This is a genomic window from Dyadobacter jejuensis (assembly GCF_003149085.1).
GTDB lineage: Bacteria > Bacteroidota > Bacteroidia > Cytophagales > Spirosomataceae > Dyadobacter > Dyadobacter jejuensis.
Genome location: NZ_QGDT01000010.1, coordinates 1 through 57,671 on the forward strand (window position 1 = coordinate 1; position 57,671 = coordinate 57,671).

Sequence of the window (57,671 nt, forward strand, 5' to 3'; positions counted from 1 at the left end):
GGTTATGATAAAATCACGGCAGAAATGGTCTTGAAAATAACACTCTACATAGAGGTTCGATACCTACGGCATCGTCATTCACGATTCATTAATTAATTCTCTATAAACGTTTTATCCCGCTGGGATAAGGTGACAATAGATATCAATTGAAATAAGGATCATTGGGGATTTTGAAAACATGCGGCTCAAAGATGCCAGAGGCATCTAACGTTTATAGCCCAAACGCAAACATATGAATTTTCCGACTGCAGCGCAGTCGAACCATAGCCGACAATTGCCAAATACCTTGGGTTTCCATAAAACCACCACAGAATTGATGATGGAAAAACCACTCTACATAGAGGTTCGATACCTACGGCATCGTCATTCATTATTTGATTCTCTATAAACGTTTTATCCCGCTGGGATAAGGTGACAATAGATATCAATTGAAATAAGGATCATTGGGGATTTTGAAAACATGCGGCTCAAAGATGCCAGAGGCATCTAACGTTTATAGCAAAAACGAAAACAAGTGAATCTCCCGACTGCAGCGCAGTCGAACCATAGCCGACAATTGCCAAATACCTTGGGTTTCCATAAAACCACCATAGAAATGATGATGGAAATACCACACTATATAGAGGTTCGATACCTACGGCATCGTCATTCATTATTTGATTCTCTATAAACGTTTTATCCCGCTGGGATAAGGTGACAATAGATATCAATTGAAATAAGGATCATTGGGGATTTTGAAAACATGCGGCTCAAAGATGCCAGAGGCATCTAACGTTTATAGCCCAAACGCAAACATATGAATTTTCCGACTGCAGCGCAGTCGAACCATAGCCGACAATTGCCAAATACCTTGGGTTTCCATAAAACCACCATAGAAATGATGATGGAAATACCACTCTTCATAGAGGTTCGATACCTACGGCATCGTCATTCACGATTCATTAATTAATTCTCTATAAACGTTTTATCCCGCTGGGATAAGGTTACAATAGATATCAATTGAAATAAGGATCATTGGGGATTTTGAGAACATGCTATTCAAAGATCCTCCATATGAATGGATTTCAATCCCCAGAGCAACAGCTCGCAAGGATCTTCAACTTAAAATATCCATAAATTCTCCGGTTTTTGTTTAACTTAGCAAACTAAATTACCCCTAAACCATATTATTCTCTTTTTTACAAAACCCATGAAGACCTACGTAACTCATTTGATGCAATATGCCCTATTGCTGTTGCTATTATTATGCCCTGTACTAATGACCCAAGCCCAAACCAAAGGGCAGCAAGAAGAGGTGGTGATCACCTCCCAAAAAAAACAAAAAACCCGGGTATCCACCAGTGAGCAGGGCGTGCTGCAAGTGAATGTCGCTCCGGCGGATGCACGCAAATTTAAAGCTGCCGGCCAGGTTAGCTATGCCGACTTTGGAGCCAAAGCCGACGGTAAGACCGATGCTATGGATGCCATCGCCGCAACCCACGCCTATGCCAACCAGCATGGCCTAAGGGTAAAAGCCACCGATGGTGCCCAGTACTACATAGGTGGCCAACAACGTACTGCCGTGATACAGACCGACACCGATTTCGGTACGGCATCCTTTATCATCGACGATACCGACGTTCAAAACCGCAATGCCTCGGTATTTACGGTGAGTTCGGGCCTTCAACCTTTTAAGCTGGAGAATATCAAGACCCTTAAAAGGAACCAACAAAAAATAGAAGCAAACCTGCCGGGACCCTGTCTGATCACCGTCACCAACGCTCATGTAAAACAATATATCCGTTATGGCCTCAATCAAAATAATGGAACCTCCCAGACCGATATATTTGTAGTAGACCAAAGCGGAAAGGTTGATATGGACGCGCCGATTATCTGGGATTTCGACCAGATTACAGACCTTACCGCCTTACCAATCGACGAAAAGCCACTAAAGATTACCGGAGGTATATTCACCACCATCGCCAATAAGGCCGAATCGAAATACACCTATTACAGCCGCAACATAGCCATTAAGCGTTCCAACGTCCTGGTCGACGGACTTCGCCACCATATCAAGGGCGAAGGAGACCATGGTGCACCATATGGCGGATTTCTTAATATCAGCCAATGCGCCTATGTAACGGTCCAAAACACCATTCTAACAGGCCACCGGACCTATCAGACTATCGGAGCGGCAGGCAAGCCGGTCTCGATGGGAAGTTACGATCTGTCGGTAAATCGCGCCCTAAATGTCTCATTTATCAATTGCAGCCAGACTAACGACATCAACGACGGGAAATATTGGGGTATTTTGGGTTCTAATTTCTGCAAAAATTTGCTGTACGACAACTGTACCTTCTCTCGTTTTGACGCCCATATGGGCGTGGCCAACGCCACCATCCGTAACTCTACCTTGGGCCATATGGGCATCAACGCCATTGGTAGCGGGGTACTCACCATCGAAAACTCAACCATCCGGGGTAGGAGCTTCGTAAATCTACGCTCCGACTACGGAAGCACCTGGCAAGGGGAGTTGATAATCCGAGACTGTGTTTTTGTGCCCGCCGGTGGCAGACCAACCAGCGCCTCTCTGATCAGTGGATCGTATTCGGGTCAGCACGATTTCGGATATACTTGCTATATGCCCGAACGGATCACGATAGAGAATCTCCGCATCGACGATTCTCAACATCCTGAGGGCTATCAAGGACCTGCCCTTTTCACAAATTTCAATCCTAAAATGACGGATGCTACCTATCAGGAAAAATACCCTTATGTACTGACCAAAGAGGTAGCGCTCAAAAATGTTACCATCGCCAGCGGGAAATCACTAAGGGTGAGCGACAACCCCTATATGTTTAAGGCGGTACAAATCAATACACAGCCATAACAGGTGTGTGAAAAGGGGGCTAAATGCCCTCCCCTTGGATAATGGCCTGGAAGCATCGATTTCCAGGCCATTATTTATGAAGAATGCCTAAGACCTCCGCCATATTGAGACTACCAGCCCAACAAACTCCTGGTAGTACGACGATAAAACCCCGGTGGAATGGCAGCGGGGCTGCAAAATTCAGAATTAATTCAAAATTGCGGCCGTAATTGTGCGCAAAAAGCATATAGCCAATGAAACAAATTATCACCATCTTCCTTTTTACGCTCCTGGTTGGATCCGTAACGGCCCAGTCGGTACGTGTGACCCTTTCAGGAAAGGTAGTCTCCCACCAAAACCAGTCGGCGATGTCCTATGTCAATATAGCCCTATTCAGAAATACTACACAGGATTTTGTCGTCGGAAGTATCAGCGACGAAAGGGGGCAATTTGTGCTGACCGACGTAGCACCCGGAACTTACCAAATACGCATCAGCTATCTGGGCTTCCTTCCTAAAACACAGGAGCTGGTGATCGGCAACCTTAGCCCATACCTGAACTTAGGGACCTTCGCTATGGAAGAGGACCCTAACCGGCTGGAGGAGGTCACGATAACCGGTCGACAGCCCGACGGAGTGAGTGCAAAAATGGATAAAAAGGTATATGACCTAGGAGAAAACATCAGCCAGATAGGTGGATCGGTACTGGATGCGATGAAGAACCTGCCGGGCGTGACTCTCGAACAAGACGGCAAGGTGAGCCTCCGCGGTAGCGACAAAGTGGCTGTTTTGATCGACGGGAGACAGACCGCTATTACGGGTTTTGGCAACCAAACTGGACTCGACAACCTCCCCGCTTCGTCCATAGAACGCATCGAGATCATCAACAACCCTTCGGCCAAGTTTGATGCCAATGGCAACGCCGGAATTATTAATATCATCTATAAAAAGAATAAAGACGAAGGTTTTAACGGCAAAATAGGCCTTACGGCAGGACTGGGGGCGCTATGGATCAAGAAACAGAATCTACCTGAGGTAGGTAAGCAGTATCAGAATACACCCAAAATCAACCCCTCCTTATCCCTGAATTACAAGAAAAACCGGGTCAATTGGTTTTTACAAGGTGACTACTTGCATACACCTACCCTCAACAAAAACGAATTTGTAGACCGTACCTATGACGACGGCACCATAGTCCGCCAACAAACACGGCGCAACCGGGATACCAATTTCTCTACCCTTAAAACTGGGTTGGACTGGTCGCCCACCGACAAGGACCTGTTTTCGCTATCGGGACTTTTTAGCAGAGAAAAGATATTGGACCATGGCGAAGAACCCTTTTACAATAAAGACCTGACCGTTAGGAACCGCCTATGGACCTTTTTGGAGGACGAGCTAAAGACGACCGCAACGGCTTCGGCCAGCTACCAACACAAATACCAGCAACCGGGTCGTTTGCTGACCATCGGGTTGAACTATACCTTCCACCGAGAGGACGAAAAGTATTTCTTTAAAAACACCTTACCCGATTCGTTTGGGGAGGATGCCTTTAAGTTGCTTAGCGATGAACATGTGGGCGACCTTACCGTCGACTACGTACAGCCTATGCGCTATGGTCGGGTGGAGGGTGGCCTCAAGCTTCGGCGCCGGTATATCCCCACCAATATGCAGTTTTTCCCGGGAGCCAACTCTCCTATCGACTCCCTGGCCGGCGGCTGGGCCAACTATAACGAGACCATCCCGGCCGTTTATGGCAATTATGTGTATGAAAACCAACGGATCGAGCTGGAAGCGGGGATGCGCTTCGAATTTGTGGACCTACGCTATACGGTAAACCCAAGCCACCCTACCTATAAGAGCAATGGCTATACCTACAGCCAGCCGTTTCCTAACTTAAGGTTTGCCTACAAATTTGATGACCATAACAAACTATCTATATTTTATAACCGCCGAGTCGACCGCCCTAACGAAGTGGACATCCGGATATTCCCCAAATATGATGATGCCGAGATCATCAAAATAGGAAATCCTGCCTTAAGTCCTCAATTTACCTCGACCATCGAGACGGGTTATAAGAGCAATTGGGAAAAGGGTTATTTCTATTCGGCCTTGTATTACAAATTTACCAACCATACCATCACCCGTATCGGTACCATTGTGCCTGGGAGCACCATTATTTATAATATTTTCCAAAATGCTGGCAATAGCAGTAGTACGGGTGTGGAACTTCTGGCCCAACATCAGTTGGCCAGCTGGTTGGACCTCAGCCTAAACGTGAATGTGTACCGGAACAACATTAGCGCCTTTACCGTACAAAACTTATACCCAATTGAAAGTATGTATACGGCTGCAGCGCAGTCTACCTGGTCGGGAAATGGGAAACTGATCGGAAATTTCAAATTCAAGAGTGGCATCAGCCTACAGCTATCTGCCCTATATATGGCTCCTGATGTGGTACCCCAAGGCCGAACAGGGAGCCGGTACGGGGTCGATATGGGGGCAAAAAAACAACTTCCTAAGGGGGATATTTTCCTAAACGCCTCCGACCTGTTCAACACGATGGTCACCCGGAGGACGGTTATCGGCGATGGCTTTCACTACACCAGCAACGACTACTACGAAACGCAGGTGATCCGAATAGGTTACCACTACAAGTTTTGATACAAATCAAGCTTCCTAGGCCTCTCTGGCCTAGGAAGCTTGACTTGTCCATATAACTAATGCATGAGTTTTTCGATATCCTTCATCTCTCCAAAGAGCACCAATACTTCATCTTCATGCATGACGGTATCGGGCGTAGCAATGCCAGACGCCTTGGTAAAGGTCTTGATCAGCCCATTCTCCGAACCTTTAGATACCGTCAGGACGGTCAGCACGATCACCTGATAGCGCTTGGTAAAGTCGGCTTGGGCTAAGGACATCCCTATGTATTTCTTAGGGACCTTGGTCTCTATAATGCTATATTTTTCAGAGATCTTAAAGGAATCGACAATGCCGGAATTGTCTAGGCGCATAGCCAGCCTTTCGGCCGACTCCTCCTCTGGCAACACGTATTCTTCGATTTGCATAGCTTCTAGTACCGTTTTTTGAAGGTCCGATACTACCCGGCCTATTATCCTTTTAATCCCTAGTTGCTTGAGCAGGGCCGTGGTGAGCAATGAGGAGGCTTCGTCCTCACCAATGGCCACGATTACGGCATCGGCATCCTTGAGCGGCAAGGAAATCACCGCACTTTTATCGGTACAGTCCATACATACCGTATGGGTAATCTTCTCCTTGAGTTGCTCTACCTTGGTCATGTTATTGTCGACACCGATCGCCTCGTGACCAAGCTCTGTAAGCCTGATGGCCAAGGATTTACCAAAATTACCTAAGCCAAATATGACGTATTTCATAGAATCTAAAACGTTAATATTGTATGCTGAATTTGCCGAAATTCTAGAGACTATCCAGATCGAGCAGCATGTTAAAAGTTCATCTGCTCATTAGGAAATCTATAGTTTTTGGGCTTATCCTTCTTAATAATCGCAATCAACAGGGTCAGAAACCCTACCCTACCTACAAACATCGTAATGGTAATCACGAGCTTACCGGCATTGCTAAGCTTATCGGTCACCCCCAGGCTGAGTCCAGAAGTACTATAGGCAGAGAAGCTCTCAAAAGCCAGAGAGATCAGGTGCTTGTCGGAGTCGGTTAAGGACAGGGCAAATATAGACATTCCTAGGAAAATCAGAGAAAGGCTGATTATAGCGAAAGCTCGAGAGGACGAGTCGCCGGTGACCCTCCTACCAAACATTTCTATCGATTCCTTTCCCTTTACCAGGCTATAGATATTCATACTGGCCAAGGCGATGGTCGTCACCTTTACCCCTCCACCGGTAGAACCCGGTGCCGCTCCAATCCACATCAACAGGAAAATCAGCATGATCGTGGGAAAGGACAGATGCCCCATGTCTACGGCATTGAACCCAGCCGTACGAGGGGTAGTAGCGGTAAACAACGCCGAGACCATTTTACCCCAAATGGTAGGATGCTCGGCTAAGGTATTCTGATACTCCAGCACAAAGACCAGTAAAAAACCTACCAGAATGAGTATAAAGGTCGTGTAAGCGATAATTTTAGAATTAAAGGCGATAATCTGTGCCCTATAGATAAAAGCCCGGCGGTATACTACCTTATGAAAAAGATTCCATAGCCAGCGTTTCACGAACTCGTATACATTGAATACGATAGCGAAACCCAGGCCTCCCAGTACATATAGTGCAATGAGAATCAAATGAAAGTTATAATTGAAACGAAAATCAATATGGTTAATACCTCCGCTGACCGACGAAAACCCGGCATTGCAAAAGGCAGAAATAGCATGAAAGACAGAAAAATAGATTTGATCGGCTACCGAATCGAATTGCACCTCGTCGAGGGTCAAGAAAATAAGGGAGGCGCCCAGAATTTCGAAAGATAGGGTGACCAAAATGATCTTATATAACGTTTTGATGACAGACCCAATCTTCCCCTCGCCAATCAGCTCGGTGAACATCAACTGATTTTTAAAAGAGAAGCCCCCCGAGAAGAAATAACCAAAAAAACCGGTAAAAGTCATGATTCCAAGCCCTCCTATCTGAATAAGAATCAATAAAACGCTCTGGCCAAAACGAGTGAACTCCGAAGCCACATCCACTACCGACAAGCCCGTGACACATACGGCACTGGTGGCCAGAAAAAGGGCATCCACAAAGGTGATATGGCGATCGTAAGTCGACTTCGGGAGCAGCAATAGTGCCGTCCCCAACAAGATGAGTAGCAAAAAGCTTAGAACGAATAATAAAGTGGGATTGAAGTAAAACTGATCGAAGAAAAGCGTCTTTTTTGACAATTCAATCATAAAGATCCCGTAGATCCCCACATACATCCACTCTGGCCTAACCAGCTGAGTACCATCGGCCCCGCTGAAATAATAGTTATCGGCAATGGTAACGGCTATAAAGTAAATACATAGGATAGCCTCCGCATAAATGGTGATCTTGGAAGACTGACTCACAAATTGAGTTAAAGTCTTGATTAATAACGCAAAAGCAAAAAAGAAGAAACAAAGTTCTAGAATTCTATTGGTCAAATGTTCTATTTCGACGTCGGTATTATAACCAATATGAAAGAGTATCCCTAAGGAACACAGGAAACTCAGGACCAACAAAACATGGTCGATTACTTTGCGCAATTGTAATATGCGATCTTTCATTAATGACTATTTACTGAGTCGTTTGATGAGGGCCTCAATGGTAAATCCTTGTACTAAAATAGAGAACAACACGATCACGAATGTTACCGAAACGATAATTTCTTTATAAGGGTTGTCCGGAATAGATAAGGCCAAGGCGATGGATATCCCTCCTCGCAGTCCCCCCCAGGTCATTATTTTGAGGGTAGATAAGCCTCCAAGACTATCCTTGAATTTGAAAAGAACCGATGGAATATAAAGGGCTATAAAACGGCCTACCACGATGAGCAAGGCTATGATGATTCCTACAATAAGGTAACCAAACTCAAAGTTGACCACCACAATCTCGAGTCCTATGAGCATAAATAAGATGGCATTGAGGATTTCGTCGGTTACCTCCCAAAACTTACCCAAATAGTCTCTGGTAATGTCACTCATAGCCAGTCGCTTACCGCGATTTCCGGTCATAATACCGGCCACTACCATAGCCAAGGGACCCGATACATGTAGGTAATGGCAAAGGCTATATCCACCCATCACCATGGCGAGGGAAATGAGAATTTCAGTTTGAAAGTGATCGATTGACTTCATAAGTCTATAGCCGACAAAACCGATAATAAGTCCCAATACGACGCCTCCAATAGCCTCTTGTATGAAGAGCAAACCAATGTCTACGGCCCCAAAGTTTTCGATTCCTACCGAGGCGATCTGAAGTATAGTGGCAAATATAACGACGCCTATACCATCGTTAAATAGGGATTCCCCTACGATATTGGTCTCAATTGATTTGGAGAGTTTGGCCTTCTTGAGGATCCCCATCACCGCAATGGGGTCGGTAGGCGATATTAAGGCTCCGAATAACATGCAATAAATGAGCGGTACCGGTAAGCCAAATAAGGGCATGGTATAGTAAAAGGAATACCCCACGATGACCGTCGATATAACGGTACCCAAGGTGGCAAAGCTCAGAATACTTTTGGCAGATTTTTGCAGATCGTCCAGTTGAACATGGAGCGAGCCGGCAAAGAGCAAGAAACTCAATAACATGCCCAACAAAAACTCGGAGAAGTCGATCAACTCCAGGGCTTCCCGGACCAACAAGGTAGCTCCTTTCCAGAAGTAACCCTCTACGATGACCAACAAGGAAACGATGGTTCCCATGAGCATCAAGCTGATTCCCGAAGGGAGTTTCATCCAGCGAACATTGATATACGAGAAGCCTGCAGCCAATGTAATCAGAATAGAAAAAAGGATAAATAGCTCCATATTTGATTAGGGTAAATTAAAAACCTAAAACTTAGAGCCTGTTTAAATTTTAATGATTGAATTGTTTGTTACCTATTTTTTGTGCGATGCCAGGCAAATTTTTTAGGGATAGCATAAGCTATCGTGCGACGTACCGTCACTAAAAATCTAACGCAGCGGCCGACGCTCGGTTGTAGCCAAAAAATAGCATAAACAATTAATAGGTTAATTTTTAAACAGGCTCTTACTACCTGCAAACTTATACAATCAGTTGTGTTTTAAACTATAATTAAGCAATAAGTTCCAGCACCCCCAATAGTTGTTCAAGACCTTCCCTACTGCTACTGCCTGATCAACAGGACCTTGTATTAAATCCTACTTTTTCTCTATTTCAATATTTTATCTATTTCAACCCGGTCCACGTCTCCTAACACCAATCAATCTATATAAAAAACGACGTAAATCACATTCTTGCCCGCCTGGCAGAACACCTACCGGTGAACAGCGATTTTGAGAGGCTGAAGCCCTGAGGAAGGCCCTAGTAAACGTCCAGCCTTTCCTCAGGATTCTGGGTATTATTACTCCTGAATATGACCGATAGGCCTCAGGTTAGCCCCTTTGCGGTCAGTAATGTCGTCACCCAAATCTTGCCGGGCTTTTTCGGCCAACTCCATGAGGGAAGTCATAACCTCGGGATAGCTCCCTTGTACATCGTAGCGCTCTCCTGGGTCGCGACGCAGGTCGAATAATGCCAACGGAAATTCTTTATTTTCATCGGTTTTTCCACGCAACCCACCATTACCTGGCTGTAGGCCTTCATAAGATCGACCCTTATGGGGTAGTACCAACTTCCAATTTCCCTGACGTACTCCTTCCAGGCTATTTTTACGGTAATAATAGTAAAACTCTTTGCGAGGCTCTGCCGTCAAATCCCCCTCCATTAACGACCAGATATTTACCCCATCTATTTTATGACTCGGCAAGGCACCTCCCGAAAGGGCAGCAAAAGTAGGCAACAGGTCTATGGTAGATGCTAACTGGTTGCACACTACCCCTTCGGGAATCTTGCCTTTCCATTGCATCACACAGGGAACGCGTTGGCCGCCTTCGGTAGAGGAACCTTTGCCCTCTCGGAGCCCGCCTGTAGAGCCGGCATGGTCGCCAAAATTGAGCCATGGACCATTATCACTCGTAAAGATCACCAAAGTATTCTCTTCTAACCCATTCTCTTTAAGGGTTTTCAGTATTTCACCTACCGACCAGTCTATTTCCATCACCACGTCGCCATATACTCCCTGGCCACTCTTGCCCTTAAACCGCTTGGAGGCCGCTATGGGTACATGTGGCATTGAATGAGGCACGTATATAAAAAATGGCTTTTTCTTATTCTCCTTAATAAAACGAACGGCCTCCTTCGTGTAAGTCTCGGTGAGCCCCCCCTGATCGTCCATGGTATCGATGGTACGTATAATTTTAGTCCCCTGAAATAGCGGTAAACGGGGGTAAAAGCTTTTCCCATGGGTCTTTTCATAAGGCACTCCGCTATAATCCAGCGGCCACATATCATTGGAATAGGGCAAGCCTACAAATTCATCGAAGCCATGTTTCAAGGGAGAGAAATCGGCGTGGTCGCCCAAATGCCACTTGCCAAATATTGCGGTAGCATAGCCCTTCTCCTTTAGTACTTCGGCCATGGTCTTTTCCTGAGCTCCTATACCCGTTTTAGAATTTGGGAAGAGGGCTCCTGAAATACCGATCCGATTGGGGTAGCACCCCGTCAACAAGGCGGCCCGGGAAGCACTACATACCGCCTGTGCTGCCATAAAATTAGTAAACCGCATCCCATTGGCGGCCATCTGATCCAAATGAGGCGTTTTATAATCAAGGGCCCCATAGGAGCTCAAATCACCGTAGCCAAGGTCGTCTGTAAATATCAGCACAATATTGGGAGCAGTAGTCTGCTTGGTGTTTTGACCAAAAACCTGGGTTAGTGCCAGTACAAATGAGAAGAATGGCAATAGTAATCGAAGTCGCATAAAATAATTTTAAGTTATTACATATCTCTTTTCTTAAAAGTATCGTAAAGGTAAAACTACTTAAATTCCCCAGATTTAGATCGATACCAAGTCATCTCCATCTACTGAACTACACGGATTTGAAAAAAATAAAATTCTTTTATTTGTAATTAGTCTAATTTAGACTTTCTTTGCAATCTGTAACTAGTCTAAATAAAATATGCTATGAGATATACTCTTTTCCTGCTGCTGTGTGCCTATACGCTCACGGCACATGGGCAACAAGCAGGCGGTATACTCCGTGGAACCATTCGAGGTGCTGAAGGTCAACCATTAGAAAATATTACCGTTTATCTTAAACCCGGAACCAAGGCCCAGCAAACCAACCAGGAAGGAGACTTCCAGTTTACCGCACCCTCAGGGCGCTATCAACTCCTAACCAGCCATCTGAACTTCGATTCCTTTCAAGATTCTATCCAGCTGTCCGACGGTAAGGAGTTAACCTTGGCGCCAATTGTGCTCAAAGAAGCCGTTCGAGGACTAGATGAGTTTGTTACCACCGGATCACTATCCCCTCAGTCATTGAAACAGACCGTCTACCAGGTGAGGGTAATCACCAGGGAGCAAATGCAATTGAGAGCCGCCACCAGCATACAGGGAATTCTAAATACCGAGCTAGGCATTCAGCTAAGCAATGACCTCACCCTAGGAACCACGGATATACAATTATTAGGTATGTCGGGGCAGAATGTGAAGATTCTATTGGATGGAATGCCTATGACCGACCGTGGGGCGGTAAAAGAAAGCCTTGGGCAGATAGACATTAACAGCATCGAACGCATCGAAATAGTAGAGGGCCCCATGTCGGTGATGTATGGCACCGACGCCTTAGCCGGGGTAATTAACCTGATTACCAAAACCAATACGGAGGCCCAGTCCTTATCGGTTCAGGCCCGGTTACAGGAAGAAACCGTCCATGAGGAATATCAACCACTTGGCCAGCAAGGCGTTCACAATGCGCATGTCGGACTCCATTATAACTACAAGTCTTGGCGAGTTTCGGGTAGCCTTAGCAGGAACCATTTTGGCGGATGGCAGGGCGATTACCCCGGGCGAGCCAAACAATGGATGCCCAAGACTCAGCTGCTAGGAAGTGCCGGCCTGGGAATTTCCAGGAAAAAATGGGAGGCTTGGTACCGACTTAGCGCTACGGACGAGGATCTGCAGAGTTTAGGGAACATCAACGCGAACAACCAAATCGCCTCAGACAAAAACTATCTTACCCAACGATGGTACCATCAGTTGCAAGGTAAATTCAAACCCTCGGACCGACTCACGTTTTCTTTGGACGCAGCGTATACTGACTATAGTCGGAAGACCCTGTCGACCAACCTAGACCTGGAAACGGGTCGGCGGACCCTGTCAACCGAAGTGGGTGCCCAGGATGAATCGACCTTTACCACGGCCTTTTCTAGGGCTACGATGTCCTACCGCATTACCGATAATCTAAATATCATTGGTGGTATGGATTATACAAGCAACCAAAGTCATGGCCCCCGCATCGCCGTAGACGCCCCAGTCTTAAACGAATATGCCGTTTTTATAAGTCCTGAAATAAAATTGGCCAGCAAGCTGAATATCCGACCAGGCTTGCGATTGTTGAAAAACAGTCAGTACCAAGCCCCTCCGGCCATACCTAGCCTCAATGCCAAGTTAAAAATCGGTAATCATCTCGATCTGCGTGGGGGCTATGCGCGAGGTTTCCGCTCTCCGGATTTACGAGAATTGTATTTCTGGTTTTTCGATGCCTCCCATTCTATCAAAGGCAATCCTGATTTACGCGCAGAAAATTCGAATAGTTTTAACGGCTCCTTAACCGCCCGATGGACGCACCACCAAGCCATAAGTCTGACATCGAGCCTAGGAGGCTTTTACAACACCTTTAACGACCTCATCACTACGGCCGTTAGCGCTTCGGACCCTGCTATTACGACTTATATCAATGTGGCCCGCTACAAAACCTTGGGGGGGAATTGGAACAACAAGCTGTACACCAAAAACCTACTGGCCAGTTTTGGCGTTCAACTCATTGGCCGATACAATCAATATCAACGAGAAAGTAGCCTTTTGGGTGAGTCCAAAACTTACACATGGACCCCAGAGGTTAACAGCACGGTCTCATACCGTTTCCTCAAGTCAGGCACTACCGTAGGGCTGGTCTATAAATTCACAGGCCGACAACCAATCTACTTGCTCGATGCCCTCGGCGAACTGGAGTTGACCCGACGGTCGTCCTATAGCATGGCCGACCTGAGTATCCAGCAAAAACTAGGACGCTATTTAACCCTTCAATCAGGAATACGCAACCTGTTTAACCTAACTAATATTACGAGTGGAGCTACCGACACATCGGGAGCACACAGCACGGGAAGCTCCCTACCGCTTTCCTATGGCAGGTCCTATTTCCTGGGATTAACCTTCCAATGGGCAAAAAACGAAAACAAAAATTAAATCCATAAAATCACCTTTCAATTACCAGAAACATGTACCAAACCCTATCCAAATACCTCCTTATCTTTTTTTTACTAGGACTGATTCCTTCTTGCAAGGACGACGAAGTACCCCTACCCGATCTGCTAGCTCAATTTGACGCCGCCGAGCAGGGAATAAGTGATACCGAAAGCTCCATCTCCGTCACGCTAAAACTTTCTAGAGAGGCTCCCGAGGCCATACATCTAGAAGTTTCTATGACCCCTGACGGTCTTAGCTATGGAACCGAATTTACGACCATCCCTACCGCTACCAATAACCAGATTAGCCTAACGATCCCCAAAGGGGCAACGGAAGTACAATTTGAAGTACAAAAAGCCCAAAACATTTTCTTAAACGGTACGGAGTCAATCGAGTTTGCCCTGCTCACTGCTAGCAGTCCAGCATTACTAGGCAGCACCACCAATTTTCTTTTAAAATTTGGCTCCATTGTTTCCACTGGAAGCGATATGCAGCTTAACGGACTGAAAGGGGCTGAATCGGGCTCAAGTGCCGCCAATTCGGTCTTTGTAGACCTGAGCAACAACCAGCAGCTGGCTGTTGAACGGGCGAGCTGGGACTTAGGATTTTATACTGGAGACGACTTTAGGGTGATCCTCAACAATACCACCTCAGCCACCACTAGAGCCACAGCCAAAACAGACCTCAACCAAGTAACCGCCTCCGACACCATCCCGGCGAGCAACTGGTCGATGGGATATACCGCAGAATCATTCGAGCTCATCGACGATATAACGGGCGATCTCAGTAAAACCGTAATAGCGGCCATTTCGAGTAACGATTCTGAAAACAAGGTCTATATCTTGAACCGTGGCACAGGAGGTGGCGTTCCGGCCCGTCGGTGGTGGAAAATCAGAGTGCTCCGGAAAGGAAGCGATGGCTACACCTTGCAATATGCTCCTATCACTTCCAATAGCTTCCAAACCATTGATATCGCCAAGGATCCATCCTACCACTTCAATTATGTATTCTTAGGCCAAGATAATGCTGCCAGTCAAACGGCCCAGCTAACTGCTGCCGAACCAGTAGCTAATAACTGGGACTTCAAATGGGGCTATTCCCTTTATGAGACTGCCTTAGGTGCCGGAACTATCCCTTATGCCTTCTCCGATCTCATCGCGATCAACCACCGATCGGGTGTGATGGCCGCCGAAGTAAGCACCAGTACGGTTTCTTACGAAAACTTTTCGGAACAACATATTGGCACCATAACTTTTGAGGACGACCTCTATGCGATCGGGGCCAATTGGCGGGTAACCTCCTCAGCCACCGAACCGATAGGCGTTCGTACCGACCGATTTTATGTAATCAAGGATCCCGCGGGGAATGTATATAAAATCAAATTTATCAGCTTTCATGCCAATGACGGTGGAGAACGGGGTAAACCAAAATTCGAATACCAACTCGTAAAAAAAACCAACTAACCCATTGCCAGGATGATATCGCAATCCATCATATTAAATTTATTGGGGCTAAGCTTGCTAGGAGCTCCCCTTCCTTCCGACAATCCCCAAAACGTTGCTGCTGAGGAAAAGCTTATCCGCGACTTGGATGCTCGGCAGGGATCTTTCACCTACTTCGATTTGGACAAAGGAGAAATAGTAGCCGATTCCTCGGAAAACCATTGGGATATCGCTTTTAGCAAGACTCGGATCGTTCTGAATGGGGGCATTCATGGTTCGGGGTCGGTACAGGGCCAGGTGCTTCCCACATCTTTCGAGGCGCTAAGGCAGGTACCTACCGATGGCTTCAAGTCCGATACCGATACTTCCGCTGCCATTCCATATGGCAGCGGTAATGGATGGTATACCTACGATATGCGTTTCCATGCCATTGTGGCATTACCTGACCGCAGTATTATTGTAAAAACCACGGAAGGCAGATATGTAAAGATCCAGATAAAGAGTTACTATAAGGGAGCTCCCGAGGATATCCCCTCGGAAGAATCCAGTTTTTATACGTTTCGCTATTCTTCTGCCGATGCAGAAGGCCATTTTTAATTGTAAACAAACATGAAATTTCTCTTAGTTCTCATCGCCTTCTTCTCCCCTTTATTCCTTAATGCGCAAGGTCTTGATAGCCTTATGCTCCGTAAGCACATGACCTATCTAGCCTCCGACGAGCTGGAAGGTCGAGGAACGGGAACGTTGGGGGAGATTCGTGCTGCCAACTATATTGCAGCCGAGATGCTCTCCTATGGGCTGAAACCTGCCGGGGACGGACACTCTTTTTTCCAGGTATTCGAAACCAAAATCGCCATAGAAAGCATTTCGCATCGCTTATTAGGGAGGAATGTCATAGGATTTCTAGATAACGGCTCCCCTTCTACCATCGTGGTGGGAGCCCATTACGACCATTTGGGGAAGGGTTTCCAGGGAAGCTCCCTAAGTCCGAACAGCCAAAACATGATCCATAATGGTGCCGACGACAATGCATCTGGCACGGCAGGGCTGCTATTATTGGCTAAGGAATTGGCTTCAAACCATGCTAAGGAGCAATACAATTATCTCTTTATTGCTTTTTCGGGCGAGGAGCTGGGCCTTATTGGTTCCAAATTCTATTGTGAACATCCCACTATCCCGCTAGCTAACACCAAAGCCATGATCAACATGGATATGATAGGCCGGTACCGCCCCGAGAAGGGCATTATCGTGTCGGGCTATGGGACTAGTCCAAGCTGGGGTGAGCTGCTACCCAAGGCTACCAAGTCGCTAAATATGAAATTTACTGCAGACTCCTCAGGGATAGGTGCATCGGATCATACCTCTTTCTATCTTAAGGAGATTCCTGTATTACAATTCTTCACTGGTACGCATTCCGATTACCACAAGGTAAGCGACAACCTAGCAGGCATCAATTTCCCTGGAGAAATAACCGTGCTTAGGCTCATTGAGAATGTCCTACTCGGACTGGACCAGCTACCAGAAGCTCCCCAGTATACCCAAGCGGGCAACCCACACCAAGCCAGCCAAAACACCTCGTTTAAGGTAACTCTTGGTGTGATGCCCGACTATAGCTATTCTGGCAAAGGCTTGAAAATAGATGCCGTAACGGCACAAAGACCCGCCGACAAGGCCGGAATAGTAGCTGGAGACGTCATCGTTAACCTCGCTGGACAGGACATCGGAGACATCTACGATTATATGAAAGTCCTGGGAAGTCACCAAAAGGGCGACCAGGTAAAAGCGATGATTCTTAGAAATGGAAAAAGCAGTTCAGTTGATATCACCTTTTAGTACGATAAAGCCATGTTGAAATTTATTCAGACCTCCTTATACCTCTTATGCTTTATGCTAGGGCCTCTTTGCTCTGGAGCCAAGCCGCTAAGAATTGTTTCGGTCAACGGAACATTGAGCGAAATCGTGGCAGGGCTGGGACTGACCTCCCAGCTGGTTGGTGTGGACATCACCAGCACCTATCCCGAAAGTCTACAGAAAGTACCTAAGGTGGGCCACAACCGTAGCTTGTCGGCAGAGGGAATCTTGTCGTTAAACCCCGACCTCATTATCTACACCAATGAGAGCATGGTTTCGGATCGGCTATTGAGTCAGTTGAAAGCCAGTGGCAAAAAAGTGGTCCTGTTCGAGCAGGTCTACAGCAAACAAGGTGCCATTGACTTGATTCGTGCGGTGGGAAAGTATTTCGACCGGAATGCTCAGGCAGAAAAAATGGTGACCACTGTAGAAAATGACCTTCGTAGATTAGTTCGCCCAGAGAAGCCTCAAAAACTACTGTTTATATATGCCAGAGGAACGGCCACCATGATGGTTGCAGGGACAGGAACGGCCTTGGAGGCCTTATTTGGCTTGACAGGAAACATCAATGCGGTCCAAGGGTTTTCGAACTTCAAACCCCTCACTGCCGAGGCATTGGTAATGGCCAATCCAGACGTGCTGGTACTTTTTGACAGTGGTCTCGAGAGCCTAGACGGTCCCCAGGGGCTATTGAAAGTACCGGGAGTGATGGCCACCAATGCCGGAAAAAATAAAAAAATCGTAAGTATGGACGGGCAGCTACTTACCAGCTACGGTCCACGCCTAGGCAAAGCGGCCATAGAACTCGCTCAGAAAATAAAATAATACATGCTACTCGAACAAACGACCTCCCATACCGTAAAGGAGCTCCCGCCCCTGAAAAGCACCGACAGCGCCGATGCCAAAGTAACGTGGACACTCGTCCTACTTGTGCTGCTGCTGATAGCCACCATGTTGCTGTCGATGGGAATAGGAGCTGTACCAATTGGAGTTAGTGAAATAGGCTCCCTGATCCTACATTCCCTTGGCTGGACGTCAGCCACTGAAGTTACCGAAGCAAAAGCCATGGTATTTTGGGTGATCCGCTTACCTCGGGTCGTTCTGGCCGTTTTGGTAGGTGCCGGCTTAGGAATAGCCGGCGCTGCCTTGCAAGGCTTATTTAGGAATCCGGTGGCGGATGCCGGCCTCATTGGGGTCACCTCCGGAGCCTCTTTGTTTGCCATCCTCATCATGATGCTAAATGCCCAGTACTGGAGCATGATCAACGAATATGGCGGGGCTTATGTCCTATCATTGGGCGCCTTTGTCGGAGCTGCCCTCACTACTTTTCTGGTTTACCAGCTTTCCAAACTCGCTGGCGACGGAAGTGCGGCCATGATTTTGCTCATCGGCATCGCCATCAACGCCCTGGTGGGGTCCATCACCGGACTGATGACCTACCTCGCCAACGAGCAACAACTCAGAAGCATGACCTTTTGGAGTCTGGGAAGTTTGGGAGGAGCCAACTGGACTTCAGTGATAGCCATAGCGCCGTTCGTGCTGGCTTCGACGGTAGGATTGCCCATGCTAGGAAAATCATTGAATCTATTGGTACTCGGTGAGAGCCAAGCCAAGGCCTTGGGCGTAAATATTATTGGTCTCCGGAGGATGGTAATCGTACTGGCTACCCTGGGTGTAGGCGCATCGGTAGCCGTGGCGGGCTCTATTGGTTTTGTGGGGTTGGTGGTGCCCCATATCATCCGAAATATAATAGGACCCGACCACCGAAACTTGCTAATAGGCTCCGCCCTAGGAGGGGCATTGGTACTGGCCATTGCCGACACCATTTCTCGTACCATCGTCGCACCCGCCGAATTACCCATTGGCATAGTGACGGCCCTATTAGGCTCCCCTTTCTTTATGTATATACTGTGGAAACAAAAAACGAAAAGGATATGATCAGCTTAGAAAAGGCCTGCTATAGCGTGCAGGGACACACCTTATTGTCTGAAACGAGCCTTCAATTTAGTACTGGCGAATTTTGGGCCGTGGCCGGTCCTAATGGTGCAGGAAAATCGACCCTCCTAAAATTACTCTCTGCCGAGTATCTTCCTACCAAAGGAAGGGTGCGTTTTCAGGGTCGTGATACCCACGACTACCGACCCGCCGAGTTGGCCAGGTTAAGGGCGGTATTGGCTCAACATAACCCGGTAAGCCTCGATTTCTCCGTCACTGAAATCGTACTCATGGGTCGGTATCCCTATTATGGTCATAGACCGTCGGACAAAGATTTATTTATTGTAAACCAGTGCCTCGAATGGGTAGAAATGGGTGCTTATGCCCAAAGGTCCTACCCAACACTTTCGGGGGGAGAACAGCAAAGGATTCAATTCGCTAGGGCCTTGGCGCAAATATGGGAGACCAAGAATGGCTTTCTATTTTTGGACGAACCCACCACAGGCATGGACCTGAAACATCAGTACCAAACCTTCCAACTTGCCGCCTCCCTCGCACGACAGGGCTTCGGGGTGGTAGCGGTGGTTCACGACCTCAATCTGGCATTACAGTATACCGATCAGACGGTCCTACTAAAAAAAGGAAGAATTATGGCCTCAGGCAAAACAAACCATACCCTCCATGAAGAAAGCCTACAGGCTACCTTTGAGTTACCCATACACCTCATTCCTGCCGACCATATTCGAAAAAATGCCACCATTGTCCCAGTACCTATTTAGGGGATAGGGATTAGGGGTTAGGGGTTAGGTGTTAGGAATTAGCGAATAGGTTTTAGGGATTAGGTTAAAGGGTAAAGGTTAAAGGTTAAAAGTTAAAGGTTAAAGGTTAAAAGTTAAAGGCGGCTGATGTGCGGGTAAACGGCGGTCGGCGGTCAGCTATTGGATATCGGCTATCGGCAATAACGCGGGCTTAATGCTTACCGCTTATTGCTTACGGCCTACAGCATATGGCTGTCGGAGGTCGGCTTTCAGCTATCGGCTATCGGCAATAACGTGGGCCTAATGCCTAATGCCTAATGCTTACAGCTTATTGCTATCGGCTGTAAGCTATCGGCAATAACGTGGGCCTAATGCTTACAGCTTATCGCATATTGCTTACAGCATTTATTTTAGAGCGTGACATTATATAAGCAGCGCTGGCCTAAAGCCTATCGCCTAAAGCATTTTAAAACATTTAAACTATATTAGAATCATGATTACAACGACCAATTTAAAAGCGAGCTGGAATGCGTTTCAAAAGTCCAACCCAAAAACCCGAATCCGGGATGCAGCCAAAGAACTTGGCTGTTCTGAAGCCCAGCTGGTGGCAACATCCGTAGGCGATGGCACCACCTTGCTCACCGGTGACTTCAGAGAGCTTCTCAAAGAGATGGGAAGCCTAGGACATGTGATGGCCCTTACTCGTAACGAACACGTAGTACACGAGCGAAAAGGGGTTTACGAAAATATTTCCTTTCGTGGACATGTAGGATTGGTGCTCGGTTCGGACATCGACTTAAGGCTTTTTGTGGGTGATTGGACCTTCGGCTTCGCCGTCGAAGCCAACGAACGGCGCAGTTTACAGTTTTTTAATTCCTTCGGCGAGGCCGCTCATAAAATATATTTGACTGAAAAAAGCGACCTCGATGCTTATCACCTTCTGGTAAAAAAATATAAGGCTCCCGAACAGCTGCAGGAGTTAACGGTAAAGCCATCAGAAAAATCGATAGCCGAGACGGACGAACTTCCAGAAATAGACAGAGCCCAGTTTCAACAAGAATGGCTAAGCTTGAAAGACACCCATGATTTTTTCGGATTGTTAAAAAAATATCAGTTAAGCAGAAAGCAGGCACTTCGCCTGGCTCCAGAAGGCTATGCCTATAGGATAGACCCCGGCAAATTTAAAGACTTATTCGACCAAGCCAGCGAAAGACAGGTCCCTATTATGGTGTTTGTTTCAAACCCCAACTGTATACAGATTCATACAGGCCCCATCGAAAAGATTTTTGTAATGGGCCCCTGGCTCAACATCATGGACCCCGAATTTAACCTGCACCTGCGTACCGATGCCATAGACGAGGCCTGGGTGGTGCGAAAGCCCAGCGAGGCGGGAATCGTCACGGGTATTGAGCTAATAGATCGCCAAGGGATTATGTTTAACCAATACTTCGGAAAACGTAAACCAGGAATACCAGAATTACCAGAATGGACCGATTTGGTAGCCTCCGCCACCTCAGCTCTTTAACCAAAAAAGGCCCTCTGGAAACACTCCAAAGGGCCTTTTTAATCATTGATTATTTACTTCACTTCTTGCTTCATTTTTTCGTAACGGCTACGCATTGAGGCCAACACCGAGGAATAAGAGGCATCTTTGGCTGCATTATGCTTTTCTGACGGGTCTTTTTGCAAATCGAAGAGTTGCTCGTAGTCATGATCGATAAACTTAAGATACTTATAGCGCTGCTGTACCACCCCTTCTAAGCGTGGGATACCAGGATCCCCTATAAAAGTATGCTCATAAAAGAATTCGCTACGCTTCAGTTTCTTCCCTTTTTTAGAAACCATTTTCTCAAGATCGACCCCTTGCATGGTTTTAGGGGCTTCTACCCCTGCCAGGCTAAGAATTGTAGGAGCAATATCGATGTTTAAAGCTACGTCGTCGGAGGTTTTCCCTTGTAGTGCTTTATTGCGCGGGTCATATATAATAAGAGGCACCCGCAGGGATTCTTCATGACCGTACCATTTGCCGGCTAGGCCGTACTCTCCTAGGTAAAACCCGTTGTCGCCCATAAAAACGATCACCGTATTATCGGCCAGGCCTTGCTTTTCTAGGGAGGCTACTAGCTTACCCACCACCTCATCGACTCCGCTGATCAGGCGGTAGTAGTTGCGCACGCTTTCTTGGTACATCCGGTTGTTTTCGAAACGCAAATGCCAACGTACCCTGGCAATATTTTCCTCTGTTCGGAAGAAGTCTGGAAATTCATTCCAATATTTAGGATCCATTTTTTCCGTTTCGGCTATGCTATCGCCGGCATACATCGACTTATACCTGGGCTGAATGATAAACTGCCGTGGGTCATTGTCTTGAACGTGGGGCGCTTTAAAGCTAACCGATAGGCAGAAAGGTTTCGATCCGTCGTTGGTTTTTAAGAAATCCTGAATATCATTATTAACCTTATCGGTATGATGGATATAATTTCCATTCTCGTCTTTCATCTCATAATCGGGCTGCGACTTGGTGGTACAGGCCCAGTAGTCGAATGAGGAGGCGGGCTGATCTTTGGGATGCCCTACCCCATACTTCCCGATGAAACCCACCCGATAGCCGGCTTTCTTCAGCAACATAGGATACGTTTGGTCGAAAGCGGAAGGGCTAAAACTAGTGCTAAAATCGGCAATACCGTGGCGCGACATATACTGGCCACTCAACATAGTAGCTCGGCTCACGCAACAAATAGAGGTAGTGACATAGGCATTCTTAAACAGCAGTCCCTTATTGGCCAGTTGATCCAAATGAGGGGTTTTGATGATCGGGTTACCCATAGCACCCAGGGCATCAGCCCGTTGATCGTCGGTAAGCAAATATATAATATTAGGTTTAGCTGAGGAAGGAGCCTCCGTGTGGGGTGCCTTGGCAGCCATCAAAATAAAGGCCGTTAAGCCAGTAGCTGCCAGTAAGCCGGCAAAAACACTTTTGGGTTTGTTCATGACATAGATTAATAATGATGGCAAGGAAAAACGATCCCTACCAATTTGAGTAAAACTGAGCCTTATTTAATAGCCTTTACAATGAGGATGGGCGTCGACCCCAACCTATTCGTTAAGGGGTTTCCCTTCATAGTTCATCGTTCGGTAGGGTACCGTTTCGGACTCATCGACCACATAATTCCATTTCTTTATATAGTCCATTCCGGGAAGGAACTCATCTTTCCTTTTTTTCAATTCTTGTTGCAGTCCCTTTTCAAGACGAGCTTGAAGGCGTTCGTACCCTGATTGGCCCACCAAATTATTTAGCTGAAAGGGGTCCTCTTGGTTGTCGAAGAGCAACCAGGGGCCCTGTAGATCCCGGGTGTATGTATAGCGGTGTGTAACGATCCCCCGATATTCTTTACCCCCCTTACGCCTATCCCACTGCCCAAAGGGTTGTGCACAGGAAATAAAAGTTTGGGAAACCCGGTCCTTCTTTTTACCCAACAGTACTTGCGAAAAATCGACACCTTCCACTGAATTTGGAATAGCTATTCCCGTCAACCCTAATAGCGTAGGCATAATGTCTGGCGAATTGAGTAAAATGTCGGAAAACCGACCAGTGGCTCCCAACATGGCCGGATAATGGATAATAAAAGGGACGCGAATACTCTCCTCATAGGGCTGCTGCTTGTTCCAATAGCCGTGGGCACCCAACAAATCACCGTGGTCCGAAGTAAAGACGAAAATGGTATTCTCAGATATCCCACTGTCTTTTAGTTTGGAACGTAACTTCCCTATCGACTCGTCAATGGCAGCCATATGTGCGTAATAACCCTTCAAGTCACGCACTACTTTATCCTTATTCTCTTTAGAAACATTGGGGTTCAGCTTCAGTTCTTTATCCTGAAACATGGCCTTATACTTTTCTGGAGCCGTCTGATAGGGGTCATGCGGTGCGCCCATGGCAATAAACAAGACGAAAGGGGCGTCCTTTTTGGCCTTATCCTCGATATACTGACAGGCATCGTCTACCTGGGCCATTACGTCATAACCTTCCCATTTCAACTTTTTGTCGGAGTCGCCGGCATAATAATACGAGTTATTATAGTCATGCGTACATTCCAAGGCTTTCCAATACCCAAATCCTTGCTGGCGAACGGGGGGGATATAAGAGTTCCGCCCATGCCCGTCCAAATGCCACTTTCCGATATACCCCGTTTGGTATCCGGCCTTATTAAATACTTTGGGTAGCGTCATATAATCGGTCCCTAGTAGTACATCGTTCATAAATACACCATGGGTCAGGGGGTATTGCCCGGTCAACAAAGAAGCTCTGTGGGGCGAACATACGGGCATGCCTGACACGGCATTCTTAACCCGTATACTTTCCGAAGCCAATTGGTCTAGATTGGGGGTAAAGGCATTCACATCCCCCGCGTGCCCCATTGCTTGGGCACGCCATTGATCGACTAATACATAAACTATATTTGGCTTTTTTGGAATTGACTGCCCGGTTACCATCCCGGCAACTTGTAAGAGGCATACTACTATGGGCAGGGTTTTTCTCAATAAGCGTTTCATCATCGATATTTTAAGGGAAATAATTATAAAAAGGCTGTAAGCCACTCAAAAGTAATTCTAATAACCTGGATTTTGTGTCAACTGATTCACCAATACCTCATTGACCGGAATAGGGGCCAAAAGCTTATTTTCGGTAATGGTATAGGCCCCATCATAAGAGTAAGGCTTTTGAGCCACTTCGCGCTGGCCATGGGCGGTCATGACCTCTATAGCCTTTCCAGTACGCTTAAGGTCGTACCAGCGTTGGTTTTCAAAGCAGAATTCCACCTGTCTTTCCTTGGCAATCAAGGTGGTCAAGGCCTCTTTCGCCAACCCATCGAGGGATGCTTTTAGCCCCGCTCTGTTGCGAACCTGCTGCACGTAGGATATGGCCTGAGTAGTTTTGCCTTGTTGATTGAGCACCTCAGCCATCATCAACAGGATGTCGGAGTACCTTAACACGGGAAGGTTGTCGCTACAGCGATCGTTGGGATCAGAGATTGGCGGCTTGTATTTGCCCACATAGGGGATCGGGCGGATCTGGTTGTCCCAGTCTTTCCCCTCCCAAAAGCCAATGGAAACGGCTTTGCGCGAATCGCCAGGCTCAAAGGCGGCGATCAGGTCGTCGGTGGGTTGATTCCAGCCGGCACCAATGATATTGATATTGGGACGTTTGGTGACGTTGCCTGCCGAGGTATGTGGTGCAAACCAGAATATAAACCGGTTAGAGGTTTCTGCGCTACTTTCGGCGAACTGGACCGCAAATATAGTCTCTTTAAAATCCTTTGCCGCTGGATTAAACAGATCAGCATAGTTTGGTAAAAGTGTGTATTGACCCGAATTGATTACAGCCAAAAGCTGCTCTTCTGCCTTCTGATATTCTTTTAAGGTCAAATATACCTTGGCTAACAAGCCCTTTGCAGCCCATTCGTTGGCCCGCCCATTTTCTTTTTTGGCAGTGGCCTTCAGGAATCGAGATTCCGAAGCCTGCAAATCTGCTATGATTTGCTCATACACCTGAGCCTCCGTGGCCCGCTTTACACCCACTGCTTCTTGGGAATTGATCGGCTCAGTCACCAGAGGAACGCCACCAAATTGCCGTACCAAATTGAAATAATACAGAGCACGTAGGAAGTACGCCTCCCCCGCGCTACGCTCCTTAAATGCCAGATCGGACCATGCTACGCCTTCCCTGTCTAGCTCGGCCAGTAGCTTATTGCATCGGGTGATGCCGCTATAGGACAGCTTCCAGAAGTCGAGGTAGGCTGAATTGTCGGAAACGAGGATAAACTGATCGATGACCCCACGGACGGCCTCACCGGTCACCACATTGTTCTGGTGCGTGCCATTGTCGGATATCAGCTCGGCCAATACCCAATGTTGGTTCTTTTCATAATCGCGCATCGGCATGTAGCAACCATTGGCTAAAAGTATGTAGGCCTCTTCGGTATTATAGAAGTTCCCCTCGCTCAGTCCATCCTTAGGATATAGCTCCAGAAACGATTCGGAACAAGAACTGGTGAATAGTACCAGCCATAATAATGTAATTTTTTTCATATGCTTCGTATATTTTAAAAGTCAGTATGGACCTTCTCTACACTAAAAAGAAAAATTTAAACCAAAAGACATGGTACGTGCCAAGGGATAGGACGACATATCGAAACCTGGCGACAGGGTGTTATTGATATTCTGTGATTGACCTTCGGGATTAGCTCCTTCATAAGCCGTAAAAGTTGCCAAATTTTGAATGGTGGCATACAGCCTGCAGCTTTTCACAAAGCCCGATTTTCTGACTAACTGGTCGGGCAGATTGTACCCCAAGGTAATATTTGCGATACGTAAAAAGGACGCATCTTCCACCCATAGGCTGTTGACCCGGTGGCCCCAGCTAGGTGTTAGTTTGGGCACGCCGGAGTGCAGGCCATCGCCCGGATTCTCAGGGCTAATCCAACGATTGGTCCAAGCCTGGCGAACATTAAAGAAACCTTGGAGGTTGTCTACCGTCTGGCGGAGACCGTTCATAACCTGCCCCCCTTTTTGCCCATTCAAGATGACGCCCAAGCTAAATCGCTTATAGCTGAAGTTATTGGTAACGCCGAAGGTGAAGTCCGGATAGGGACTACCAATAATGGTATAGTCGAGAAGGTCATTCACTACGCCATCGCCATTCACATCCTTATACTTAGGGTTCCCTTCATATACTTGGGTGGTTTTGATAATATCGGGATTGGCAATATCGGCCGCAGAGTAAACCCCTTCTAGTTCAAATCCAAAAAACTGCCCAATAGGCTTTCCCACCACGCTGATATGGGTAGGATTACCGTCATTATTCCCCGAAAGGATGCGATCGCTGTTGTCGTTCAGAGAGAGTACTTTATTTCTATTAAAGGCCACATTCATATTCAGATCCCAGCGAAAATCACCCGTGATGGGACTACCTCCTATCGATATCTCCAGACCCCGGTTACGCACATTTCCCTTATTAACGATCTGAGAGCTGAATCCAGTAATAGCGGGAATCACATCATTGAGTAGCATATTCTTACTCTTACGGTTGTACACATCGATTGTCACGGAGATATTGTTTTTAAACAGCTCGAGGTCGATCCCCGCATCCAACTGGCTCGATTCCTCCCAGGTAAGATAGGGGTTGGCTACGCCCACATAAGAGCCGGCTACTTGCGTATTGTTAAAGGCATAGGATCCTTGGAAAATTTGCGCCAAATGCGAGTAGTTACCAATATTATTATTTCCACTTCTACCAAAGCTAGCCCTTAACTTTAGGTTGCTAATGGTTTCGCTATTCGCCAAAAATTTCTCTTGTGAAATTCTCCATGCACCGGCCACGGAGGGGAAATAGGCGAATCGGTTTTCCTGACCGAATCGGGAGGATCCATCCGAACGCAAGGTAGCTGTAAACAGGTACTTGTCTTTGTAACCATAGTTTAACCGTCCGAGGTACGAAATGATACTCCATTCATCGATATTTTGATTCCAGCTCTTGATGTCCTGGGCAGCGTTAATAGTCTGCACCAGATCATTAGAATAAGGCCCGGCCACCACGTTGATATTGCTATTCTTACTTTTCTGGCTGGTATAGCCCAGCAAGGCATTAAAACTATGGTTCCCTATAGCCTTGTTGTAGGTAAGGGTATTCTCGATCAGCCAGTTAAAATTATTTCCATTTTGACTCGTTGCTTGTCCAGTGCCCGCAACCGGAGGACGATTAGACCCTCCCACTGTACTCGGAATGTATTGGAAGTACTTAGAAGTGGACCAGATGGTATTTAAGGACGTTTTGGCCACCAAACCAGGTAAAATATCCCATTGAACATAGGCCAGTCCTAAGTTCTGAAACTGCTCCTGCAGTTGGGTAGTTTCTTTGAGTACAAACAAGGGATTGGCAAAGCTCCAAGCCGAATGGTACTTACTTTGTGGAGACCTGATATAAGGGATCAAATTACCATCACTATCATAAGGCGACATAACGGGGTTAGCCCAATTGGCAATCCCAATGACATCCTCTCGATTCGAGTTGGTGGTAGTTCTATTCTGACGGATATAAGTAGGTTGTAAAGTGGCTCCAATGGTCAGCTTCTCGCCCATATTGGACTCTATATTGACTTTACTACTATAACGCTCAACGCCCGTGTACTTTACCACCCCATCCTGCTTAAAATATCCTAAGCTAAAATTCATCCTAGAAGTTTCTCCGCCTTTTTGTAGGTTAAAGTTGTAGTCATGAATCGGTGCATTTTGAAGTATTAAATCGTACCAATCGGTTCCAGCACCTTGCAAGGCGCCCAAATTTTGGTATTCGACAGGATAATCGTTGACCGTTGCCGCTCTTTTCTCGGATCTTAAAACCGCTATATCGATTTTATTCCGTTGCAGTTCGGCAAACTCTCGCTGGTTCATGAGTTGAGGCCGGCCTCGTTGAGGAACGGTCTGGACACCCGTCATGGCCGAAAAATGAATTTGGGTCTTATTGAAGGATCCTTTTTTGGTCGTAATCAAGATGACCCCGTTGGCACCACGAGAACCATAAATGGCCGTAGAAGAAGCATCTTTCAAGATAGAAATGGACTCTATATCATTGGGATTGATCAATAATAGGGGATTTAAGTTTTGATTTAACCCAGCCGAATACGGCATACCGTCTACCACATATAGGGGTTCATTTCCGGCGCCAAGCGATCCGCTTCCCCTGATCCGAACGGAGGTACCTCCGCCCGGGCTACCCGACAATTGCTGGATTTGCACTCCGGCTACCTGGCCTATCATTTTTTGGTCGAGGGAAGCCACCGGAAGATCCTTCACCTTATCTTGGTCAATTAACCCTACTGAACCCGTCAGATCTTTGGCTTTCTGAGTACCATAGCCTACCACCACCACCTCATCCAGGGCTTTATGTTCCTGAAGAAGGCTTATCTCTAAGAAGGAACTGTTGTTAATGGCCTTTTCCAGAGTTACGAACCCTACAAAACTAAATACCAAAACGGCTTCATCGACGGGGGTTTCCAGTGCAAAAGCCCCATTAACATCGGTAATAGTCCCTATGCTCGTCCCCTTTACGACCACACTTACGCCGGGTAAGGCCAAGTTATTTTCGTCGACGACCTTTCCCTTTACCCCTAGCTTAACTGGGGCCGTTACCGAGGGACTCTTTGCAGGTACTATTTCTTTGGTTAGTATGACCTTACGCCCCAGCAGTTCATAACGAATATTCAAGGGATGAAGTAGGTTGTTGAGTACTGCTCCCAGGGTCGATTCTTTTTCGGAGATACTCACCTTTTGCCCTCTGGCTATGACCTGTGAGCTATATACAAATCGGACATCTGTCGTACGTTCTATTTCCGTCAACACACTTTTAATATCCTTATTGGATGCCTGTAAAGAAATACGCCGTTGGAGGTACTCTTGTGCCCTACTCGTATGGGCATAGGATACGCCCATCAACAGTAGCATGACCAAACCTTGAGTAAATGTAAATTTCATAAGTTTAATCCATAATTGCCTGTCAGCTGGTTTTTTCATATTTTTGATTTGGGTTAAAGTTTCAAAGATGGAACCGTACTGGGAAGTGGTAACTTTGGCGAGCGTACACTTCTCCTTGAGGCCTATTCGGCAGTAGCCTCGCTACTGCCGTTTTCTACTTCTGTTTCATAAGCGCTGTGTCTGCTGGTTTTAAGGGTTAATTAATGACATCCTTTCCCACTAATCACGATTTGACCGTCTACGATTTCGTAGCTGGCCGAAACACTCTTACAGATCGCCTCAAGTTGTTCGAATAGTGGCTCGTTGGAAAGTGTGGCGGTTATACGACATTTTTCAAAACGTTCGAAATCCATGGCAATAGAAATCCCATAAGCCTTCTCCAGCTCCTTGATTAGCGTGGGCATCGGAACTTCGTCATAGATACGATCGGCGGGCAAAACTGTTTTTTGAATGACGACGGGTTGGGCAACCAATGTCTTGATCAACTGCCCACTTTCTTTATCGAAGATCGCCGCTTGATTGGCCGTCAATATCAGACCAGCCAAAGGACCAGCCGACAAAGGGTTGTTTGGGTCTACCGGATATACCGACACCTTACCCGACTGTACCTGAACGGTATACTTTCTACGGTTCTCAAAAGCATTGATAACGAAGCGCGTACCTAACACTTTCGTGGCTATTTCTTTTGAAAATACGATAAATGGGTCGCCCCGATGCGATACTGAAAAGCTAGCCTCCCCATTTAAATAAACCAAGCGGGCACTATCGCTGAAGGTGGCCGGATAGCTCAGCCTACTTCCATCGCTCAAGATAATATGGGAGCTGTCGCTCAAAACAATGGGCAAAGGTTTGCCTGTGTTATTATAAGTTTCTACCATTCCTACAGGAGCTTCCTTTGCCACGAACCCTTGAGCGACTGGGGCTGGACGCCAATAATGACGCCCAATCCAAAAAAGACCGACAAAAAACAAGACCCCCATGGCTATCCGATATAGCAAGGGCGACAGGGGCCGGATGGTAACGCTGGTAGGCCCATCCCCTTCAAACCGAGTACTTGAGGTTGCAGTGCCAGTGGCGTTTTTAATAAACCGGTCCACTTCCGCACGTATTTCCTTTGGGGATAATTCCTCAACCTCTACCTGAGTGGCCCTTATTAGCCGTTCGGCCTCCTGCATCACCGCTTCTTTGTCGGGATGCATCTGAGCAAACTTCATCCAAAATGCCTCATCGACGGTTTTTCCTAGTACCCAATCTCGAAAGTCAGCGTCTTGAAGAAAGGATTCCACACCGTAATTTTCGTAATTTTTCATTCTACTCGTTTCAATTCCTTAAATATACCGGTGTACTTATAGTTTTTTTTAGCCAACCCTATGATGCGCATAATCCGCCCGATCCCTTTCTACTTTATTACCCCCACTTACTACCCATGTAGAATGAACTGTATTAGCCAAATGGTTGTAAAGCCATAAGACCAATGTTTGCGCATACTTTTAAGGGACTTTTGAAATAGATTATAGACGGATTGCCGTCCTAGCTGCATAATTTCGGCAATCTGCTCGAAACTGAGGTTCTTATAAAAGCGTAAATAAACAAGCTCCTTTTGGCGAGCCGGCAACTGATTGATCACCTTAGCCACCTGTTGGAGTTGATATACTTCGTGCTCTTCTTGTATCAATCGAAAATCGGGCGCAAACTCTACCAAAAACTCATAGGTATCCACCAACGACAGATCCATGGTTCCCGTTTGTTTTGATTTCTCGTATAGAATCCGTCTCTTCAACATCACCATGAGGTAAGCCAGCACATTATCCACGGCCCCTATCGTTTGTTGTTTTTTCCACAGAGTTAGGAAGGTTTCCTGTATACAATCCTTGACGACCTCTTGGTCGGGACTAAACCGATGCCCCCATCCATACAAATCAGGATAATAGCCGTCCAAAATCTCGCCCAGAGCCACAATTTCACCTTCCCGATATTCCTGCCAGAGTCGTAATGCATGCTCTCTAGACAACCTTTGCCCCATAACTTTCGATTGGTTTCCTATAGGAGGGACGAAACTTTAAAACCTAACCCCCGTATTTAAATTATTTTATAAAAAATAGGAGTAAGACGTGAGAATGCCTCAAAAATGAAGTGCTATTCATTTAAAAATCAGCCCAAAACTAAAAAAAGGGATAGCCCATCCGGAATACTTTTCCGAATGGGCTATCCCTTTTCCGTAGATCTGCCGGGTCCGTTATTCTATTACTAGCCAAGTATACCCATTGGCTGGAAGGGTCACGGTGAGCCTCACCTGATAATCTCTGCCTACCGAGTAGGCCTTGGCTGGACCTTCCTTTTCCCGAATTTGTACCGTATCATGCTTCCCAGTGTAATACACGGGGAGCTGGATCTGCCGTTCGATCGCCTGCTCCAACGGGTTATACAGCATCACCAAGCCCTTTTCCTTGAGCTGATTGTTCACATGCATAATCCCATCCCAGTCGCGCCCATCGGCCCTGCGAAGGTGTAGTATATCAGAATTCAGAATTAGCCGGTATTTTTTATACCAATTAATTACTTCAGTAACTTTTCTCTTAGCCTCGTCGGTATCATATAGCCTAGGGCCACGGTAGCATGCCTGAATACCCGAACCATAATATTGCATCATCAGCTGCTCATAGGCATCCAGATGCTCGGAAAGAGGCTCTAAAATGGCCTCAGGTCCCCCACCCTGATATTTAGTAAGCGGAACGAACCCCCAGGCCATGGATGGAATTTCGGTCCACATGGCATCAAAAATATTTTGACGGTTCAATATTTTTTGCTGTTCCCGGGATAAGGAGAAGTTTACCTCACGATAGCCTAAAGCCACTTTATGCGTACCATCCAGCACATACCAGTCTGGAGCGTTTACATATATCCCATTCTCATTGCACCAGTGATAGAGGCCCTTTTGAAGCTCCATCTGCTTCCATTGCGAATCGGCTAATCCACTATGGCCGGGATGCGACGTAGAGCCACATACATCGCCCGGGTATGGGCCATCGTTTTCGAAGATATCGAAACCAGTAGCACGCATAAAAATCTTGAGCTTATCGAGGTAAGCCAGTCCCCAACGACTCCCCATACAGGGGGCATTGCCAAAAAATGCACCACCAGGCTTTCCTGTTGCCGGGTCGATCACATCGTCCTCCGGACTTATTTTCCGAGAACTAAATAGAGAATAACTGCCTATAAATACATTTTTACTATGGGCATAATCGGCCAATTTCTTCCATTTCTGTATATTGGCTGCCGTGGTATCTTCCATATTACAATGGCTTCCAAAGCTTAGTATTAAGGCTTCGTATCCCGTAGCTGCACACTGGTCAATGGCCGTTATCACCTGCTGGTCATCCTTGCTCACCAAATGCATAAAAATAGGATTGGTGGTGGTCCAAGGAGCGATGGTCCGGTACATTTTCTTTAGGCCCATCCCCTTTCGTTCCCGGTCGTAGCTGTCCTGCAGTAGCTCATAGCTGCGGATAGATGTTAAGGATTCCCTGTTGGAGAGTGTTATCCCATAGCCTTTTTTTGGAAACACCTCCATCAGCGCTGGCGTCTTTAAGTCGTAATTGACCTGGGAGGTATAGCTGGTATCGGTAAGCCAATGAGTGGCCTGGTCGCTTAAATGTGCCCGCATCGAATTATTAAAAGTGAAGTTATGCTCCAAATAGATCCCATTGGGCTTGGCCATATTGTCGGCGGTACCTACTACAGCACTCTCCTCTTCCACAACCGCCAATACCTCATGTACCAGCTGATCGATCTGTACTGCCTTCTTTCCGTTATTGGTCACCGTGATCCATTTGCTGATAAGCGGCAGGCCATCATAAAGGGCGTAGTGTACCCAAACCTCCACGCCCGACAAGGCCGGTAGCGGGCTCTTGAATAAGAACCGAATCTCTTGCCCCTTGGGCTGGTTCTTCTGAGAGGCCCACATCTTCGTTTTCCAGTTGAGGGTGGGCTGCAGGTCCTGAGTTTGATAGGAGATGTACTGAAAGGAACGATCGGTGGTGTGGAAGGTATCGAGCCAGGAATACATCAAATAGGCTTGTTCTTTTTGACCTTCCAGCCCTCCAATGACGTACTCTACCCCGTCGACAGTGATACGGCCTTCGGGTTTTACAGCCCGCAGCAGCTGCTGACCATTGCTCATGTTTTTGAACTCATAGCAACCAAGGTTGGGTTGCACCCTAAAGCTTCGCTTAAGAAGTCCGTTATATAGAATGATATTCTTTCCATTATGGGCAGAATAGACCTGTGCCGTAGGTTTGATGGGATAAAGCAGCCAGTCCTGTACCTCCTGCTGATCCCATTCGGGCTGCCAGACGGGTAGAGATTGTGCGGTAGCCACAAGCGCGGAAACGAGTAAGAATACCGAAACGAGTAATTTTTTTAGCATGGTTTAGGAATTTAATGAAGAAAAAGCACTCTTTTATCGAGCGGTATACAAAGAAACGAAAATTTATGCGTGTTCGAACCAAACTCTATCAAACAACCCTTTTTATGGTCCTTTCCGATTAGTATTCCTTCATAAGACCCTCCTATTTCCATGCGAGGGAATCTTAGTCTTCATCCCATCCCGACAGCACCGAACCCTCTTCGGTCTTGATACTATCGGCGACCGCCATTTCTATTTGGGTCAATTCGGCGGGGGTCAGGTTGCGCCATCTGCCTACGGCTATGCCATCGAGGTTGACATTCATAATCCGAACTCTTTTTAGCTTGGTTACTCTAAAACCAAGATAATCCGTCATCCGGCGTATTTGCCGATTTAGGCCTTGCGTCAGGATGATGGTGAAGGTAAAGGGGCCATCTTTACGAACAAAACAGGGCTTAGTAACCGTATCGAGGATGGGGACCCCTGCCGCCATATTCTTTACGAAAGAATCGTCGATAGGCTTATGGACAGTGACCCGATACTCCTTCTCATGGTTATTGCCGGCACGCAATATTTTATTGACAATATCACCGTCATTGGTCAAAAAAATGAGCCCTTCAGAAGGTTTATCCAATCGGCCAATCGGAAAGATCCGCTCTGAATGACCAATATAATCGACAATATTCCCCTTGATATCACGTTCGGTGGTGCAAGTGATTCCAACTGGCTTATTAAAGGCAATATATACGGGATCCTTCTTGGCCCGTAATGGTTTGCCGTCTACCAACACTTCGTCGGTTTCTCCCGCTTTATCCCCCAGCACGGCTATGCGCCCATTAAGCGACACGCGCTGAGCATCCACTAATTTGTCGGCCTCGCGTCGCGAACAAAACCCCGTCTCACTTATAAACTTATTAATGCGTTTCAAATCACTCATTTAACCCTGCTAGTTCGAATATCCAGTAGAACTAACGCCATGGATATCTGTATGGAATAATAACTTTTCAAAGTAAAATTAAACAAATTTCCCCTTCTAAGAATAATTACATGGAATTGTAAATTCACCTTTTAAAACTTAAGCCCGTAATAATGATGTTAAAAACTAGAGTTCCCTTTTTACTTTGGCTACTAATCCTCACTGGGCTGTCCGTCCAGGCCCAGCCTGCACAGACCAGCTACCAAGTGGTTGTAGCCCCCGATAAGCTCGACTGGACTTACAAAACCGGTGAAAATGTAAAATTCACCGTTCAGGTGTTACACTTGGGCAACCTGGTGCCTCATGTAGAGGTTATGTACGAGATAGGCCCCGAAAAAATGACCCCCACCATTCGTGAGACAAAAAAAGCTACCGAAGGGAAACTTACTATAGACGGCGGAACACTCAAAACGCCCGGTTTCCTACGCTGTATTGCCACTATCACCATCGACGGGACCCGTTACCGTGGCCTGGCAACGGCAGGTTTTGAACCCCAAAAAATAGAACCTACCGTCAGCAACCCTTCCGATTTTGATGCTTTTTGGGATAAGGCCAAAAACGAACTCGCCCAGATCCCCATTCAACCCACCATGACGCTGCTGCCCGAACGCTGTACCGAAACGGTCAATGTTTATCATGTGAGCCTGGAGAACGCCCCCAAAGGGTCCAAAATCTATGGGATACTATGCATGCCCAAAAAGCCGGGGAAATACCCTGCATTATTGCGCGTTCCTGGTGCTGGAGTACGGGGTTATTACGGCGATGTTGGCAATGCCGCCAAGGGTATGATCACACTAGAAATAGGTATCCATGGCATTCCTGTCACTATGGAAGCGGGGGTATATAACGATATACGCTATGGAAGCTTATCGGGCTATCCGGCATACAACCTCGACAGCCCCGATCGGTTCTACTATAAAAGAGTATACCTAGGCTGCCTGAGAGCCAACGACTTTCTGACAAGCCTTCCTGAATTTGATGGTACAAACCTAGCCGTAACGGGAGGAAGCCAAGGAGGTGCTCTGAGTATCGTTACGGCCGGTCTCGACAAAAGGGTGAAATGGCTCGGTGCTTTTTATCCGGCACTGAGCGATGTCACGGGCTACCTTCATGGCCGTGCAGGTGGATGGCCTCATTATTTCGACAAAAACAACAAGGAGTATAACAACTATTCCCAGAAGTTGAATACGGTGGGATATTACGATGTCGTTAATTTTGCCAGAAGGATCACCGTTCCAGGTCATTATATGTGGGGCTTTAACGATGAGACCTGCCCTCCCACCTCCATGTATGCTGCTTATAACGTGATCTCCGCGCCCAAACAACTTACCCTGTTTCAGGATACAGGGCATTGGACCTATCCCGAAGAAAGAGCGCAGATGGGCGACTGGCTTTTGAAACGGCTCAAAGGGGAATAAATATGTAGCAAAAAAAATAGAACCGCAGCCCTTTTCAAGACTGCGGTTCTATATAGCTTTTCAGGATGCAGGGTTGGCCCTATCGTCCCACTTAGTCGATTTTAATAACTTCGGCAGGGATGTTGTACTGCAAAACGAGTTCTTTGGTGAACCGTACATGTCCCTTAGGAGCTAACAAATAAAGCTTGGCGCCTTTCATGCCAGCCAATTCGCTTAAAAGCTTCCATTTGGATACACTACCCCGTGGTTGATCCGTTTTGAGGGATACTTCTAGGTAGTGCCTGTTAAACATATTTACCCCGGTTACATCTGGAATAAACTTTTCATTATCCGCCGCCCGCTCATAAGCTGTAGGGGTATCATAGCCTTCCATATTGGCCTGAATTTCCTTAAAACCGTGCGCTTGCGCCCATTTTACCGCCAGAGGTATAAAACTTTCTTTTTCCATAAACATTATAAAAATATGACCTCCATTATCTGGAGATCTTGATATACTACTATTCGCTTTAAAAAATCAAGTGGAAATGTAATGCGACTCCTGAAGAGTCCAATTGAAATGATCGTCGACAATTATTTGTAAAATTAGCAGAATTAAGCGAAACTACCAAATTTAATTCTACAACCCCTAGTCTTCCAACTCGTCCAAAAAATTGCGATAGGCGTTAATCAATTCTTGTTTAGGCTTTTGTTGGCCTAGCTTTTCGGCCAGGGCGATTCCAGCCTCATAAATCCTTTCGGCCTCTTCTATTTTTTCTAATGTGGCATAAAAATTTGCGGCATGGTAATAGGTTGGAAGATAATCCGGAAAATCCTTTAACAGCTGTTCAAAGAGTTGACGACTTTCGTTGGGGTCCGACTTGAGATACTCCAAAGCCAAAGCATAAATATTGAAAGGATCCTGAGGGTCTTCCCGGTAAAATGCCAATAAATTATCCAATAATGTATTTTCCATGTAGACTTATTATGCTTGCATACTATTTAAGATTTTCATTATATTGCAGGACAAAGATAGCCTTAGAAATAACATTTCAGACCAGAAAAAACCTATGAAAATATTAGTTTGTATCACCAACGTTCCTGACACAACTGCCAAGATAACCTTAAATGCGGACCAGACAGCCGTCAATAAGACTGGTTTGCCACATATTATAGGCCCTTACGACGACTACGCCCTAGCCAGAGGCGTGGAGCTACGCGACCAGCTGAGCGGCCACCTCACCGTGCTTCATGTAGGCCTAGCCGACGCTGAGCCACAAATCAGGAAGGCCTTAGCCATTGGCGCCGATCAGGCCATTCGGGTCAACATGGACCCTGAGGATTCCTATATAACCGCCACCCAAATCGCCCATATTGCGGCTCAAAACCAGTACGATTTGATTCTGATGGGGCGAGAGAGCTTAGACTATAACAGTGGAGTGGTACATGGCTTAGTGGGTGAAATGCTAGGAACCCCCTCCTATTCTCCAGTTATGAAACTAGAGATAGATGGAAATATGGCCACCATAACCAGGGAAATTGAAGGAGGCAAGGAAATACTCACCTGCGAGCTACCCCTGGTATTGGGCTGCCAGGAGCCCATTGCCGAATGGAAGATCCCTAATATGCGCGGGATCATGTCGGCCAGGAGCAAACCACTCGAGGTGGTAGAACCCGTAGCCGACCAGGCATTGAGCCAGCCAGTAGGCTATAGCTTACCGGCCCCCAAAGGAGCGTGCAAAATGATCCCATTGGACGATGTAGCCTCTTTAATTAACCTATTACAGACCGAAGCGAAGGTATTGTAGCGGAGCAACCTAGCTCCCTTCCAATACATCTCGACCATTTAAATAAAAATATTATGTCCATTCTCGTATTTATAGAAACAGAAAATAAAGCCATCAAAAAAAATGCCCAAGAGGCTATAACCTATGCCCGGGCAGTGGCCGATATGACAGACACCACCGTTACGGCGCTCATAATAGGCAGCCTTGAAGGTGGTGAAGCCTCTAAAGCGGGGCAGTATGGCGCCGACAAGGTACTCCATGTGGAGGACGCCCAGCTGGAGCACCATAATAGCATGGCCTATGCGAGTGCAGTAGCCGCAGCGGCTCAAATAGAATCGTCCAAGGTAGTTATATTGGCCAAATCGGGCCTTGCCGATGCCGTGGCCGCCCGGGCCGCCGCCAAATTAAAAGCCGGAATCGTGTCGGGAGTCACGGCACTTCCGCAGATCGACGGCTCTTCTTTCTCGGTACAGCGCAGCATTTTCACGGGTAAGGCCTTTTCTCAGACACAAATCAATTCTGAAACCAAAATTCTTGTCATCAATAAGAACACTATCGAAACACAGACTTCGGAAAAGCAAGCAACCGTTGAACCCTTTGCTCCAAGCGTCCCGGAAACCGACTTTAAAGCCAAAGTAATAGATACCGAAAAAGCCACGGGTGATATTCTGTTGACCGACGCCGATATTATCGTTTCAGGTGGTCGGGGGATGAAAGGTCCCGAACATTGGCAAGCATTATTGGACTTAGCCAGTGCACTCGGTGCCGCTACGGGCTGTTCCAAGCCTGTGTCGGACCTCGATTGGCGACCTCATCATGAACATATTGGCCAAACAGGTATTAAGGTGGCTCCAAACTTGTATATCGCTTGTGGAATATCAGGGGCCATTCAACACTTGGCGGGTGTAAACGGCTCCAAATGCATTGTAGTCATCAATAAAGACCCTGAAGCCCCATTTTTCAAGGCTGCCGATTATGGCATAGTGGGCGACGTCTTTGAGGTACTCCCCAAGTTGACAGAGGCCGCAAAAAACCGACATTAAGCGCCTAGAGCGAAATTTAAACACGCTTCAAGGGTACTATAAACCTTAGAAATACAGGCATTTGTAGTTCCTGGAGTGGGCATATATAACCTCATTCTGTAAGATAACCTGTTTTGCATTTTTTTATGCAGGGCAGGTTATTTATTTTTGCATAAGATTGGGGAAAACTTAAAGTAAAATTGTCGCCATTGAATGGAGGTTGACAGATAAATCAAAACTGTGAAAAAAATAAAATTAGAAATATTGGGATTAAGTCCTAGCCAATCCCAGGCCGGATCGTTTGCGTTAGTATTGGGAGAAGAGCTGGGAAATCGACGGTTGCCTATCATTATTGGCGTGTTTGAAGCTCAAGCCATCGCCGTCCAAATCGAGAATATCATGCCCAATAGGCCTATGACGCACGACCTCTTCAAATCCTTCGCCGAAGGCATGAATTATGACTTAAAGGAGATATTTATATCGGATCTTAAAGAGGGGATTTTTTACGCAAAAATAATTTGCACCGATAAGATTCGCGAAGTAGAAATAGATGCCCGTCCGTCGGATGCCATTGCGATTGGTCTGCGTTTCGATATTCCCATCTTTACCACCGACTCCATCATGTCTGAGGCCGGCTTGATAGCCAATACCGACCAGGACGAAGAAATAGACGACGAAGAACAAATCATAGAGACCGTGGAGCCCGCCCGCAAAGAGGTGCCTCTTCGCGACATGTCTTTCGACGACCTTCAGAAAATGCTGGACGATGCCCTGGCTCACGAGGACTACGAAAAAGCCGCTAAGATCAGAGATGAAATGGGCAGCAGAAACTAATCGGGGGTAATTCGTTAAAAATAGTTAAGTGTACGGTACATTTGAACCGCATTAACTAATAAATGCTACTTTTGCTTGGTAATGACTCCAATAAACTAAAGAACTTTTGCTGAAATTATATCCTTATGCCTAAAAAGAAGAAGATTGGTAGCTATCCTAACGCTATGATTGTGATGAGCCTCACGGCAGCTCTGTTCCTAATAGGCTTTTGTGGCTTGCTGGTGATTCAATCGAAAAAGCTAGTGTCGATCATTCGGGAGAATATTGAGGTGAGGGTATTTATTGATAAAGAAGTATCGAAGGCCGGTCAGGACTCGATACGTACCAAAATAGCTCCCCAGACCTTTGTATTAAAATCTACCAAAGTGGCCCCTATTACTTTTGTATCTAAAGAGGAAGCCGCCAAGGAGTTTATAGAAGGCACCAAAGAAGATTTCACGACCTTGCTTGGAGAAAATCCGCTGCGCGATAGCTATAGGATAAAAATTGGAGAAGAATATTTCGAAGAATCCAAGCTCAAGGCTATTAAGGCCGACTTGGAGACCATACCTGGTGTATATGAAGTGGTGTATCAGGAAGATCTGGCCGACAATATCAACCGGAACGTATCGAAAATATATACCATCTTGGCCAGCTTTGCCCTTATTATGCTAGTCATCATTGTATTGCTTGTCAATAATACCATAAAATTAGCCATTTACTCCCAACGCTTTCTGATTCGCAGTATGCAGCTGGTAGGGGCTACCGATGGCTTCATTCAAAAGCCTTATCTCTTTAGAGGGGCGATGCAGGGACTAGTAGGAGGTATTTTGGCGGCTGGATTGCTCCTAGTACTTCAACAGCTGGCCGTCAACAATATAGAGGGCCTAGCCGGTTTGCAAGAATACGACAAGCTCATCATTCTAGTAGGCGTGGTGATGGTGTTAGGCTTGCTAGTCGGATTGGCCAGTACCTATCAGTCCCTCACCAGATACCTAAAGATGTCCCTCGACCAATTGTATTAACCCTTAAAACAGCATAACCATGGAATTCAAAAAACAAGACACGAGCTCCCGTGCCACCAACACGCAAATGCCTTTTTCAAAGCGTAATTATCTCACCATGATTATTGGGATCGTCGTGATTCTTTCTGGGTTTTTAATTATGACCTTCGACACGGAGGCCTTTGGCTTCGGCCTTCTAGGACTTACCGTGGGGCCTATCATTACCGTCATTGGTTTCTTAATCGAATTCTGGGCTATTTTAAGTAAACCACAAGCATGAGTATTTGGCAAGCTATTATCCTCGCTATTGTAGAGGGAATTACTGAATTTTTGCCCGTCTCTTCCACGGGCCATATGATCATCGCCTCCTCCGTAATGGGCATCAGTCATTTGGAATTCACGAAGATGTTTACGGTTAATATTCAATTCGGGGCCATATTATCGGTCATCGTCTTATATTGGAAGCGCTTTTTTCAGAGTACAGCATTTTATTTTAAGCTTTTTGTGGCCTTTTTACCAGCCGCTTTTTTTGGTTTATTGCTCAGTGACCTCATCGACGAGCTTCTCGAAAATGTGGTAGTAGTAGCCATATCTCTTTTGGTAGGTGGTATTATTCTGGTATTTATCGACCGCATAGCCAACGACACCGACGAGGACGATAAAGAAATAGGCTATTTCGATGCCCTCAAAATTGGTTTATTTCAATGTATCGCCATGATACCTGGAGTATCGCGTTCGGCCTCGACGATCATTGGAGGTATGCTTCAAGGGTTTTCTAGAAAGCAAGCAGCCGAATTTTCATTTTTCCTGGCGGTACCTACCATGGCGGCAGCTGGTGGATACAAACTCCTAAAGACCTATGATACCATTCAGGCTGCCGATATACAGACCTTGCTGATAGGCAATGTAGTGGCCTTTGTAGTAGCCATGATGGCGATAAAGTTTTTTATCTCCTTCCTTACTAAATACGGATTCAAAGTCTTTGGCTATTACCGAATCGTTTTAGGATTACTTATACTTGGCCTTCTGGCCTCTGGATATCAGCTAGAAATAGTATAGTCCGGCTCCATTATTATTTACGAACACCATATTTTGAGTACTGAACAACCCATACCCGACGAGGGCGAAGTAATATTGATTGACAAACCATTGACGTGGACCTCCTTCGACGTGGCCAATAAGTTGAAGAGGGCCTGCAAATTCAAAAAAATAGGTCATGCAGGAACCCTCGATCCCCTGGCTACAGGGCTTTTGATACTCTGTACGGGGAAAAAGACCAAACAAATCGATCAGTATCAGGCACAAGAAAAAGAGTATACTGGCACCCTCATATTAGGCAAGACGACCCCGTCGATCGACCTGGAAACGGAATTTGATGCCGAATTCCCCACCGAACATATTGACCAAGCATTGATGGACGAGGCCCGAGCCAAGCTTACTGGTCAAATCGAACAGACTCCCCCCATATTTTCGGCGGTAAAGGTGGATGGAGAGCGGTTATATAAAAAAGCTCGTAGAGGCGAAACTGCCGAAATAAAAAAACGGGTAGTCACCATTTCCACCTTCGAGATCGACACGACCGATTTCCCCGCCATACATTTCAGAATCGTATGCACCAAAGGAACCTACATAAGGAGTATGGTTCGTGATTTTGGGACACTTGTAGGAAGCGGGGCTTATCTGGCAGCTTTACGCCGTACAAGGATAGGAGATTTCTCCGTTGAACAAGCAACCGATCTGACGGCCTTCATACAAGCTAAGAGGGCGGAGCTAAATTTGCCTACCGAATAATGAAAATTTATAATAATCTAGAGGTCCTGCAAAAATTACCGGGGGCTGTTGTTACCAGCGGCACATTCGATGGGGTACATCTGGGTCACCAAAAAATATTGGATAGGCTGAAAGAGATCAGCAAGCAACAAGGTGGCGAATCGGTGGTGGTAACGTACTGGCCACATCCGCGGATGGTCGTGTCGGACATGCACGATGAACTCTTGTTATTGTCGACGATCGAGGAGAAGATTGCATTATTGGAAGCATTGGGAATAGACAATCTGGTGATCGTCCCCTTTACCCGATCCTTTTCTGAGCTCTCCTCCTTGGCCTTTATACAACAGATTTTGGTAGAAAAAATTGGGACCAAAAAGTTGGTGATAGGATACGACCATCGGTTTGGACGAAATCGAGAAGGTAGCTTCGATTTTCTAAAACAAAACTGTAGCAAATTTGGCTTCGAAGTAGAGGAGATACCCCGCCAGGACATCGAAGATATGGCCATTAGTTCGTCTCGTATTCGCAAAGCCCTACTAACAGGCCAGGTGGGGGATGCCATGGAGCTGTTAGGCAGAGCCTACAGCCTTACTGGCACCGTGGTCAAAGGCAAGCAACTGGGTCGTAACCTCGGTTTCCCTACCGCCAACATTCAAATTCTGGAAACCCATAAGCTCATACCTGCTAACGGCGTGTATGTGATAAGAGCCATTCACCGAGGTACTACCTATCATGGTATGCTCAATATAGGAACTCGCCCTACCGTCGATGGCCACCAGCGTACCATTGAAGCCCATCTTTTCGACTTTAACACTGATATATATGGGGAGGAGCTTACCGTGGCGTTATTGACTTATATTCGCCAGGAGCAAAAATTCGATTCCCTAGAACGACTCGTTGAGCAGATTAACCGGGATGAAGTACAGGCCAAAAAGTTCTTAAATTTAAACTAGCATAACCGCCCAGCATAACCTAAAAGATATAATGAGTATTATTTTTGAAAGAATAGATCATGTCATGTTATGCATTCCGGTTGGAGCTGAACAACAGGCCCGAGCGTTTTACGGTGGGGTATTAGGCCTCACCGAATTGACCGACTTAGGCTACCCCATCCCCAATGGGGCTATCTGGTATCAGATTGGAAATATACAACTCCATATTCGTGCAGAAGAGTCGGGCGGAGAGATCTCACAGCGGCATCCGGCTTTTATAGTAGCAGACCTAGAAAACGCTCGTCAGCGCCTCATGGACGCCAATATTCGGCTTAGAAATGATAGTCAAATCCCTGATCGTAAACGTTTTTCCTTTTGGGATCCCTTCGATAACCGAATAGAACTTATAGAGATGTTGCCCTGATGCCCTGGCGCTATACCAAATTTACCTTTGGCTCATTTCCTCTCCTATTATAAGGAACATTATCAAAAAGTAATTCTAAATTTGCAGCCTACTACGACCTGCAAAGTCGAATGACCATATGATCAAATACGCATTGAGATTTATACTAATAGTGTTTCTATTGGCCGGATTAGTGGAATTAATACTCCGATTTCAATTCGGCTTTTGCAATTCCCCCTTATATATTACCGACCCCGACTTCGAATATATATATGCCCCCAACCAAGAAGTGAAGCGGTTTGGGCATGTGGTGCGTACCAATAGTCTATCGATGCGCAACGAAGAGTTATCCGAAAAAGACACCCTGAATATTTTACTAATTGGCGACTCGGTGGTCAATGGAGGCAGCCTAACCGACCAGGACAGCATCGCCTCTACCCTGCTTCAAAAGCGTTTTAGAGCCCAAGGCTATCCTGGTCTCAATATCCTCAATATATCTGCCGGCTCATGGGGTCCCGATAATGTGGCGGCCTATCTAAAAAAGTATGGGACCTTCAAGGCCCAACTCATTTGCTTGGTCACGAGTAGTCACGATGCCCACGATATCATGACGCATATAAGCCCCATTGGGATAGACCCTGGCATGCCGGACAAACAATACCCCTTGGCCCTTATAGAATTATGGGACCGCTACCGCCATATCATTTGGTATACCATAGAACATGGCCTATTCTTACCCGTCACTCAATGGTTTGACCAGCCTGAAAAAAATAACACCCCAGACCAACAACCGGCACCAGAAACTAAGGAGATCCTAGAAAACGAAGGCATACGTAAGGATGGAGAAGGGTTTAATCCTGGATATGCCCAGCTCGACTCCATCGCTAAGGCGAACAACATCCCTTTCTTTATCTATTTACATCCCGAAATCTCAGAACTCGCTTTAGGCCATTTTAATTCACAAGGTCAGTCCATAATCGACTTCGCCGAACAAAACCAGGTACGCTTGATCAATGAGCTAGAACTGGGTATCGACAGTACCTATTACCGCCCCTTGGATGTGGTACATTATAACGTTAAAGGTCAAAAATTTCTTACTGATAGGTTATATCCGCTGATGGAAGCCTACCTAACCCCTATCCACTAATGCGCATACTCATTGTACATAATCAGCTATGGGCGCATTATAAGTCTAAGTTGTTTGCAGAAATACACCAATCCCTCCTCAAAAGGCATCCAGAAAGCACTTTATTGGTCGCTCAAATAGCCCTTTATGAAGCCAGCCGCAAGGGTATGCAGAATAAGGAACAGCAATATAACTACGACTACCCTTATCGGGTGCTGCATCCCACAAGTTTGGATGATGTTCCCTTTAAAAAAAGGCTTGTCTCCTTGTTTCAGACTTTTCATTCCTTTAGGCCTACTGTACTCAATATAACGGGATATTTCGACTGGGCTCAGGTCCTTCTAATGCTGTATGCACGGCTAAGGGGGGTAAAAGTGGTATTATCGTCGGAATCGTCAGTAGCCGACCACAATCGGTCCCCATGGAAAGAATTCGTAAAGCGACTCATTGTCAATGCCGCTAATGCTTGCTTTTGTTTTGGAAGTAGCTCGGCGCACTACTTGCGGTCGTTGGGGGTACCCGACGAGCGCATCAGGGTGAGGCATGCGGCGGTAATCGACGAAGCAATTATACACCAAAAATACCAGCTGGCCAAAGCCGAAGTTGCCGCTCCCTCCTATGCTTTCGTATATGTAGGCCGACTAGCTAAGGAGAAAAATCTGGAACTTCTCCTCCAGGCATTTATGGAGCTGAAGACTTCTACACCGCATCACCTCTGGTCCTTGCGAATTGTAGGCAGTGGACCAGAAGAAGACCACCTTAAGAATCTGGCTCAAGGCTGTACCAACATTGTTTTTGAAGGAAGCCATGCTTGGCACCAAATACCTTCCTTACTAGCAAAAAGTACCGTTTTGATACTTCCTAGTATTTCTGAACCTTGGGGATTGGTGGTCAATGAAGCGATGGTATGTGGTATGCCGGTCATTGTATCGGAAACATGTGGCTGTGCCGTGGACCTCCTGCAGGAAGGGGTAAATGGCTTTACTTTTCGGCCACAAGATCGGGAAGCACTCCTACGCCATATGGCCTGGTTTGTGCAGCACCCCGACCAAATAGCGACCATGGGCGATGCATCGAAAGAGATCATCCTACCTTTTTCGAGCAAGAAGGTAGCCCAAGAAATGGTCGATACTTTTAGACAACTCAATAGAAACTAACCTTATATTAAAGCCGATCATACACATGCGTATTCTTAATATTTGTGCCTATACTTGGGCCATTGGAGGGCCTGCTCGGATCATCTATGACCATACCCTGGAAGTGCTCAAGCAGGGGCATCAAGTAGATATTCTAAGTCCTATGACGGAAGGGGAGAAAATGTATCCAGTTCCTGAAGGCGCAAAGCTGATCGCCTGTACCCGTACCACGCCCATCAGCTCCGTTTATAGGGAGTTTTCTGTTCCCATGTATCGTTATTTAAAGGCGCATATACAGGATTACGACGTGATACATATGCATGGAATATGGCATTTTGGAAGCTTGGCCCCATTCTTAATCCCAAACAAGGCCATTAAGGTGATTACCATACATGGCCTTTTGGACAAATGGGCACTGGCTCATCATCAGTGGAAGAAGGACCTGGTCACGTTCCTATACCAAAAATCGATACTGGCCAAAGCCGATTTAATACAAATTAACAATACCGATGAGGAACAGGACGTAATTCGGTATTTGGGAGAACGCCCTAAGAACCTGAAGATAATTCCTAATGGTATGAAGCTGGAGGAGTACCAAAACCTACCCCAAAAGGGTGCTTTCAGGAAGCGACATGGGCTAGGCGCAGACCAAAAAGTCCTGTTGTTTATGGGAAGGCTCAACGTAAAGAAGGGGTTAGACTTGCTGTTACCAGCATTTCTGAAAATCCACCAGCAAGTGCCAGAGGCCACTTTGATCTTAGCCGGCCCCGATGATGGATACGAGAAAACAACCCGAGAGTTTATCAGTCAACACCAGCTCGAAGGAAAGGTCAAGTTGGTGGGAATGCTTACCGACACCTTAAAAAAAGAGGCCTTAGCCGATGCAGATCTCTTCCTCCTCCCTTCATACTCCGAAGGTTTTTCTATAGCCGTATTGGAGGCCATGACCTCTGGCGTACCCGCCTTGGTATCGGACCGGGTGGGCTTTGGCGACTATATAGCAAGACACCAAGCCGCCTATTTGTGCAAGCTAGAGCCCGATGACATAGCCAAAGGAATGCTAAAAATATTGCAAGATTCGGATTATGCCCAGAACCTGGCCAAAAGGGCTCAAAAGATGGTAGAGGATAACTTTGACATCCGGGTAATCGCCAACCAGCTATTAGCAGAATACAAGAAAGTTAATAAAATGTAATTACCTTTGCCAACATTTGTAAAACACACTAAACCCGGTACCTTCCTAGAGCCATGGTAGATTTGTCTGTTATCATTTTAACACATAATGAATCGAAACATATAGAAAGATGCATACGTAGTTTACAGCTTATTACGGATAAAATTTTTATTGTAGATTCATACTCTACCGATAACACGGTCGAAATTGCTCGAAGTTTGGGCGTGGAGGTAGTACAAAATAAATGGATTTCCTACGCCTTTCAGTTCAATTTTGGCATTCAGAACACGCCTTTTAAGTCCACAACTTGGTCGATGCGAATGGATGCCGACGAGTATATTACCCCAGCGCTAGCGGCAGAGTTACAAGAAACCCTACCCCATACCACTCCCGATATTTCGGGATATTACCTTAAAAGACGGGTATATTTTATGGACAAATGGATCAGAAGGGGAGGTTATTATCCTATTTGGCTCCTCAGAATATGGCGCCAGGGCGATGGTGTCTGTGAGGAACTATGGATGGATGAACATATTAAGCTCAGCAGGGGGAATACGGCCAGGCTGGAGCATGATATTGTCGATCATAATCTTAACAACCTGACTTGGTGGACACAAAAACACAATAATTATGCGATTCGAGAGGTTATTGATCTTCTGAATATCAAATATAATTTCGGCAACAAAGAATCCGTTACGCCCAACTTATGGGGAAGTCAGGAGCAGCGTACCCGATATCTTAAAATTAAATACGCCGAATTCCCCCTTTTCACCCGTCCCTTTATTTATTTTGTATACCGGTACTTCTTCAAATTGGGTTTCCTAGATGGCAAGAAGGGGCTAATTTGGCATTTCTTACAGGGTTTTTGGTACAGATTCTTGGTTGACGCCAAAATTTATGAGGTATACCGATCGGCAGGAAAAAATAAAAAAGACATTATAGAACATTTTAGGACAGAATATGGAAAAGATCTTGAAAAACCAAACCAATCTGTCGCTTTATGATAATAGTTGGTACCAACCCGGAAGCACTTTAAAGCGGCTAGCCTGGTACATTTGTTCCTATTTGTTTATCAACACCTATTTCCCATTTCCAATGGGACTTAAAAGGTTCCTTTTAAGATTGTTTGGAGCCGATATTGCCTCAGATGTGGTGATCAAGCCCAAGGTTAATATCAAGTATCCCTGGTTTTTGAAAGTCGACCAACAGGTATGGATTGGAGAGGAAGTATGGATAGACAATCTGGCTATGGTTACTATAAGCACGAATGCCTGCCTGTCGCAGGGTTGTTACTTGCTAACGGGTAACCATAATTATAAGAAGCACACTTTCGACCTGATGGTCAGCCCTATCGTCCTCGAAGCGGGGGCATGGATTGGAGCCAAGGCGACGGTTTGCCCGGGAGTTACGGTGGGCAGTCATGCCATATTAACGGTTCAGTCGGTGGCTACCTCCGACCTGCTCCCATATGGAATCTATCAGGGTAACCCGGCAGTATTAACCAAGAAAAGAACGATAGAAAATTGAAAATAAGCATCATAACAGTCGTATACAACGGACAAGCCACCTTAAAGTCCTGCATGGATTCGGTCCTAAGCCAGGACTATCCGGACCTGGAGTATATTGTAGTGGATGGAAATTCGACCGATGGTACTCAGGATATCGTGAGGTCCTATGGCGCCAAGGTGAGCCAGTTTATAAGCGAACCCGACCGTGGAATCTATGACGCCATGAACAAGGGCATCGCCCTGGCTACGGGAGAGGTAATTGGCATCTTAAATGCCGACGACTTCTACGTCGCCCAGGATGTCCTCAGCAGAGTAGCCGGCCCACTGGCCAACCCCGACGTGGATGCCACCTATGCCGACCTGGAATATGTGGATGCCGTAGATACCACCAAGGTGACTCGAACATGGAAATCTGGGAAATATCGAGACAAGGCCTTTTTGAATGGGTGGATGCCGCCTCACCCTACCTTTTTCGTAAAAAGAACCTGCTATCAGCGATTCGGCACATTCCGTCTGGATTTGGGAAGTGCAGCCGATTATGAACTCATGTTACGCCTCATTCATAAACAAGGCATCAGGTTGGCTTATATACCGCAGGTGCTCATCAGGATGAGGGCCGGGGGGGTCAGTAATAAGGCTTTAACCAACCGCTTGCAGGCTAACCGTCACGATAGAAATGCATGGAAAGTGAATGACCTACAGCCCCGATTTTATACTTTGTTCATGAAGCCACTCAGGAAAATATGGCAATTTATCTGATCCAATCACTATATTACACTGAAAGCCTGCTTGTTAAGCGAATATTAAATAAATAATATATCCTTACGGATTTCAATATATTTTTACGAAATTTACAACAAGCTGATTTCGTTGAAACTTAAATTAATAGATAGAAAATCTTCAATTTTAATGGAAAAAATGCTACCTATCCAGTTTTTAAGCGAAGGAGATTATGGCTCCATGATGCACCACGATATCTATCAGTGCGTTTTGTCTTTCCTCATTGCCTGCTTTCTGTCCATAGTGGCCATTCCGGTGATAATTAATCTTTCCAATCTATTGAACCTCACAGCCAAGCCAGGGTTTAGGAGCTCACATGAGACTGAGACCCCTACGCTAGGAGGTATAGCGATATTTGCATCGACCCTGATTGGTTATTTTTTATGGCCGCATAGCAGCAATCCAGTAGATGCTAACCTGATCAGCCTATCGGTAACGGGAATGATCATCTTGTTTTTCCTAGGTCTCAAGGACGATATATTGGCTGTCGATCCTACCAAAAAGCTAATTATCCAGATATTTGCCTCCATGATATTGGTGGCCATGGGAAACTTTAAGGTCGATAATTTCTACGGCATATTTAACATTCATCATGTGCCCGACTATGTGAGTATCCCTTTGACGGTCTTTATCTTCATTGCGATCATTAACGCCATTAATTTAATAGATGGGATCGACGGGCTTGCCGGGGGAATAAGCCTGATCGCTGGGCTGGGCTTCGGAATTTGGTTTATCATGAACGACCATTTTTCATTCGGATGTTTGGCATTCGCCATGTCTGGATCTTTGTTAGGCTTTCTACGGTTCAATTTCTCTAAAACCAGCAAGATATTTATGGGAGACACCGGCTCCTTAATCGTGGGCTTTTTGCTTTCGATGTTCGCCGTCGAGTTCCTTAACCTTAATGTGGGGTATCTGCACGACCCTAACGCCTACTTCAATGCGCCCATCATCGTTTTGGTATTGTTAATTGTACCCATATTCGACACTTTAAGGGTATTTATAGTAAGAATTGCCAAGGGCGGTTCTCCTTTCGTCGCCGATCGCAATCATATGCATCACTTGCTTATCGACAACGGTTTCAATCACTTCTGGGCGGCTTTTACCCTCTGGATGGTAACTATAATGAACACTGGCCTGTTCTTCGCTTTCCATGGTAACATTACCAATACGGCTTCTATGTACATTTATATTGCCATGTTTGTCGCTTATATGGTGATGGCCCATTTTATGAAGAAGAGGGCTGTAATTATCCAGGAGAAAAAAAAACTACTAAAACATCCCTCACTGAGCCGGAGCTAGATCCAGAATCTTTTCGGTGATTTATAGTACTTTATAAGTCTCTTATAGGAGTTCGCTAAGGAATATCAGCGAATTTTTGTTTGGAAAAGTATGAATGTTTGTACCTTGCGGCAAATAATCGTATACCAGGTATGAACAAAAAAATAAGAAAAGAAGACGCCCTTTTTTACCATTCCAAAGGCCGCCCGGGTAAGATAGAGGTAGTACCTACCAAAGAAACCAATACCCAACGCGACCTATCTCTGGCCTACTCCCCTGGTGTGGCCGAACCTTGTTTAGAAATCGCCGACAACGTTGAAAATGCCTATTTGTATACGGCCAAAGGTAACCTGGTGGCCGTCATTAGCAACGGTACCGCCGTACTCGGCCTAGGCGATATAGGCCCCGAGGCTGGTAAGCCGGTTATGGAAGGAAAAGGACTCCTGTTCAAGATTTATTCGGACATCGACGTTTTCGATTTGGAATTAAACACCAAGGATGTCGACGAATTTGTAAGAACAGTCAAGATTCTGGAACCTACCTTTGGAGGGGTGAACCTTGAAGACATAAAGGCTCCAGAGTGTTTCGAGATTGAAGCACGACTAAAAAAGGAGCTAAATATACCGGTCATGCACGATGACCAACATGGAACGGCCATTATTAGTGCCGCCGCCATGCTCAATGGGCTCACCATCGTAGGTAAAGACATCAAAGACATTCGAGTAGTGGTATCGGGAGCTGGGGCATCGGCCGTGTCCTGTACCAAGCTATACATCTCATTGGGTGTTGACCCCAAAAATATAGCCATGTTCGACTCCAAGGGCCATATCCATTTGGGCAGAACGGATTTGAACGATATGAAGAAGCAGTTTGCTACCTCCAATTCCTATGACTCCTTGGAGCATGCCATGGAGGGAGCCGACATCTTCTTGGGGCTTTCTACTGCCAATATCGTATCCAAGGAAATGGTAAAATCGATGGCTAAGGACCCCATCGTGTTGGCTATGGCCAACCCTAATCCTGAAATCCCCTATCCGGATGCCGTAGAGGCACGCCAGGATGTAATTATGGCCACAGGACGGTCTGATTATCCCAACCAGGTCAATAACGTGCTAGGATTCCCCTATATTTTTAGAGGAGCCCTCGATGTACGTGCTACTGAGATTAACGAAGAAATGAAGCTAGCGGCCGTATATGCCCTAGCCGAATTGGCTCAAAAACCAGTACCTGACATTGTAAATTTGGCTTATAATGAAACCAATATTGTATTTGGTCGGAACTATATCATCCCCAAACCCGTAGACCCCCGCCTGCTTACCACCGTAGCCCCAGCAGTAGCCAAGGCGGCGATAGCGAGTGGCGTGGCCCGTAAGATCATCACCGATTGGGACGCTTACGAACAGGAACTGTCGACCAGGCTCGGTAAGAACGACCAGCTGCCCAAAGTAATTATCAACAAAGCTAAGCTTTCGCCCAAAAGAGTGGTTTTCGCAGATGCCGAAAATGTTCAGGTTCTTAAAGCGGCGCAGCAGGTTCGCGACGAAGGCATAGCCTTCCCCATCCTACTGGGTAATACCGATACCATTCAAGGAATCATCAAGGAACATAATCTCGACCTTAACGACGTCAGTATCGTAGATCCACGCGCTAAGGAAAGCGACGCTATGATCGAAAGATACGCTTCCAAATTATACGACAAGAGAAAAAGGAAGGGCTTAACCCCCTTTGAGGCCAAAAGAACCATGTACTACAAGAGCTATTTTGGCTCTATGATGGTAGAAACCGGTGAAGCAGATGCCTTTATTTCGGGTCTTACGCGCAACTACCCCGATACGATCCGTCCTGCCTTGCATGTGATCGGAAAGCAAGAAGGAGTGGTCAAAGTGGCGGGTATGTATATTCTACTAACCCCCAAAGGCCCCTTGTTCTTCTCCGATACCACGGTCAATCTGGACCCTACCGTCGATGAACTGGTAGAGATAACCGAACTTACAGCTAGGGCTATAGAACGATTCAATATCGTTCCCCGGATTGCCCTGGTAACCTATGCCAATTATGGCAGTGCAGGAGGAAAAGACGCCGAAAAAATGCAACAAGCTACGGCCATTCTCAAGCAACGTAACCCAGGCATGATCGTTGAAGGAGAGATGCAAGCGCACCTTGCTTTCAACTCCGAACTGATGAAGCAAAATCACCCCTTTAGTGACTTAGCCGACGGACGGGCCAACACGCTGATTTTCCCGAACCTTTCGGCCAGTAACATTGCCTACAACTTACTAAAAGAAGCAGCGGAATTAGAGACCATTGGACCTATCCTATTGGGACTAAAAAGACCCGTTCACGTTTTGCAACTCGGTAGCTCGGTAAGAGAAATCGTAAACATGGTGGCCATAGCCGTCATAGAAGCACAAATGCAAGAGTAACTAGTAGCATAATTTTACAAAAAGGCTCTTACTCCATAGTAGGAGCCTTTTTGTTTCCTGCCCTTCCCCTCCCTCTATACAAGGGTCATTTTGCTACGAAAAGCCTGAGGGGTGAGCCCCGTATGTTTTTTGAAGAATCGGACAAAATACGATGGGTCTTCAAACTTCAGTTTGAATCCTACCTCCTTGATCGTCAATTCCGTATGTAGCAATAGCCGTTTGGCTTCTATAATTAGTCGGTCATAATGTAGCTGGCTGGCCGTTTTTCCTAATACCACCTTACAAATATGATTGAGATGGTTGGGTGTCACATTTAGCATGGCCGCATAGGTCTTAATATCCCTAATTTCAATAAAATGCTGTTCAACAAGCCTTTCATAACGCATCATCCGGTCGTAAAACAAGGTATCGCCTATCGGTAAATTTTGATGATACAACCGATTTGCCGATTCTAAAATGAGATGTAAATAGGACAGAAAAACCTCCCCCCGGTTAATCTTCTTTCCCTTATTCTCCTCATAGGCGTCGTCGAAGAGGGCTGAAAAATGTCCCCTGTCTAATTCGGTATCGAGGATGGGCTTGTGCTGATGGGAATGAAAAAACGGGTATTGCAAAAGTCGACCTGGAAATCGAGATTGAAAGAAATTATATTCAAAATATAAATTATAGCCTTCGATATCCGGAGAAAACTCCCAGCTGTGAACTTGCCCCGGCGTGAGGAAATACAGCTGACGCCCCTTCACTTCATAGGAATTGAAATCGATGGTATGGGTTCCATACCCTCTATCAATCCACATGATAAGGTAAAAAGAATGGGTATGGGCCTTGTTAATACCTTTAAACTCCTTCACCAGTCTTTGAAGCCGGGTCATGTAAAATAGGGATTCATTCTCCTCTCCAGAAAAAGCATTTAAGTGGTAGCGGGGGTATATTGGTTTCATTCCATAAGCCGGTTAAGATGTCTATATCGGTAGCGCCCGCTCAAAAAAAAAGGAGGCTTATCCAAAGATTGTAATGAATAACTAATATATTGAATCGAAAAACAAAATAAGCGCATAATAGGCCTTTAATCGAGTAAAAACAGGGCTATTCGATACAAAAAAACGACCTGAAGCGTTAGTATAAAAAAGCGAAATATGAAAACCATCTATACCCTACTTTTTAGCTTACTCATTATAGCATTACCCCTACGGGCCAGCCATATATTGGGCGGGGAAATACAAGCCATTCAACTCAATAATCAAAATTATAAAATTGTAGTGAAACTAGCGATGGACCAGATCAACGGAGCTAGTGCCATTAACGCCGAGAATAGTGTGCTAGTATGCTTTGGAGATGGCCAAACGGGCACATTACTGGCCACCAATAGCTACACTGCGACGGACGATGCGGGGGTTATCTTTAAAACCTTTGAAGGAGAGCATGAATACACCTCCCCAGGAAATTATCAAATTTCAGTCCAACGCGAAAACAGAGTGGACGGAATACTTAATTTGCCTGAGGGGGATCAGAACACCCTGTTCCTCTGGACCATACTGAATACCCAAATGGCTAACTCAACGCCCCAATTCCCCGACCTGAAGACTACAGCCGGTCTACGTCAAAACTTCAAACAAGCCCTAGCCCCCATCGCAACGGAAGCCGATAGCCTTTCCTATCGGATCGTAAAGATCTCTAAAGCATCCCCAGGCACCTGTGGTGTTCGCATGATCAATCATTCCTATAGCTATCCCAACGACGTATCGAAAGAAGGTCTGTTCTATATCGATCGTTCAAACCAGCTCGTCTGGACAGCTCCTACCATGGAAGGCCGTTACCTATATGCTATCGTAGCCAAGGAATGGAGAGAGGGCGTGGTCATATCGGAGACCTACCGAGAGGCTACGCTTACGGTGGTTGATGGGCCTGGGGAAGTGGTGGATATTCCGCCCTATCAGCCCGTAGACGCTAACCTAGTGGTAGCAGGCGATAGTAACCCAGAAGTCGAAATCGATGTACTGGCCTACCCCAACCCTTCAGATGATCATATCAGAGTTGTGGTAACGAGCCGAGACAAGCTGAATATAAAAATCCAAGTATTGAACACGTCTGGACAGGCTGTAAAGCAATATAGTACCAGTTCTCCAGCTTTTTCGATAGAAAAAGATTTTAGTCTCAAAGCTTACGGACCTGGATTATATCTCATCAATGTGAGTACTAGTTTAGGGAGTCAAACGAAGAAAATTGTAATAAAATAAGGCATATCATAACATAGAGGCCCATCTAACGATTCGATCAGATGGGCCTTATTGTGTTTATAGGGTGGATGCAACCCCGATATTCGACAAATACTCCCCTCCTATTTTTATGTAAAAACAAAAAATACTTCAAATCGTTCGTGGTGATTCATCGGATTTCTCGTCCCAATGATAAGGAAATGTTTAAAACACACCAGGGTTTTAGACATTATAATATAGGTTAATTATGTTGCAGAAAAGCGACCAGGTCCTACCTGGTCGCTTTCTTATGAGGGAGCTATCCTATTATTTTATTAGGGAAGCACTCCAGCAAGGAGCTGCTTGGTTTTAAAGCTATTATTTGCTGTGCACAATAGACAATTGCTTGCCAGCATCCATCTGAACGTGATCGTTAAACAAGGCCTTTTTCAGTAACATTTCCTTGATCATTTTCAAATGAGTATACGTAATCATATGCCCGGCATTATTGAGATAAATAAACTGGGCCTGTCTGGACTTTATGTGTTTTTTGGCAAAGTCGATATTAGCCGGGTCGGAGATCCAGTCATTGCCTCCTTGGATGACCGTAGTAGGGAGGTTCAATTGCCCCCAAACTGGTAATATCTTCTTGAGCTCCTCAGCATGGCTAAATTTCTCGGCAGTGGCTGCATTAAAGGCCCCAGGCAAAAACCATTGAATAAAAGACATTCGCCCCCATTTAGAAAACCAATAAAACTTTTCCTTTTCTGGATCTATCACTGGCGATACCATAATTAACTCTTTGAACTGATCGGGGAACATCGATACTAAGGTAGCGGCAATGGGGGCCCCATAGGATCGACCTAAGATGGTAATCTTACTCTTAGAATGATTTAGGGCCAATATGGGGAGAAGTGCCCTGGCATGCGTCTCTATGGAGGTGACCGGCCCTATTTTTTTCATCCTAGAGTGGCCATACCCCAGCCGATCGACGGACACAATGTGGAATCGCTTGCTCAATTCTTCGTCGTCCAACATATTCATATAGCCCCATCTTGAGCCAGGTGCTCCATGGATCAGCAACAGCATAGGCAGGCTGTCGGCACCCATCGTAGATAAGCCTAAAGACAAGGTATCATTTTTGATGATATAATTTTTGGGCTTGTTCACCTTCGCTGCATAATGCTTTTGAACATCTTTATCGGTAATAATATGTGCTTTAAAGCAGGATGTTAACGAAAAAGAGGCGAATAAAATGCAAAAAGCAAGGCTGCGAATACGAGTCATAGAATGATTAGAATACAATATGATGGTCCGTCAAACAATTTACATAAAAAAACTCAGCATTAAAAGGTCAGATTAAGTAATTTCAGGCAAACGCAACTTAAACGACCCGAATTGTTGTTAGGAATAAAAAAAGTGTACCCATATATTATCAGAAAAATAAAAGTAACTTGATGATAACCGACAAAGAAAAGGATTTCCTTGCCCTATTGAGCGAACAGAGTAAATCGTTTCGCTACAAACTCCCTTCCCGTCAGGATGCAGGTCATTTTATTCAAAGCTTGATCAACTTTATGTTTCCCATTGGGAAAGATTGTGATAGGGATCGAGAGAATATGGATATCCACACTTCTTACTCCCAGCTACGTGAAAAATTAGATTGTCTTCTGGCCCCCTTGGAACCCCAGCTTAATGAAGATAAGGAAACTGCTCTTAATAAGATATTCCAAAGCCTTCCTGATGTATACGCCAGCATACTATTAGATGCCAAAGCCATTACCGAAAACGACCCAGCAGCAGTGGGTATCGAGGAGGTGATATCGGTTTACCCCGGTTTTACGGCCATTGCCACCTATAGGATCGCCCATTGTTTTGCACAATGTGGTATTCCACTACTCCCCCGTATGCTTACCGAATATGCCCATGGCCAAACGGGTATCGACATTCACCCTAATGCGGTGATTGGGCATTCATTCTTTATTGATCATGGAACGGGCGTTGTAATAGGAGAAACCACCCATATTGGGAACCATGTCAAGGTATATCAAGGGGTTACTTTAGGAGCCACCCACGTATCCAAATCCATGGCCAGCAAGAAGCGCCATCCTACCATCGAGGACCATGTAGTGATATATGCGAATGCGACCATATTGGGAGGAGAGACGGTCATCGGGCACGACTCTATTATA

At 46.0% G+C, this 57,671-nt stretch carries 46 protein-coding genes (1 of these 46 running past the window's edge); 30 read left to right on the forward strand and 16 right to left on the reverse strand.

Annotated elements, in window-relative coordinates:
- Positions 1 to 1,213: 1,213 nt before the first annotated feature.
- Together CLV98_RS16720 and CLV98_RS16725 are read left to right on the forward strand one after the other, a co-directional pair.
- A complete protein-coding gene (locus tag CLV98_RS16720) occupies positions 1,214 to 2,869 on the forward strand; it encodes a hypothetical protein (RefSeq protein WP_109676324.1) in 1,656 nt (551 codons plus the stop codon).
- Between the two features lie 233 nt (positions 2,870 to 3,102).
- On the forward strand, positions 3,103 to 5,508 hold the full coding sequence (locus CLV98_RS16725) for a TonB-dependent receptor (protein WP_109676014.1): 2,406 nt from the start codon (positions 3,103 to 3,105) through the stop codon (positions 5,506 to 5,508).
- Positions 5,509 to 5,564: 56 nt separating this feature from the next.
- Here the strand turns inward: CLV98_RS16725 and CLV98_RS16730 are convergent, their stop codons facing one another.
- The 4 genes from CLV98_RS16730 to CLV98_RS16745 all read right to left on the reverse strand — a co-directional run bounded on the left by CLV98_RS16730 (position 5,565) and on the right by CLV98_RS16745 (position 11,343).
- The gene (locus tag CLV98_RS16730) at positions 5,565 to 6,242 is read right to left on the reverse strand and encodes a potassium channel family protein (RefSeq protein ID WP_109676016.1); all 678 of its coding nucleotides are present in this window, start codon (positions 6,240 to 6,242) and stop codon (positions 5,565 to 5,567) included.
- 71 nt (positions 6,243 to 6,313) lie between these two features.
- Positions 6,314 to 8,083, reverse strand: coding sequence for a TrkH family potassium uptake protein (locus CLV98_RS16735; protein WP_109676018.1), 1,770 nt, complete (start codon positions 8,081 to 8,083; stop codon positions 6,314 to 6,316).
- Positions 8,084 to 8,089: 6 nt separating this feature from the next.
- Positions 8,090 to 9,328: a cation:proton antiporter gene (locus tag CLV98_RS16740; protein WP_109676020.1), complete on the reverse strand. Its 1,239-nt coding sequence runs from the start codon at positions 9,326 to 9,328 to the stop codon at positions 8,090 to 8,092.
- 557 nt (positions 9,329 to 9,885) lie between these two features.
- Positions 9,886 to 11,343, reverse strand: a complete 1,458-nt coding sequence (locus tag CLV98_RS16745) for a sulfatase family protein (protein ID WP_109676022.1) — start codon at positions 11,341 to 11,343, stop codon at positions 9,886 to 9,888.
- Between the two features lie 204 nt (positions 11,344 to 11,547).
- Here CLV98_RS16745 and CLV98_RS16750 point away from each other — a divergent pair, with 204 nt between their 5' ends.
- From CLV98_RS16750 to CLV98_RS16785, 8 genes are all read left to right on the forward strand, one after another.
- On the forward strand, positions 11,548 to 13,833 hold the full coding sequence (locus CLV98_RS16750) for a TonB-dependent receptor (RefSeq protein WP_109676024.1): 2,286 nt from the start codon (positions 11,548 to 11,550) through the stop codon (positions 13,831 to 13,833).
- A 32-nt stretch (positions 13,834 to 13,865) separates the two neighbouring features.
- Positions 13,866 to 15,296 (forward strand): HmuY family protein, encoded by a 1,431-nt coding sequence (locus tag CLV98_RS16755; RefSeq protein WP_109676026.1) that lies wholly within the window; start codon positions 13,866 to 13,868, stop codon positions 15,294 to 15,296.
- 12 nt (positions 15,297 to 15,308) lie between these two features.
- On the forward strand, positions 15,309 to 15,872 hold the full coding sequence (locus tag CLV98_RS16760; RefSeq protein ID WP_109676028.1) for an HmuY family protein: 564 nt from the start codon (positions 15,309 to 15,311) through the stop codon (positions 15,870 to 15,872).
- A gap of 12 nt (positions 15,873 to 15,884) precedes the next feature.
- Positions 15,885 to 17,108: a M28 family peptidase gene (locus CLV98_RS16765; RefSeq protein WP_109676030.1), complete on the forward strand. Its 1,224-nt coding sequence runs from the start codon at positions 15,885 to 15,887 to the stop codon at positions 17,106 to 17,108.
- A gap of 12 nt (positions 17,109 to 17,120) precedes the next feature.
- A complete protein-coding gene (locus CLV98_RS16770; RefSeq protein WP_109676032.1) occupies positions 17,121 to 17,951 on the forward strand; it encodes a heme/hemin ABC transporter substrate-binding protein in 831 nt (276 codons plus the stop codon).
- 3 nt (positions 17,952 to 17,954) lie between these two features.
- Positions 17,955 to 19,064: a FecCD family ABC transporter permease gene (locus CLV98_RS16775; RefSeq protein ID WP_109676034.1), complete on the forward strand. Its 1,110-nt coding sequence runs from the start codon at positions 17,955 to 17,957 to the stop codon at positions 19,062 to 19,064.
- Positions 19,061 to 19,840 (forward strand): heme ABC transporter ATP-binding protein, encoded by a 780-nt coding sequence (locus CLV98_RS16780; protein WP_146202302.1) that lies wholly within the window; start codon positions 19,061 to 19,063, stop codon positions 19,838 to 19,840. The genes CLV98_RS16775 and CLV98_RS16780 overlap by 4 nt, the downstream gene beginning before the upstream one ends.
- Positions 19,841 to 20,312: 472 nt before the next feature.
- The gene (locus tag CLV98_RS16785; protein WP_109676038.1) at positions 20,313 to 21,344 is read left to right on the forward strand and encodes a hemin-degrading factor; all 1,032 of its coding nucleotides are present in this window, start codon (positions 20,313 to 20,315) and stop codon (positions 21,342 to 21,344) included.
- A gap of 53 nt (positions 21,345 to 21,397) precedes the next feature.
- On the opposite strand, the gene CLV98_RS16790 is transcribed toward CLV98_RS16785, so the two are convergent.
- From CLV98_RS16790 to rluF, 8 genes are all read right to left on the reverse strand, one after another.
- Positions 21,398 to 22,810: a sulfatase family protein gene (locus CLV98_RS16790; RefSeq protein WP_109676040.1), complete on the reverse strand. Its 1,413-nt coding sequence runs from the start codon at positions 22,808 to 22,810 to the stop codon at positions 21,398 to 21,400.
- Positions 22,811 to 22,915: 105 nt separating this feature from the next.
- The gene (locus CLV98_RS16795) at positions 22,916 to 24,376 is read right to left on the reverse strand and encodes a sulfatase family protein (protein WP_109676042.1); all 1,461 of its coding nucleotides are present in this window, start codon (positions 24,374 to 24,376) and stop codon (positions 22,916 to 22,918) included.
- Positions 24,377 to 24,430: 54 nt separating this feature from the next.
- Positions 24,431 to 25,909, reverse strand: coding sequence for a RagB/SusD family nutrient uptake outer membrane protein (locus tag CLV98_RS16800; RefSeq protein ID WP_109676044.1), 1,479 nt, complete (start codon positions 25,907 to 25,909; stop codon positions 24,431 to 24,433).
- Between the two features lie 42 nt (positions 25,910 to 25,951).
- Positions 25,952 to 29,350 carry a SusC/RagA family TonB-linked outer membrane protein gene (locus CLV98_RS16805; protein WP_109676326.1) on the reverse strand — a complete coding sequence of 1,133 codons (3,399 nt, stop codon included), beginning with the start codon at positions 29,348 to 29,350 and terminating at the stop codon, positions 25,952 to 25,954.
- Between the two features lie 200 nt (positions 29,351 to 29,550).
- A complete protein-coding gene (locus CLV98_RS16810) occupies positions 29,551 to 30,660 on the reverse strand; it encodes a FecR family protein (RefSeq protein WP_109676046.1) in 1,110 nt (369 codons plus the stop codon).
- Between the two features lie 110 nt (positions 30,661 to 30,770).
- On the reverse strand, positions 30,771 to 31,373 hold the full coding sequence (locus CLV98_RS16815) for an RNA polymerase sigma factor (RefSeq protein ID WP_109676048.1): 603 nt from the start codon (positions 31,371 to 31,373) through the stop codon (positions 30,771 to 30,773).
- A 213-nt stretch (positions 31,374 to 31,586) separates the two neighbouring features.
- Positions 31,587 to 33,776, reverse strand: a complete 2,190-nt coding sequence (locus CLV98_RS16820; RefSeq protein ID WP_109676050.1) for an alpha-galactosidase — start codon at positions 33,774 to 33,776, stop codon at positions 31,587 to 31,589.
- Between the two features lie 163 nt (positions 33,777 to 33,939).
- Positions 33,940 to 34,692 carry a 23S rRNA pseudouridine(2604) synthase RluF gene (gene rluF / locus CLV98_RS16825; RefSeq protein ID WP_109676052.1) on the reverse strand — a complete coding sequence of 251 codons (753 nt, stop codon included), beginning with the start codon at positions 34,690 to 34,692 and terminating at the stop codon, positions 33,940 to 33,942.
- A gap of 152 nt (positions 34,693 to 34,844) precedes the next feature.
- Here rluF and CLV98_RS16830 point away from each other — a divergent pair, with 152 nt between their 5' ends.
- Positions 34,845 to 36,149 (forward strand): acetylxylan esterase, encoded by a 1,305-nt coding sequence (locus CLV98_RS16830; RefSeq protein ID WP_229203426.1) that lies wholly within the window; start codon positions 34,845 to 34,847, stop codon positions 36,147 to 36,149.
- 91 nt (positions 36,150 to 36,240) lie between these two features.
- Here CLV98_RS16830 and CLV98_RS16835 read toward each other — a convergent pair whose 3' ends face one another.
- Both CLV98_RS16835 and CLV98_RS16840 read right to left on the reverse strand, forming a co-directional pair.
- Positions 36,241 to 36,597: a hypothetical protein gene (locus tag CLV98_RS16835; protein WP_109676330.1), complete on the reverse strand. Its 357-nt coding sequence runs from the start codon at positions 36,595 to 36,597 to the stop codon at positions 36,241 to 36,243.
- 177 nt (positions 36,598 to 36,774) lie between these two features.
- Positions 36,775 to 37,101 (reverse strand): tetratricopeptide repeat protein, encoded by a 327-nt coding sequence (locus tag CLV98_RS16840; RefSeq protein WP_109676054.1) that lies wholly within the window; start codon positions 37,099 to 37,101, stop codon positions 36,775 to 36,777.
- Between the two features lie 94 nt (positions 37,102 to 37,195).
- Between CLV98_RS16840 and CLV98_RS16845 the strand changes: the two genes are divergently transcribed.
- The 17 genes from CLV98_RS16845 (at position 37,196) to CLV98_RS16925 (ending at position 53,284) form a co-directional block, all read left to right on the forward strand.
- Complete coding sequence (locus CLV98_RS16845) at positions 37,196 to 37,933, forward strand: electron transfer flavoprotein subunit beta/FixA family protein (protein ID WP_109676331.1); 738 nt, start codon at positions 37,196 to 37,198, stop codon at positions 37,931 to 37,933.
- 53 nt (positions 37,934 to 37,986) lie between these two features.
- On the forward strand, positions 37,987 to 38,955 hold the full coding sequence (locus CLV98_RS16850; protein WP_109676056.1) for an electron transfer flavoprotein subunit alpha/FixB family protein: 969 nt from the start codon (positions 37,987 to 37,989) through the stop codon (positions 38,953 to 38,955).
- A 219-nt stretch (positions 38,956 to 39,174) separates the two neighbouring features.
- Positions 39,175 to 39,768, forward strand: a complete 594-nt coding sequence (locus CLV98_RS16855) for a bifunctional nuclease family protein (RefSeq protein ID WP_109676058.1) — start codon at positions 39,175 to 39,177, stop codon at positions 39,766 to 39,768.
- Positions 39,769 to 39,893: 125 nt separating this feature from the next.
- Positions 39,894 to 40,772: a cell division protein FtsX gene (locus CLV98_RS16860; RefSeq protein WP_109676060.1), complete on the forward strand. Its 879-nt coding sequence runs from the start codon at positions 39,894 to 39,896 to the stop codon at positions 40,770 to 40,772.
- A 19-nt stretch (positions 40,773 to 40,791) separates the two neighbouring features.
- On the forward strand, positions 40,792 to 41,031 hold the full coding sequence (locus CLV98_RS16865; RefSeq protein ID WP_109676062.1) for a DUF3098 domain-containing protein: 240 nt from the start codon (positions 40,792 to 40,794) through the stop codon (positions 41,029 to 41,031).
- On the forward strand, positions 41,028 to 41,810 hold the full coding sequence (locus tag CLV98_RS16870) for an undecaprenyl-diphosphate phosphatase (RefSeq protein WP_109676064.1): 783 nt from the start codon (positions 41,028 to 41,030) through the stop codon (positions 41,808 to 41,810). Before CLV98_RS16865 ends, CLV98_RS16870 begins: the two co-directional genes overlap by 4 nt.
- A gap of 30 nt (positions 41,811 to 41,840) precedes the next feature.
- Positions 41,841 to 42,542, forward strand: a complete 702-nt coding sequence (gene truB / locus CLV98_RS16875; protein WP_374755196.1) for a tRNA pseudouridine(55) synthase TruB — start codon at positions 41,841 to 41,843, stop codon at positions 42,540 to 42,542.
- A complete protein-coding gene (locus tag CLV98_RS16880; RefSeq protein ID WP_109676069.1) occupies positions 42,542 to 43,474 on the forward strand; it encodes a bifunctional riboflavin kinase/FAD synthetase in 933 nt (310 codons plus the stop codon). Before truB ends, CLV98_RS16880 begins: the two co-directional genes overlap by 1 nt.
- Positions 43,475 to 43,505: 31 nt before the next feature.
- Positions 43,506 to 43,877 carry a VOC family protein gene (locus CLV98_RS16885; RefSeq protein WP_109676071.1) on the forward strand — a complete coding sequence of 124 codons (372 nt, stop codon included), beginning with the start codon at positions 43,506 to 43,508 and terminating at the stop codon, positions 43,875 to 43,877.
- Between the two features lie 118 nt (positions 43,878 to 43,995).
- A complete protein-coding gene (locus CLV98_RS16890; protein WP_109676073.1) occupies positions 43,996 to 45,003 on the forward strand; it encodes a hypothetical protein in 1,008 nt (335 codons plus the stop codon).
- Positions 45,003 to 46,139, forward strand: a complete 1,137-nt coding sequence (locus CLV98_RS16895) for a glycosyltransferase family 4 protein (RefSeq protein WP_109676075.1) — start codon at positions 45,003 to 45,005, stop codon at positions 46,137 to 46,139. Before CLV98_RS16890 ends, CLV98_RS16895 begins: the two co-directional genes overlap by 1 nt.
- Before the next feature lie 25 nt (positions 46,140 to 46,164).
- Positions 46,165 to 47,313 carry a glycosyltransferase gene (locus CLV98_RS16900; RefSeq protein WP_109676077.1) on the forward strand — a complete coding sequence of 383 codons (1,149 nt, stop codon included), beginning with the start codon at positions 46,165 to 46,167 and terminating at the stop codon, positions 47,311 to 47,313.
- 53 nt (positions 47,314 to 47,366) lie between these two features.
- Positions 47,367 to 48,296 (forward strand): glycosyltransferase family 2 protein, encoded by a 930-nt coding sequence (locus CLV98_RS16905; RefSeq protein WP_109676079.1) that lies wholly within the window; start codon positions 47,367 to 47,369, stop codon positions 48,294 to 48,296.
- On the forward strand, positions 48,253 to 48,819 hold the full coding sequence (locus CLV98_RS16910) for a WcaF family extracellular polysaccharide biosynthesis acetyltransferase (protein WP_109676081.1): 567 nt from the start codon (positions 48,253 to 48,255) through the stop codon (positions 48,817 to 48,819). Before CLV98_RS16905 ends, CLV98_RS16910 begins: the two co-directional genes overlap by 44 nt.
- A complete protein-coding gene (locus CLV98_RS16915) occupies positions 48,816 to 49,559 on the forward strand; it encodes a glycosyltransferase family 2 protein (RefSeq protein WP_109676083.1) in 744 nt (247 codons plus the stop codon). The genes CLV98_RS16910 and CLV98_RS16915 overlap by 4 nt, the downstream gene beginning before the upstream one ends.
- Before the next feature lie 150 nt (positions 49,560 to 49,709).
- A complete protein-coding gene (locus CLV98_RS16920) occupies positions 49,710 to 50,882 on the forward strand; it encodes an MraY family glycosyltransferase (protein ID WP_109676085.1) in 1,173 nt (390 codons plus the stop codon).
- Positions 50,883 to 51,013: 131 nt separating this feature from the next.
- Positions 51,014 to 53,284: an NADP-dependent malic enzyme gene (locus CLV98_RS16925; RefSeq protein WP_109676087.1), complete on the forward strand. Its 2,271-nt coding sequence runs from the start codon at positions 51,014 to 51,016 to the stop codon at positions 53,282 to 53,284.
- Positions 53,285 to 53,358: 74 nt separating this feature from the next.
- On the opposite strand, the gene CLV98_RS16930 is transcribed toward CLV98_RS16925, so the two are convergent.
- Positions 53,359 to 54,225, reverse strand: a complete 867-nt coding sequence (locus CLV98_RS16930; protein ID WP_109676089.1) for a helix-turn-helix domain-containing protein — start codon at positions 54,223 to 54,225, stop codon at positions 53,359 to 53,361.
- A 195-nt stretch (positions 54,226 to 54,420) separates the two neighbouring features.
- Here CLV98_RS16930 and CLV98_RS16935 point away from each other — a divergent pair, with 195 nt between their 5' ends.
- A complete protein-coding gene (locus CLV98_RS16935; protein WP_109676091.1) occupies positions 54,421 to 55,521 on the forward strand; it encodes a T9SS type A sorting domain-containing protein in 1,101 nt (366 codons plus the stop codon).
- A gap of 336 nt (positions 55,522 to 55,857) precedes the next feature.
- On the opposite strand, the gene CLV98_RS16940 is transcribed toward CLV98_RS16935, so the two are convergent.
- Complete coding sequence (locus CLV98_RS16940; RefSeq protein ID WP_109676092.1) at positions 55,858 to 56,766, reverse strand: alpha/beta fold hydrolase; 909 nt, start codon at positions 56,764 to 56,766, stop codon at positions 55,858 to 55,860.
- Positions 56,767 to 56,936: 170 nt separating this feature from the next.
- On the opposite strand from CLV98_RS16940, the gene epsC reads away from it, so the two are divergent.
- Positions 56,937 to 57,671 carry the 5' portion of a serine O-acetyltransferase EpsC gene (gene epsC, locus CLV98_RS16945; protein ID WP_109676094.1) on the forward strand. The gene runs 93 nt beyond the window's last position, so the window shows 735 of its 828 coding nt (coding positions 1-735); its start codon is at positions 56,937 to 56,939; its stop codon lies beyond the right edge, outside the window.

What these genes read in the sequence shown, in the direction of transcription:
- CLV98_RS16720 (WP_109676324.1), top strand. Translation starts at nt 1,214, where the DNA reads ATGCAATATGCCCTATTGCTGTTGCTATTATTATGCCCTGTACTAATG.
- CLV98_RS16725 (WP_109676014.1), top strand. Translation starts at nt 3,103, where the DNA reads ATGAAACAAATTATCACCATCTTCCTTTTTACGCTCCTGGTTGGATCC.
- CLV98_RS16730 (WP_109676016.1), bottom strand. Translation starts at nt 6,242, where the DNA reads ATGAAATACGTCATATTTGGCTTAGGTAATTTTGGTAAATCCTTGGCC.
- CLV98_RS16735 (WP_109676018.1), bottom strand. Translation starts at nt 8,083, where the DNA reads ATGAAAGATCGCATATTACAATTGCGCAAAGTAATCGACCATGTTTTG.
- CLV98_RS16740 (WP_109676020.1), bottom strand. Translation starts at nt 9,328, where the DNA reads ATGGAGCTATTTATCCTTTTTTCTATTCTGATTACATTGGCTGCAGGC.
- CLV98_RS16745 (WP_109676022.1), bottom strand. Translation starts at nt 11,343, where the DNA reads ATGCGACTTCGATTACTATTGCCATTCTTCTCATTTGTACTGGCACTA.
- CLV98_RS16750 (WP_109676024.1), top strand. Translation starts at nt 11,548, where the DNA reads ATGAGATATACTCTTTTCCTGCTGCTGTGTGCCTATACGCTCACGGCA.
- CLV98_RS16755 (WP_109676026.1), top strand. Translation starts at nt 13,866, where the DNA reads ATGTACCAAACCCTATCCAAATACCTCCTTATCTTTTTTTTACTAGGA.
- CLV98_RS16760 (WP_109676028.1), top strand. Translation starts at nt 15,309, where the DNA reads ATGATATCGCAATCCATCATATTAAATTTATTGGGGCTAAGCTTGCTA.
- CLV98_RS16765 (WP_109676030.1), top strand. Translation starts at nt 15,885, where the DNA reads ATGAAATTTCTCTTAGTTCTCATCGCCTTCTTCTCCCCTTTATTCCTT.
- CLV98_RS16770 (WP_109676032.1), top strand. Translation starts at nt 17,121, where the DNA reads ATGTTGAAATTTATTCAGACCTCCTTATACCTCTTATGCTTTATGCTA.
- CLV98_RS16775 (WP_109676034.1), top strand. Translation starts at nt 17,955, where the DNA reads ATGCTACTCGAACAAACGACCTCCCATACCGTAAAGGAGCTCCCGCCC.
- CLV98_RS16780 (WP_146202302.1), top strand. Translation starts at nt 19,061, where the DNA reads ATGATCAGCTTAGAAAAGGCCTGCTATAGCGTGCAGGGACACACCTTA.
- CLV98_RS16785 (WP_109676038.1), top strand. Translation starts at nt 20,313, where the DNA reads ATGATTACAACGACCAATTTAAAAGCGAGCTGGAATGCGTTTCAAAAG.
- CLV98_RS16790 (WP_109676040.1), bottom strand. Translation starts at nt 22,810, where the DNA reads ATGAACAAACCCAAAAGTGTTTTTGCCGGCTTACTGGCAGCTACTGGC.
- CLV98_RS16795 (WP_109676042.1), bottom strand. Translation starts at nt 24,376, where the DNA reads ATGATGAAACGCTTATTGAGAAAAACCCTGCCCATAGTAGTATGCCTC.
- CLV98_RS16800 (WP_109676044.1), bottom strand. Translation starts at nt 25,909, where the DNA reads ATGAAAAAAATTACATTATTATGGCTGGTACTATTCACCAGTTCTTGT.
- CLV98_RS16805 (WP_109676326.1), bottom strand. Translation starts at nt 29,350, where the DNA reads ATGAAATTTACATTTACTCAAGGTTTGGTCATGCTACTGTTGATGGGC.
- CLV98_RS16810 (WP_109676046.1), bottom strand. Translation starts at nt 30,660, where the DNA reads ATGAAAAATTACGAAAATTACGGTGTGGAATCCTTTCTTCAAGACGCT.
- CLV98_RS16815 (WP_109676048.1), bottom strand. Translation starts at nt 31,373, where the DNA reads ATGGGGCAAAGGTTGTCTAGAGAGCATGCATTACGACTCTGGCAGGAA.
- CLV98_RS16820 (WP_109676050.1), bottom strand. Translation starts at nt 33,776, where the DNA reads ATGCTAAAAAAATTACTCGTTTCGGTATTCTTACTCGTTTCCGCGCTT.
- rluF (WP_109676052.1), bottom strand. Translation starts at nt 34,692, where the DNA reads ATGAGTGATTTGAAACGCATTAATAAGTTTATAAGTGAGACGGGGTTT.
- CLV98_RS16830 (WP_229203426.1), top strand. Translation starts at nt 34,845, where the DNA reads ATGATGTTAAAAACTAGAGTTCCCTTTTTACTTTGGCTACTAATCCTC.
- CLV98_RS16835 (WP_109676330.1), bottom strand. Translation starts at nt 36,597, where the DNA reads ATGGAAAAAGAAAGTTTTATACCTCTGGCGGTAAAATGGGCGCAAGCG.
- CLV98_RS16840 (WP_109676054.1), bottom strand. Translation starts at nt 37,101, where the DNA reads ATGGAAAATACATTATTGGATAATTTATTGGCATTTTACCGGGAAGAC.
- CLV98_RS16845 (WP_109676331.1), top strand. Translation starts at nt 37,196, where the DNA reads ATGAAAATATTAGTTTGTATCACCAACGTTCCTGACACAACTGCCAAG.
- CLV98_RS16850 (WP_109676056.1), top strand. Translation starts at nt 37,987, where the DNA reads ATGTCCATTCTCGTATTTATAGAAACAGAAAATAAAGCCATCAAAAAA.
- CLV98_RS16860 (WP_109676060.1), top strand. Translation starts at nt 39,894, where the DNA reads ATGCCTAAAAAGAAGAAGATTGGTAGCTATCCTAACGCTATGATTGTG.
- CLV98_RS16865 (WP_109676062.1), top strand. Translation starts at nt 40,792, where the DNA reads ATGGAATTCAAAAAACAAGACACGAGCTCCCGTGCCACCAACACGCAA.
- CLV98_RS16870 (WP_109676064.1), top strand. Translation starts at nt 41,028, where the DNA reads ATGAGTATTTGGCAAGCTATTATCCTCGCTATTGTAGAGGGAATTACT.
- CLV98_RS16880 (WP_109676069.1), top strand. Translation starts at nt 42,542, where the DNA reads ATGAAAATTTATAATAATCTAGAGGTCCTGCAAAAATTACCGGGGGCT.
- CLV98_RS16885 (WP_109676071.1), top strand. Translation starts at nt 43,506, where the DNA reads ATGAGTATTATTTTTGAAAGAATAGATCATGTCATGTTATGCATTCCG.
- CLV98_RS16890 (WP_109676073.1), top strand. Translation starts at nt 43,996, where the DNA reads ATGATCAAATACGCATTGAGATTTATACTAATAGTGTTTCTATTGGCC.
- CLV98_RS16895 (WP_109676075.1), top strand. Translation starts at nt 45,003, where the DNA reads ATGCGCATACTCATTGTACATAATCAGCTATGGGCGCATTATAAGTCT.
- CLV98_RS16900 (WP_109676077.1), top strand. Translation starts at nt 46,165, where the DNA reads ATGCGTATTCTTAATATTTGTGCCTATACTTGGGCCATTGGAGGGCCT.
- CLV98_RS16905 (WP_109676079.1), top strand. Translation starts at nt 47,367, where the DNA reads ATGGTAGATTTGTCTGTTATCATTTTAACACATAATGAATCGAAACAT.
- CLV98_RS16910 (WP_109676081.1), top strand. Translation starts at nt 48,253, where the DNA reads ATGGAAAAGATCTTGAAAAACCAAACCAATCTGTCGCTTTATGATAAT.
- CLV98_RS16920 (WP_109676085.1), top strand. Translation starts at nt 49,710, where the DNA reads ATGGAAAAAATGCTACCTATCCAGTTTTTAAGCGAAGGAGATTATGGC.
- CLV98_RS16925 (WP_109676087.1), top strand. Translation starts at nt 51,014, where the DNA reads ATGAACAAAAAAATAAGAAAAGAAGACGCCCTTTTTTACCATTCCAAA.
- CLV98_RS16930 (WP_109676089.1), bottom strand. Translation starts at nt 54,225, where the DNA reads ATGAAACCAATATACCCCCGCTACCACTTAAATGCTTTTTCTGGAGAG.
- CLV98_RS16935 (WP_109676091.1), top strand. Translation starts at nt 54,421, where the DNA reads ATGAAAACCATCTATACCCTACTTTTTAGCTTACTCATTATAGCATTA.
- CLV98_RS16940 (WP_109676092.1), bottom strand. Translation starts at nt 56,766, where the DNA reads ATGACTCGTATTCGCAGCCTTGCTTTTTGCATTTTATTCGCCTCTTTT.